The sequence below is a fragment of the Variovorax sp. E3 genome, assembly GCF_016082275.1.
GTDB lineage: Bacteria > Pseudomonadota > Gammaproteobacteria > Burkholderiales > Burkholderiaceae_C > Variovorax.
Genome location: NZ_MOWM01000025.1, coordinates 1 through 54,606, shown reverse-complemented (window position 1 = coordinate 54,606; position 54,606 = coordinate 1). Strand labels below are relative to the sequence as shown.

General features: G+C 66.2%; 56 protein-coding genes and 5 pseudogenes (1 of these 61 only partly in view). 36 read left to right on the top strand and 25 right to left on the bottom strand.

The genetic code is table 11. The annotated features are described in order from the left end of the window. From BMG07_RS11990 to BMG07_RS11915, 17 genes and pseudogenes are all read left to right on the top strand, one after another. A protein-coding gene (locus tag BMG07_RS11990) for a shikimate dehydrogenase (protein ID WP_198084762.1) crosses the window boundary here: on the top strand, positions 1–239 show its 3' end. Its footprint begins 595 nt before the window's first position; the window shows 239 of its 834 coding nt (coding positions 596–834); its start codon lies beyond the left edge, outside the window; it ends in the stop codon at positions 237–239. A gap of 135 nt (positions 240–374) precedes the next feature. After that, positions 375–1,585 (top strand): annotated as a pseudogene (pcaB, locus tag BMG07_RS11985) (3-carboxy-cis,cis-muconate cycloisomerase). Then, positions 1,582–2,016, top strand: coding sequence for a carboxymuconolactone decarboxylase family protein (locus BMG07_RS11980; RefSeq protein ID WP_198084761.1), 435 nt, complete (start codon positions 1,582–1,584; stop codon positions 2,014–2,016). The pseudogene pcaB and the gene BMG07_RS11980 overlap by 4 nt, the downstream one beginning before the upstream one ends. A 19-nt stretch (positions 2,017–2,035) precedes the next feature. Continuing rightward, positions 2,036–3,263 (top strand): annotated as a pseudogene (locus tag BMG07_RS11975) (multidrug effflux MFS transporter). Next, the gene (locus BMG07_RS11970; RefSeq protein WP_374221268.1) at positions 3,260–3,859 is read left to right on the top strand and encodes an alpha/beta fold hydrolase; all 600 of its coding nucleotides are present in this window, start codon (positions 3,260–3,262) and stop codon (positions 3,857–3,859) included. The pseudogene BMG07_RS11975 and the gene BMG07_RS11970 overlap by 4 nt, the downstream one beginning before the upstream one ends. Then, positions 3,838–4,023 (top strand): alpha/beta fold hydrolase, encoded by a 186-nt coding sequence (locus tag BMG07_RS44825; RefSeq protein ID WP_374221267.1) that lies wholly within the window; start codon positions 3,838–3,840, stop codon positions 4,021–4,023. Before BMG07_RS11970 ends, BMG07_RS44825 begins: the two co-directional genes overlap by 22 nt. Positions 4,024–4,155: 132 nt before the next feature. Next, positions 4,156–6,037, top strand: a pseudogene (locus BMG07_RS11965) (bifunctional sugar phosphate isomerase/epimerase/4-hydroxyphenylpyruvate dioxygenase family protein). Positions 6,038–6,081: 44 nt separating this feature from the next. Continuing rightward, the gene (locus BMG07_RS11960) at positions 6,082–7,491 is read left to right on the top strand and encodes an MFS transporter (RefSeq protein ID WP_198084760.1); all 1,410 of its coding nucleotides are present in this window, start codon (positions 6,082–6,084) and stop codon (positions 7,489–7,491) included. A gap of 46 nt (positions 7,492–7,537) precedes the next feature. After that, positions 7,538–8,212 (top strand): DsbA family oxidoreductase, encoded by a 675-nt coding sequence (locus tag BMG07_RS11955; RefSeq protein ID WP_198084759.1) that lies wholly within the window; start codon positions 7,538–7,540, stop codon positions 8,210–8,212. Positions 8,213–8,324: 112 nt separating this feature from the next. Next, on the top strand, positions 8,325–8,795 hold the full coding sequence (locus tag BMG07_RS11950; RefSeq protein WP_198084758.1) for a hypothetical protein: 471 nt from the start codon (positions 8,325–8,327) through the stop codon (positions 8,793–8,795). 47 nt (positions 8,796–8,842) lie between these two features. Next, positions 8,843–10,402, top strand: coding sequence for a DUF1800 domain-containing protein (locus tag BMG07_RS11945; RefSeq protein ID WP_374221270.1), 1,560 nt, complete (start codon positions 8,843–8,845; stop codon positions 10,400–10,402). Between the two features lie 164 nt (positions 10,403–10,566). Further along, a pseudogene (locus BMG07_RS11940) lies at positions 10,567–11,776 on the top strand (DUF1501 domain-containing protein). A gap of 33 nt (positions 11,777–11,809) precedes the next feature. Continuing rightward, positions 11,810–12,331, top strand: coding sequence for a hypothetical protein (locus BMG07_RS11935; protein WP_198084757.1), 522 nt, complete (start codon positions 11,810–11,812; stop codon positions 12,329–12,331). A 160-nt stretch (positions 12,332–12,491) separates the two neighbouring features. Next, positions 12,492–12,884 (top strand): hypothetical protein, encoded by a 393-nt coding sequence (locus tag BMG07_RS11930; RefSeq protein ID WP_198084756.1) that lies wholly within the window; start codon positions 12,492–12,494, stop codon positions 12,882–12,884. Positions 12,885–13,016: 132 nt separating this feature from the next. Next, a complete protein-coding gene (locus tag BMG07_RS11925) occupies positions 13,017–13,460 on the top strand; it encodes a hypothetical protein (protein ID WP_198084755.1) in 444 nt (147 codons plus the stop codon). Between the two features lie 170 nt (positions 13,461–13,630). Further along, positions 13,631–14,035: a hypothetical protein gene (locus tag BMG07_RS11920; RefSeq protein ID WP_198084754.1), complete on the top strand. Its 405-nt coding sequence runs from the start codon at positions 13,631–13,633 to the stop codon at positions 14,033–14,035. Between the two features lie 102 nt (positions 14,036–14,137). Then, on the top strand, positions 14,138–14,683 hold the full coding sequence (locus BMG07_RS11915) for a hypothetical protein (protein ID WP_198084753.1): 546 nt from the start codon (positions 14,138–14,140) through the stop codon (positions 14,681–14,683). A 210-nt stretch (positions 14,684–14,893) separates the two neighbouring features. Here BMG07_RS11915 and BMG07_RS11910 read toward each other — a convergent pair whose 3' ends face one another. Further along, positions 14,894–15,457 carry a hypothetical protein gene (locus BMG07_RS11910; protein ID WP_198084752.1) on the bottom strand — a complete coding sequence of 188 codons (564 nt, stop codon included), beginning with the start codon at positions 15,455–15,457 and terminating at the stop codon, positions 14,894–14,896. A gap of 79 nt (positions 15,458–15,536) precedes the next feature. Next, positions 15,537–15,821 carry a hypothetical protein gene (locus tag BMG07_RS11905; RefSeq protein WP_198084751.1) on the bottom strand — a complete coding sequence of 95 codons (285 nt, stop codon included), beginning with the start codon at positions 15,819–15,821 and terminating at the stop codon, positions 15,537–15,539. Between the two features lie 249 nt (positions 15,822–16,070). On the opposite strand from BMG07_RS11905, the gene BMG07_RS11900 reads away from it, so the two are divergent. Further along, a complete protein-coding gene (locus tag BMG07_RS11900) occupies positions 16,071–16,532 on the top strand; it encodes a hypothetical protein (protein WP_143098380.1) in 462 nt (153 codons plus the stop codon). A gap of 269 nt (positions 16,533–16,801) precedes the next feature. Here BMG07_RS11900 and BMG07_RS11895 read toward each other — a convergent pair whose 3' ends face one another. From BMG07_RS11895 to BMG07_RS11885, 3 genes are all read right to left on the bottom strand, one after another. Continuing rightward, complete coding sequence (locus tag BMG07_RS11895; protein WP_198084750.1) at positions 16,802–17,131, bottom strand: hypothetical protein; 330 nt, start codon at positions 17,129–17,131, stop codon at positions 16,802–16,804. 261 nt (positions 17,132–17,392) lie between these two features. Then, positions 17,393–17,806: a hypothetical protein gene (locus BMG07_RS11890; RefSeq protein WP_269758878.1), complete on the bottom strand. Its 414-nt coding sequence runs from the start codon at positions 17,804–17,806 to the stop codon at positions 17,393–17,395. A 98-nt stretch (positions 17,807–17,904) separates the two neighbouring features. Further along, positions 17,905–18,156 carry a TonB C-terminal domain-containing protein gene (locus tag BMG07_RS11885; protein WP_198084748.1) on the bottom strand — a complete coding sequence of 84 codons (252 nt, stop codon included), beginning with the start codon at positions 18,154–18,156 and terminating at the stop codon, positions 17,905–17,907. A gap of 122 nt (positions 18,157–18,278) precedes the next feature. Here BMG07_RS11885 and BMG07_RS11880 point away from each other — a divergent pair. Continuing rightward, a pseudogene (locus BMG07_RS11880) lies at positions 18,279–19,210 on the top strand (IS481 family transposase); the annotation flags it as partial. 353 nt (positions 19,211–19,563) lie between these two features. On the opposite strand, the gene BMG07_RS11875 reads toward BMG07_RS11880, so the two are convergent. The 4 genes from BMG07_RS11875 to BMG07_RS11860 form a co-directional block, all read right to left on the bottom strand. Next, positions 19,564–19,935 (bottom strand): NIF family HAD-type phosphatase, encoded by a 372-nt coding sequence (locus BMG07_RS11875; RefSeq protein ID WP_198084747.1) that lies wholly within the window; start codon positions 19,933–19,935, stop codon positions 19,564–19,566. A 92-nt stretch (positions 19,936–20,027) separates the two neighbouring features. Continuing rightward, on the bottom strand, positions 20,028–20,318 hold the full coding sequence (locus tag BMG07_RS11870; RefSeq protein ID WP_198084773.1) for a barstar family protein: 291 nt from the start codon (positions 20,316–20,318) through the stop codon (positions 20,028–20,030). Between the two features lie 164 nt (positions 20,319–20,482). Then, positions 20,483–20,692 (bottom strand): DUF4287 domain-containing protein, encoded by a 210-nt coding sequence (locus BMG07_RS11865; RefSeq protein ID WP_198084746.1) that lies wholly within the window; start codon positions 20,690–20,692, stop codon positions 20,483–20,485. A gap of 78 nt (positions 20,693–20,770) precedes the next feature. Continuing rightward, a complete protein-coding gene (locus tag BMG07_RS11860) occupies positions 20,771–20,983 on the bottom strand; it encodes a hypothetical protein (RefSeq protein ID WP_198084745.1) in 213 nt (70 codons plus the stop codon). A 256-nt stretch (positions 20,984–21,239) separates the two neighbouring features. Between BMG07_RS11860 and BMG07_RS11855 the strand changes: the two genes are divergently transcribed. The 4 genes from BMG07_RS11855 (at position 21,240) to BMG07_RS11840 (ending at position 25,122) form a co-directional block, all read left to right on the top strand. After that, a complete protein-coding gene (locus tag BMG07_RS11855) occupies positions 21,240–21,965 on the top strand; it encodes a hypothetical protein (RefSeq protein WP_269758877.1) in 726 nt (241 codons plus the stop codon). Between the two features lie 125 nt (positions 21,966–22,090). Next, complete coding sequence (locus BMG07_RS11850; protein ID WP_269758876.1) at positions 22,091–23,215, top strand: 3-deoxy-7-phosphoheptulonate synthase; 1,125 nt, start codon at positions 22,091–22,093, stop codon at positions 23,213–23,215. A gap of 176 nt (positions 23,216–23,391) precedes the next feature. Then, a complete protein-coding gene (locus BMG07_RS11845) occupies positions 23,392–23,943 on the top strand; it encodes a dihydrofolate reductase family protein (RefSeq protein ID WP_198084743.1) in 552 nt (183 codons plus the stop codon). Positions 23,944–24,438: 495 nt separating this feature from the next. After that, positions 24,439–25,122, top strand: a complete 684-nt coding sequence (locus tag BMG07_RS11840) for a phosphotransferase enzyme family protein (protein WP_269758875.1) — start codon at positions 24,439–24,441, stop codon at positions 25,120–25,122. A gap of 31 nt (positions 25,123–25,153) precedes the next feature. Here BMG07_RS11840 and BMG07_RS11835 read toward each other — a convergent pair whose 3' ends face one another. Then, entirely contained in the window at positions 25,154–25,444 is a 291-nt protein-coding gene (locus tag BMG07_RS11835) for a DUF1330 domain-containing protein (RefSeq protein ID WP_198084742.1), read from the bottom strand. Positions 25,445–25,564: 120 nt separating this feature from the next. Next, positions 25,565–26,473 (bottom strand): LysR family transcriptional regulator, encoded by a 909-nt coding sequence (locus BMG07_RS11830; RefSeq protein ID WP_198084741.1) that lies wholly within the window; start codon positions 26,471–26,473, stop codon positions 25,565–25,567. Positions 26,474–26,591: 118 nt separating this feature from the next. On the opposite strand from BMG07_RS11830, the gene BMG07_RS11825 reads away from it, so the two are divergent. The 7 genes from BMG07_RS11825 to BMG07_RS11795 all read left to right on the top strand — a co-directional run bounded on the left by BMG07_RS11825 (position 26,592) and on the right by BMG07_RS11795 (position 33,387). Continuing rightward, the gene (locus BMG07_RS11825) at positions 26,592–27,380 is read left to right on the top strand and encodes an aldolase (RefSeq protein WP_198084740.1); all 789 of its coding nucleotides are present in this window, start codon (positions 26,592–26,594) and stop codon (positions 27,378–27,380) included. A 13-nt stretch (positions 27,381–27,393) separates the two neighbouring features. Next, on the top strand, positions 27,394–28,302 hold the full coding sequence (locus tag BMG07_RS11820) for an amino acid ABC transporter substrate-binding protein (protein WP_198084739.1): 909 nt from the start codon (positions 27,394–27,396) through the stop codon (positions 28,300–28,302). A gap of 51 nt (positions 28,303–28,353) precedes the next feature. Beyond that, on the top strand, positions 28,354–30,084 hold the full coding sequence (locus BMG07_RS11815; RefSeq protein WP_198084738.1) for an OPT/YSL family transporter: 1,731 nt from the start codon (positions 28,354–28,356) through the stop codon (positions 30,082–30,084). A gap of 78 nt (positions 30,085–30,162) precedes the next feature. Next, entirely contained in the window at positions 30,163–31,212 is a 1,050-nt protein-coding gene (locus BMG07_RS11810; protein ID WP_198084737.1) for a GlxA family transcriptional regulator, read from the top strand. A gap of 171 nt (positions 31,213–31,383) precedes the next feature. Further along, positions 31,384–32,379 (top strand): SLAC1 anion channel family protein, encoded by a 996-nt coding sequence (locus BMG07_RS11805; protein WP_374221269.1) that lies wholly within the window; start codon positions 31,384–31,386, stop codon positions 32,377–32,379. A gap of 40 nt (positions 32,380–32,419) precedes the next feature. Beyond that, positions 32,420–32,587 (top strand): hypothetical protein, encoded by a 168-nt coding sequence (locus tag BMG07_RS11800; RefSeq protein ID WP_198084736.1) that lies wholly within the window; start codon positions 32,420–32,422, stop codon positions 32,585–32,587. A gap of 53 nt (positions 32,588–32,640) precedes the next feature. Then, positions 32,641–33,387, top strand: coding sequence for a tRNA-uridine aminocarboxypropyltransferase (locus tag BMG07_RS11795; RefSeq protein ID WP_198084735.1), 747 nt, complete (start codon positions 32,641–32,643; stop codon positions 33,385–33,387). Between the two features lie 38 nt (positions 33,388–33,425). Here the strand turns inward: BMG07_RS11795 and BMG07_RS11790 are convergent, their stop codons facing one another. After that, on the bottom strand, positions 33,426–33,842 hold the full coding sequence (locus BMG07_RS11790; protein ID WP_198084734.1) for a GFA family protein: 417 nt from the start codon (positions 33,840–33,842) through the stop codon (positions 33,426–33,428). A gap of 278 nt (positions 33,843–34,120) precedes the next feature. On the opposite strand from BMG07_RS11790, the gene BMG07_RS11785 reads away from it, so the two are divergent. After that, positions 34,121–35,422 carry a UDP-N-acetylglucosamine 1-carboxyvinyltransferase gene (locus BMG07_RS11785; RefSeq protein ID WP_198084733.1) on the top strand — a complete coding sequence of 434 codons (1,302 nt, stop codon included), beginning with the start codon at positions 34,121–34,123 and terminating at the stop codon, positions 35,420–35,422. Positions 35,423–35,452: 30 nt separating this feature from the next. Here BMG07_RS11785 and BMG07_RS11780 read toward each other — a convergent pair whose 3' ends face one another. From BMG07_RS11780 to BMG07_RS11770, 3 genes are all read right to left on the bottom strand, one after another. Beyond that, the gene (locus BMG07_RS11780) at positions 35,453–36,358 is read right to left on the bottom strand and encodes a DMT family transporter (protein WP_198084732.1); all 906 of its coding nucleotides are present in this window, start codon (positions 36,356–36,358) and stop codon (positions 35,453–35,455) included. A gap of 71 nt (positions 36,359–36,429) precedes the next feature. Further along, entirely contained in the window at positions 36,430–37,092 is a 663-nt protein-coding gene (locus tag BMG07_RS11775; RefSeq protein WP_198084731.1) for an AraC family transcriptional regulator, read from the bottom strand. Positions 37,093–37,097: 5 nt separating this feature from the next. Continuing rightward, positions 37,098–37,814 (bottom strand): hypothetical protein, encoded by a 717-nt coding sequence (locus tag BMG07_RS11770; protein ID WP_198084730.1) that lies wholly within the window; start codon positions 37,812–37,814, stop codon positions 37,098–37,100. A 373-nt stretch (positions 37,815–38,187) separates the two neighbouring features. On the opposite strand from BMG07_RS11770, the gene BMG07_RS11765 reads away from it, so the two are divergent. Further along, positions 38,188–39,231 (top strand): nitronate monooxygenase family protein, encoded by a 1,044-nt coding sequence (locus tag BMG07_RS11765; RefSeq protein WP_198084729.1) that lies wholly within the window; start codon positions 38,188–38,190, stop codon positions 39,229–39,231. Positions 39,232–39,233: 2 nt separating this feature from the next. Here the strand turns inward: BMG07_RS11765 and BMG07_RS11760 are convergent, their stop codons facing one another. Next, positions 39,234–39,587 carry a hypothetical protein gene (locus BMG07_RS11760; protein WP_198084728.1) on the bottom strand — a complete coding sequence of 118 codons (354 nt, stop codon included), beginning with the start codon at positions 39,585–39,587 and terminating at the stop codon, positions 39,234–39,236. Between the two features lie 196 nt (positions 39,588–39,783). On the opposite strand from BMG07_RS11760, the gene BMG07_RS11755 reads away from it, so the two are divergent. After that, positions 39,784–40,461: an alpha/beta hydrolase gene (locus BMG07_RS11755; protein WP_198084727.1), complete on the top strand. Its 678-nt coding sequence runs from the start codon at positions 39,784–39,786 to the stop codon at positions 40,459–40,461. 215 nt (positions 40,462–40,676) lie between these two features. After that, positions 40,677–41,591: a DUF3014 domain-containing protein gene (locus tag BMG07_RS11750; RefSeq protein WP_198084726.1), complete on the top strand. Its 915-nt coding sequence runs from the start codon at positions 40,677–40,679 to the stop codon at positions 41,589–41,591. Positions 41,592–41,613: 22 nt separating this feature from the next. On the opposite strand, the gene BMG07_RS11745 is transcribed toward BMG07_RS11750, so the two are convergent. The 5 genes from BMG07_RS11745 to BMG07_RS11725 are packed head-to-tail and all read right to left on the bottom strand — an operon-like array spanning position 41,614 to position 48,461. Then, positions 41,614–42,201, bottom strand: a complete 588-nt coding sequence (locus BMG07_RS11745; protein ID WP_198084725.1) for a glycerol-3-phosphate responsive antiterminator — start codon at positions 42,199–42,201, stop codon at positions 41,614–41,616. Between the two features lie 10 nt (positions 42,202–42,211). Continuing rightward, the gene (locus BMG07_RS11740) at positions 42,212–43,762 is read right to left on the bottom strand and encodes an FAD-binding oxidoreductase (protein ID WP_198084724.1); all 1,551 of its coding nucleotides are present in this window, start codon (positions 43,760–43,762) and stop codon (positions 42,212–42,214) included. After that, complete coding sequence (locus BMG07_RS11735; RefSeq protein ID WP_198084723.1) at positions 43,763–45,439, bottom strand: glycerol-3-phosphate dehydrogenase/oxidase; 1,677 nt, start codon at positions 45,437–45,439, stop codon at positions 43,763–43,765. After that, positions 45,436–47,001 carry an FGGY family carbohydrate kinase gene (locus tag BMG07_RS11730; RefSeq protein WP_198084722.1) on the bottom strand — a complete coding sequence of 522 codons (1,566 nt, stop codon included), beginning with the start codon at positions 46,999–47,001 and terminating at the stop codon, positions 45,436–45,438. The genes BMG07_RS11735 and BMG07_RS11730 overlap by 4 nt, the downstream gene beginning before the upstream one ends. Continuing rightward, positions 46,998–48,461: a nitrate/nitrite transporter gene (locus tag BMG07_RS11725; protein WP_198084721.1), complete on the bottom strand. Its 1,464-nt coding sequence runs from the start codon at positions 48,459–48,461 to the stop codon at positions 46,998–47,000. The genes BMG07_RS11730 and BMG07_RS11725 overlap by 4 nt, the downstream gene beginning before the upstream one ends. 292 nt (positions 48,462–48,753) lie before the next feature. On the opposite strand from BMG07_RS11725, the gene BMG07_RS11720 reads away from it, so the two are divergent. Further along, positions 48,754–50,091: an alpha/beta fold hydrolase gene (locus BMG07_RS11720; RefSeq protein WP_198084720.1), complete on the top strand. Its 1,338-nt coding sequence runs from the start codon at positions 48,754–48,756 to the stop codon at positions 50,089–50,091. Next, the gene (locus BMG07_RS11715; RefSeq protein WP_198084719.1) at positions 49,989–50,330 is read left to right on the top strand and encodes a hypothetical protein; all 342 of its coding nucleotides are present in this window, start codon (positions 49,989–49,991) and stop codon (positions 50,328–50,330) included. The genes BMG07_RS11720 and BMG07_RS11715 overlap by 103 nt, the downstream gene beginning before the upstream one ends. Here the strand turns inward: BMG07_RS11715 and BMG07_RS11710 are convergent. From BMG07_RS11710 to BMG07_RS11695, 4 genes are all read right to left on the bottom strand, one after another. After that, a complete protein-coding gene (locus BMG07_RS11710; RefSeq protein ID WP_198084718.1) occupies positions 50,273–51,004 on the bottom strand; it encodes a Crp/Fnr family transcriptional regulator in 732 nt (243 codons plus the stop codon). The two genes, BMG07_RS11715 and BMG07_RS11710, sit on opposite strands and share 58 nt — an antisense overlap. Before the next feature lie 34 nt (positions 51,005–51,038). After that, positions 51,039–53,948: an aminomethyl-transferring glycine dehydrogenase gene (gene gcvP / locus BMG07_RS11705; protein ID WP_198084717.1), complete on the bottom strand. Its 2,910-nt coding sequence runs from the start codon at positions 53,946–53,948 to the stop codon at positions 51,039–51,041. Between the two features lie 60 nt (positions 53,949–54,008). Then, the gene (gcvH, locus tag BMG07_RS11700) at positions 54,009–54,380 is read right to left on the bottom strand and encodes a glycine cleavage system protein GcvH (RefSeq protein WP_198084716.1); all 372 of its coding nucleotides are present in this window, start codon (positions 54,378–54,380) and stop codon (positions 54,009–54,011) included. Positions 54,381–54,461: 81 nt separating this feature from the next. Next, the coding region (locus BMG07_RS11695; RefSeq protein WP_307866938.1) for a glycine cleavage T C-terminal barrel domain-containing protein at positions 54,462–54,606 on the bottom strand (145 nt) is incomplete at its 5' end.

The following is a 54,606-nucleotide window of genomic DNA, read 5'->3' as shown; positions in this document are numbered from 1 at the left end:
TGAAGGAGGGCGACCCGCTGCCGTTCGACGTGGACCGCATCGACCCATCGACATTCGTCGGCGAGGTCGTGATGAAGACCGAGTTCACGCCGTTGCTGCTCGCCGCGAAGGCCAAGGGCTGCCAGGTGCAGGTCGGCACGGACATGCTCTTCGAGATGATCCCGGCCTACCTCGAGTTCTTCGGATTTGGCACAGCGTCCCCGGAGGAATTGCGTGCCGTGGCCCAATTGAAGTACTAGACACACCCCCAGTCTTCGCGCACTTCGTGTCGCTGCGCCAACCCCCTTGCAGGGGGCAACACCAGCGGCCCGGCAAAGCCGGTTCCGCGGTGTTTCGCGAAGGGGGCGGTGACGCCGTTGTTTGAAAGTTATCGCATGAGCATTTTTGAAGGTTTTCTCTCCACATCCGAAACGCTGGGCGCCTTCAGCGACCGCGCGTTCGTCGACGCGATGCTTCGCTTCGAAGCCGCGCTGGCGCGGGCCCAGGTCGCCGAGGGGCTGATCCCCGAAAGCGCCGCGCATTCGATCGTCAGCAGCTGCAAGGTCGAGCTGTTCGACGTGGCCAAGATCGTGCGCGAAAGCGGCCGCGCGGGCAGCGTCGCCATTCCGCTGGTCAAGGCGCTGCGCGAGGCCGTGAGCCTTTTCAACGCCGAGGCCGCGCCGTTTGTTCACTTCGGCAGCACCAGCCAGGACGTGATCGACAGCGCCATGGCGCTGGTCACGCGCGAGGCCGTGTCGCTCATCGAGACCGACCTGGCCAAGGCCGCCGACGCGCTGCTGCGCCTGGCCACGCAACACGCCGAAACCCCGATGCTCGCGCGCACGCTGATGCAGCCGGCCTCGGTCACCAGCTTCGGCTTCAAGTGCGCGGGCTGGGCCGCGCCGCTGGTGCGCAGCCGCATCCGCCTGCGCGAGGCCGCGAAGCACGCGCTGCAACTGCAACTGGGCGGCGCCGTCGGCACGCTCGCGCAAATGAAGGGGCAGGGCGCGGCGGTGCGCCAGCGCATGGCCAAGGAACTGGGACTGGGCGACCCCGGCGCCACGTGGCACACGCAGCGCGACGAATGGGTCGCGCTCGGCTGCGAACTGGGCCTCATCACCGGCAGCTGGGCAAGATCGCGGTCGACATCGCATTGCTCGGCCAGTACGAAGTGGCCGAGGTGGCCGAGCCCAGCGAGCCCGGCCGTGGCGGCTCGTCGGCCATGCCGCACAAGCGCAACCCCGTGGCGTCGATGGTGGCCATTGCCGCCGCGCACCGCGCGCCGCAGCGCGTGGCCGCACTGCTCGGCGCCATGCCGCAACAACACGAACGCGCGCTCGGCGCATGGCAGGCCGAGCTGGCCGAGTGGCCGCAGCTGCTGATGTCGGCGCACGGCAGCGTGCGCGCCATGGCCGGCGCGCTGCCCGGCCTGCAGGTCGACGCCGCGCGCATGCGCGCCAACATCGACCGGCTGCGCGCCGAACTCCCACGCGACGCGGCCGACGAATGGTTTGACCCCGCGCTCGCCCGCAACGCCGGCCAGACCGCGCTCGCCGAAGTGAAGGCGCTGCAGACCCGACTCACAGACAAGGAATTCCCGCAATGACCGCCCCGGAAACGCCGAACACGGCGCAGAACAACGACTACGAAGACGGCCTCGTCAACCGCCGCCGCGTGCTCGGCGACGCCTGGGTCGACAAGTCGCTGGCCAACCGCAACGGCTTCAACGCCGAGTTCCAGGAACTGATCACGCGCCACGCGTGGAACGACATCTGGGGCCGCCCCGCGCTGGGCGACAAGACGCGCCGCTACATGGTGCTGTCGATGATGCTGGGCATCCACGCGTACGAAGAGTTCGCGATGCACGTGCGCGCCGCGCTCGACGGCCCGCCCGAGTCGCGCCTCACGCCCGACGACATCAAGGAAGTGATCATGATGGCCGCCATCTACTGCGGCGTGCCGGTGGCCAACCACGCCTTCGGCATTGCGACCGGCATCCTGCGCGAGAAGGGCCTGCTGCGCCCGCGACGCCTGTGACGCCGGCGAACGCCGCGCAGTGAGTGCGCCGGTCGCCCGCAAGGGCCGGTTCGACCTGAGTTTTGCGCTGTTGCTGCCGCTGCTGCTGGCGGCGCAGCCCGTGGCCACCGACAGCTACCTGCCGGCGTTGCCCGCCATTGCCAATGAACTGGGTTCGGCCAGCACCAGCCTCACGCTGTTCGTGCTGGCTTTCGGCTTTGCGCAACTGTTGTGCGGGCCGCTGGCCGACCGCTTCGGGCGCAGGCCCGTGCTGCTCGCAGGGCTCGGTTGCTACGTGCTCGCGGCACTGGGCGGCGCGTTCGCGGGCAGCGTGGCGCTGCTGGCGGGCTGGCGCGCGCTGCAGGGCTTTTCGATGGCGGCGATCCTGGTGTGCTCGCGCGCCGCGGTGCGCGACCTGTACCCGGCGCACGAAGGGCCGCACGTCATGGCGCGCGGCCTGACGGGGCTGGGCGTGGTCGGGCTCGTTGCGCCGCTGCTCGGCGCGTGGCTGGTGCAGGGCGCGGGCTGGCGCTGGGTGATGGTGGCCATGGCCGTCTATGCCTCGGTGCTGTTCGCGATGTGCTGGTACTCGTTCGCCGAAACGCGCAAGCCGATGGTCGGTGGCGGCGAAGGCGGTCTCTCCGCTCCGCGCGGCAGCACGCGCACCGTGTTCGCGAGCCGATCGTTTCGCGCCTGGGCCTCGGTGGCCGCGTCGACCTACGGCGGGCTCTTCTGCTTCCTGCTGCTGTCGCCGATGGTCTACATCGGGTACCTCGGCTGGTCGCCCGCGTGGTACGGCTGGATCCCGGCGGGCGGCTCGCTGGTCTACATCTTCAGCACCACCATGTGCCGCACGCTGCTGCGGCGCCATGGGCCGGTGCGCACCGTGCGGCTGGGCGCGTCGCTCAGCATCACGGGCGCGATCATCCAGGCGCTGGGCTGCTGGCTCATGCCGCTCAGCGCGGTGCCGCTGCTGCTGGGCCACGCGGTGTACTGCCTGGGCCACGGCATCCACCAGCTGCGGGCAGGCGGGCGCCGTGGGCGACCTGCCGCACCTGGCGGGGCGGGCCGTGTCGTGGTCGGGCTTCGGCATGATGATGGTCGCGTTCTGCGTGGGGCAACTGGCCGCGCGCTTCGTCGACGCCGATTACTCTCACGGCGCCTGGCCGATGGTCGTGCCGATGCTGATGGCCGGCACCTCGCTGATGCTCATCGCTTTCTTCTGGCTGCCGCGTCTTCAACATCCGACAAAGGAAACCACACCATGACCCGTTTGAATGTCGTTCGCGAAGGCGACGGCCCGATCGTCGTGCTCAGCCATGCGCTCGGTTGCGACCTGAGCATGTGGAACGGCGTGGCCGCGCAGCTTGCGCGCGCCCACACCGTGATCCGCTACGACCACCGCAACCACGGCGCCTCCGAAGTGGTGCCCGGCCCGCTGCGCATCGAGACGCTGGCGCAGGACGCGGCCGAGCTCATCCAGCGCGAGGCGGGCGGCGAGCCCGTGCACTTCGTCGGCCTGTCGATGGGCGGCATGACCGCGCAGGCGCTGGCCGTGCGCCACCCCGAGCTGCTGAAGACGGTGGTCATCGCCAATTCGTCCGCCCACTACCCCGACCAGGCACCCTGCGCGCGCGCGCCGAAACGGTCAATGCCAAGGGCGTGGCCGCCATCGCGCCGGGCGCCGTGTCGCGCTGGCTCACGCCGGCCTTTGCCGCCACGCCCCAGGGCGCGCTGGCTGCCGAGGCGCTGCACGACGTGCTGGTGCGCACCGACGCGCAGGCCTACATCGCCAGTTGCAACGCCGTGGCCGCCATCGACTTCCGCGAGAGCAACCACCGCGTGGCAGTGCCCACGCTGGTGATCGGCGGCCTGCAGGACGAGGCCACGCCGCTGGCCATGTCGCAGGCCATCGCCGGCGCCATTCCGCACGCGAAACTGGCCACCATCGACGCCGCGCACGTCAGCGCCGTGGAGCGCCCGGCGGAGTTCGCACAGCTGCTGATCGATTTCTGGCGCAGTCTTTGAGGCCTGCGGGCCACGCCGCGGGCCTAGGTGTATCCCGTATTTCGTGCGAATAATGGACGGAAGTGATCGATGATCGATCAGAAGGCCGCTGAATAGATTGTGGCGCGGGCTGGGTGTTCCTAAAGTCACCCCATGCACCGCTCCATTGCCACCGTCTCGCTCAGCGGCACGCTCCGCCAGAAGCTCGAAGCCGTCGCGGCCGCGGGTTTCGACGGCATCGAGCTGTTCGAGGCCGACTTCATCAACTTCAAGGGCACCGCCGCCGAGCTGCGCCGCATCGCGGCCGACCTCGGCCTGGCTATCGACCTGTACCAGCCGTTCCGCGACTTCGAGGGCATGCCCGAGCCGCAGTTCCGCCGCAGCCTGGAGCGCGCCGAGCGCAAGTTCGACCTGATGGAAGCCATGGGCGCGCCCATGGTGCTGTGCTGCTCCAACACCTCGCCGCTGGCCGTGAACGACCCCGCGCTGGCCGCCGCGCAACTGCACGCGTTGGCCGAACGCGCGGCGCGCCGCAACCTGCGCGTGGGCTTCGAGGCGCTGGCCTGGGGCCGCCACACCTCGCTCTACAAACAGGCGTGGGACATCGTGCAGCGCGCGAACCACCCGCACCTGGGGCTGATCCTCGACAGCTTCCACACGCTGTCGCTCAAGGACGACCCGGCGGGCATCGCCGACATTCCGGGCGACAAGATCTTCTTCCTGCAGATGGCCGACGCGCCGCTGCTGTCGATGGACGTGCTGCAGTGGGCGCGCCACCACCGCTCGTTCCCGGGGCAGGGCGATTTCGACGTGGTCGGCTTCTTCGCGCAGGTGCTGCGCGCGGGCTACACCGGGCCGCTGTCGCTGGAGATCTTCAACGACATCTTCCGCGAGACGCCCAACCGCCGCACCGCTGTGGACGCGATGCGCTCGCTGCTCTACCTCGAGAGCGAAGCGCGTCAGCGCATGGCGGCAGCCGAACCCGTGCAGCCGCAGCGCGTGGAGCTGTTCAACCCGCCGCCGCGCCGGCGCTGTCGGGGCTGTCGTTCATCGAGTTCGCGGCCGACGAGGCTTCGGCCGCCACGCTGGGCACGCTGGTGAAGCAGCTGGGTTTTCGGCGCATTGGCACGCACCGCTCCAAGGCCGTCACGCTGTACCGGCAGGGCGACATCCACCTGATCGTCAACGCCCAACCCGACTCGTTCGCGCGCAGCCGCTTCGAGGCGCACGGCACTTCGGTGTGCGCGCTGGGCGTGCGCTGCGCGACCCGCTCGCGGCCGTGGGCCGCGCCACCGCCATGCGCTCGCAGCGGCACGACAGCCCGGTCGGCCCGAACGAGCTGCGCGTGCCGGCCGTCGTCGCGCCCGGCGGCAACCTGATTCACTTCGTGCCCGAGGCGCTGGGCGCCAACGGCTTGTACGAGGCCGACTTCGTCCTCGAAGACCACGGCGCCGACGCGCAGGACGCGGGCCTGCAGCGCATCGACCATGTGGCGCTGGGCCTGGCCGTGGACCAGCTCGACACCTGGGTGCTGTTCACGCGCGCCGTGCTCGGCCTGGAGCCCGGCGAGAGCCTGGAGCTGGCCGACCCCTTCGGCCTGATTCGCAGCCGCGGCGTGGCCAACGCCGACCGCAGCCTGCGCCTGGTGCTCAACGTGTCGCTGAGCCAGCGCACCCGCACCGCGCGCACGCTGAGCGTGACCGGCGGCGGCGCGGTGCACCACATCGCGCTGAGCTGCCAGGACATCTTCGAGACGGCCGCAAAACTTCGCGCCAACGGCACGCGCTTCGTGCCGATTTCGGACAACTACTACGACGACCTGGCCACGCGCATCGACCTGGCGCCCGCGCTGCTGGCGCGCATGCGCGAGGCGGGCGTGCTGTTCGACCGCTCGGCGGCCGGCGACTACCTGCACATCTACACCGAGAGTTTCGAGGGGGGACTGTTCTTCGAGGTCGCACAGCGCGTGGGCAACTACGACGCCTACGGTGCCCTCAACGCACCGGCGCGCATGGCTTCCCAGGCGCAGGATTGATTGGTTGATTCGTTCGATTTTTTCGTCATCACTGGAGACAACACATGGCCACCAACACAGCCCATGAGCCCAAGGGCAAGCACCAGTCGAGGAAGGCCGCCGCAAGCGGCTGGATCGGCTCGGCGCTGGAGTACTACGACTTCTTCATCTACGCCACCGCGGCGGCGCTGATCTTTCCGCAGATCTTCTTTCCCAAGGGCGACCCCAAGACCGCCATCATCGCGTCGCTCGCCACCTACGGCGTGGGTTATGTCGCACGCCCCATCGGCGCCTTCGTGCTCGGCCACTGGGGCGACACGCACGGGCGCAAGCAGGTGCTGGTGCTGTGCATGTTCCTGATGGGTTTTTCGACCGTGGCCGTGGGCCTGCTGCCGACCTACGACCAGGTCGGCCTGCTGGCCCCCGCGCTGCTGGTGCTGCTGCGCCTGGTGCAGGGCTTTGCGGTGGCCGGCGAGATCTCGGGCGCGAGCTCGATGATTCTGGAGCACGCCCCGTTCGGGCGCCGCGGCTTCTTCGCGAGTTTCACGCTGCAGGGCGTGCAGGCCGGCCAAATTTTGGCGGCCGCCGTGTTCCTGCCGCTGGCGCACTACATGCCTGAAGAAGCGTTCAATTCGTGGGGCTGGCGCATTCCGTTCCTGCTGAGCTTCCTGGTCATCGTGGCCGGCTACATCATTCGCCGCGAGGTCGACGAGACGCCGGCTTTCGCCGAAGTCGACAAGAAGGGCGAAGTCGCCAAGTCGCCGATCATCCAGGCCTTCACCGACAGCTGGGCCGACATGCTGCGCGTGGTCTGCATGGCGCTGATGAACGTGATTCCGGTGGTGGCCACCGTGTTCGGCGCGGCCTATGCCGTGCAGGCCGCCTACGGCATCGGCTTCCAGAAGGACGTGTACCTGTGGATTCCCGTGCTGGGCAACATCCTCGCGGTGCTGGTGATTCCGTACGTGGGCAACCTGTCGGACCGCATCGGCCGCCGCCCGCCGATCATCGTCGGCGCGCTGGCGTCGGGCCTGCTGTCGTTCGTGTACCTGTACGCCATCAGCATCCGCAACGTGCCGCTGGCCATTGCCATGTCGCTGCTGATGTGGGGCATCGTGTACCAGGGCTACAACGCGACCTTCCCGAGCTTCTACCCGGAGCTGTTCCGCACCCGCAACCGCGTGTCGGCCATGGCCATCTCGCAGAACGTGGGCACCACCATCACCGCGCTGCTGCCCGCACTGTTTGCTGCCGTGGCGCCTCCGGGCTCGACCAACGTGTGGCTCACCGTGGGTGCCATCACCTTCGCGGTGACCGTGCTCGCGGCCCTGGCCGCCATGAGCGCCCGCGAGACCTACCGCATCCGCATGAACGACCTGGGCAAGCCCGATGCGGTGCCGGTCGACAAGCAGGAATACGACCGCCTGCGCGAGCAGACGCTGGCCACCGCGCGCCTGGCCAAGGCCACGGCCTGAAAACCTTTCGCGCACCAAGGGTTGTGGCGCCATGAAGAATGGCGTCATGACTTCCCACCTCAAGATCGATTTCGTTTCCGACGTGTCCTGCCCCTGGTGCGCCGTCGGCCTGAGTTCGCTGGAAGCGGCGATTCGCAAGGTGGCGCCCGACGTCACCGCGGAGCTGCACTTCCAGCCCTTCGAGCTGAACCCGCAGATGCCGCCCGAAGGCCAGGACACCTTCGAGCACCTGAACCAGAAGTACGGCTCCACGCGCGAGCAGCAAGCCCAGTCGCGAGAAATGATCCGCCAGCGCGGCGCGGCCGTAGGCTTTGAGTTCAGCCCCGAAGGCCGTCCCCGCGTGTACAACACCTTCAACGCGCATCGCCTGCTGCACTGGGCCGAGCTGGAAAGCCCGGCCAAGCAGGCGGCGCTGAAGAAGCTGCTGCTCAAGGCCTACTTCACCGACAGCCAGAACCCCTCGGACCCCGACGTGCTGGTGCGCGCCGCCACCGAGGCGGGGCTCGACGCGGCACGCGCCCGCGAGATCCTGGCCAGCGACGAGTTCGCGCAAGAGACCCGCGAACGCGAGCGCATGTACACCGACGCCGGCATTCACTCGGTGCCCGCGATCATCATCAACGACCAGCACCTCATCTCGGGCGGCCAGCCCGTCGAAGTGTTCGAACGCGCGTTGCGCCAGATAGCCGGCGCTGCGCCGGCGAGCCTGTCCACGGCCTGACTTTCGCGGTGGCTTTGCGCGCCGTTACGAAGGTAAAGCGCGTCAACGCGGAGCAGTGCACGGTGGTTGAGGAGGTCACTCTCCATCACTGTCACCGTCAGGAGCTCCGAAGATGAATAAGAAAAGCCTCATTGCCGCACTGGCCCTTCTGGCCGCGGCTTCGTCGCCGGCTTTGGCCGACGAATACGGCAGGCATCCGTTCTACCTGCATGCCCTGTCAGACCTGCGCACGGCGGCGTGGCAGGTCGACCACCGCAGGCCCGAAGACGGCCGGGTCTCGAGCGACGAGATGCTCGTGCTCGACGAGATCCACGCCGCCATCGGCGACCTGCAGCATGCCGCGTGGCTCGACGGCAAGCCCGTCGAATGGCGCGAGCCCACCGACGCGTGGTTGCCGCGCGAAGGCCGCCTGCATGCGGCCATCGACCTGCTGCGCAAGGTGCGCTCCGACGTGGCACGCGAAGAAGACGACCCGCGCGCGCGGCCGTTCCAGCAACGCGGCCTGGCGCATGTCGACGTGGCGCTCAATGCCGCGCAGCACGCCATCGGCGACGTGCGCCACCACGACATGCGCAGGGAGTGAGGCCGGTGTCGGCCTCTGGCGGACCCTTGTCCTTGCGCCGCGCGTCGATGATGACGCTCGGCGCCTGCGCGCTGGCGCTGCTCGCGGCCTGCGCGACTGCGCCGGGCAACCAGCGGCCGCTGGTGTCGCTGTCGCTGCCGTCCTCGCAGGTCAATGACGCCACGCGCCTGCGCTGGCTCGACCGCGTGAGCTGGGGCGCCAATGCCAGCAGCGACGCGCACCTGGCGCAACGCGGCCTCGCGCTGTGGATGCGCGACCAGCTCAACCCCGGTTCGCACCCCGCGCCGCTGCCGCCCGCGGCGCAGGCGCAGATCGACGCCATGGCCATCTCGCACACGCCGCTCGACCAGCTCGTGCTCGGGCTCGACGCGCAGCGCAAGGCGGCCGACGCGATACCCGACGTCGATCAGAAGAAGGCCGCGCAGCAGGCCTACCAGCAGCAGCTCAACCAGTACGCACGCGAGGCGCAAACGCGCTTCCTGCTGCGCGCGCTTTATTCGCCCAACCAGCTGCAGGAGCAGATGACGTGGTTCTGGATGAACCACTTCAACGTCAACCTGCGCAAGGACAACATCCGCGCGATGGTCGGCGACTACGAAGAGAACGCCATCCGCCCGCATGCGCTCGGCAAGTTCCGCGAACTGCTCGGTGCCACGCTGCATCACCCCGCCATGCTGCGCTACCTGGACAACGCGCAGAACGCCGCCAACCGCATCAACGAGAACTACGCGCGCGAGCTGATGGAGCTGCACACGCTGGGCGTGGGCAGCGGCTATTCGCAGGGTGACGTGCAGGAGTTGGCGCGCGTGCTCACCGGCGTGGGCGTGACCACGGCCGCGCTCGATGCGCCGCCGCCGAACATCCGCCCCGCGGTGCGCGCCGACTATGTGCGCAAGGGCCTGTTCGAGTTCAACCCCAACCGGCACGACTACGGCCCCAAGACCTTGCTGGGCCAACCCATCCAGAGGCACGGGCTGGGCGAGACCGACGAGGCGCTCGACCGCCTGGCGCGCGCACCGGCCACCGCGCGATTCATCTCGCGCAAGCTGGCCGTGTACTTTGTGTCCGACGATCCGCCGCAGGCGCTGGTCGACCGCATGGCCGCAGCCTTCACGCGCAGCGACGGCGACATCGCCGTCACGCTGAAGGCGCTGTTCGAGTCGCCCGAGTTCACTGCGTCGCTGGGCCGCAAGTTCCGCGACCCCGTGCACTACGTGATGGCCGGCGTGCGGCTTGCGTACGACGATCGCGTGGCGTTGAATGTGAACCCCATGCTCAACTGGATCAACCGCATGGGCGAGACCCTGTACGGCCACGAGACGCCCGACGGCTACCCGCTCAACGAAGCCGCGTGGGCCAGCGCGGGGCAGATGAACACGCGCTTCGAGATCGCGCGGGCCATCGGTGCGAACGGCGCGGTGCTGTTCCGCGCGGACGACAAGGCGCCGCTGGAGAAACCCTCGTTCCCGCAACTGGCCGAGTCGCGCGCGGTGCGTGCCATGCAGGGCGGCTTGAGCGCGGACACGCGCGAGGCGCTGGCGCAGGCGAAGAACCCGCAGGAGTGGAACACCTTCCTGCTGGCATCGCCCGAACTGATGCGCCGCTGAGGTATTGGTATTGATTTCGTATTTCTCCCTGCCCTCCCGGGGGAGGGCAGGGGTGGGGGCAAGCGGCGCTCGATAAAGCAAGGCAGCAACAAAACCAGCGCCGCCAGCCCCATCCCAACCTTCCCCCAAAAGGTGAAGGCGCAAGGCAAAAAAGGACACACGTCATGCACCGCAGAGAACTCCTCAAGCTCCTGGCCGCCGCCCCTTTCGCAGCGCCGCGGGCCAACTCATGGCGGCCCCTGCTGCGGAAGGCGCCAAGCTGCTCGTTGTGTTCCTGCGCGGCGCCTACGACTGCAGCAACCTGCTCGTGCCGACCAGCAGCGACTTCTATTACGCCTCTCGCCCCAACATCGCCATTCCGCGCCCCGGCTCACCCAACGGTGCGTTGCCGCTCGACAGCAACTGGGGCCTGCACCCCGCGCTCGCGCAGAGCGTGATGCCGATGTTCCAGCAGAAGCAGGCCGCGTTCATCGCCTTCGCTGGCACCGACGACCTCACGCGCAGCCACTTCGAAACACAAGACTCCATCGAACTCGGCCAGGCCCTGGACAAGCGCCGCGACTACCGCTCGGGCTTTCTCAATCGCCTGGCGGCGTGCTCGGCGCGGGGCCCGTTACCGACGTGTCGCCCATCGCGTTCACCGACCAGTTGCCGATCTCGATGCGCGGCAATGCCAAGGCCGCCAACATGGCGCTCGCGGGCAACGCGCGCTCGGCGCTCGACGCGCGGCAAAGCCAGGTCATCGCGGCCATGTACAGGAACACCTCGCTCGCGCAACCGGTGGCCGAAGGCTTCCAGGTGCGCGATGAAGTCATGCGCGCCGTGCAGGCCGAGATGGATGCGGCCAGCCGCAACGCCATGACCGCCAAGGGCTTCGAGCTGGTCGCGCGCCGCATGGCGCTGCTGATGCGCGACCGCTTCGACCTGGGCTTTGTCGATGTCGGCGGCTGGGACACGCACGTGGGGCAGGGCGCCGCCACCGGCTACCTGGCCAACCGTTTTGAAGAACTGGGCCGCGGCGTCGCCGGCTTCGCGCAGGAGATGGGCGACGACGCATGGCGCCAGACCGTGGTCGTCGTCATCAGCGAGTTCGGCCGCACCTTCCGCGAGAACGGCAACCGGGGAACGGACCATGGGCATGGGACCGTGTACTGGGTGCTGGGCGGCGGGCTGTCGGCGCAGGCCGGTGGACGCATCGTCGGGGAGCAGCAGGCACTGACCCAGGTGACGCTGTTCCAGAACCGGGACTATCCGGTGCTGAATGAATACCGGGCGGTGTTCGGGGGCCTGTTCAAGCGGATGTATGGGCTGTCGCAGGGGCAGCTGGGGAAGGTGTTTGAGGGGGTGGGGGCGAGGGATCTGCAGCTGGTGTGATGCGGGGAGCATCCCAGCTCAACTGATGTTGATATGAACCGACCCAAACAGCCCCGGATTCTTGTGCCCCGTCTCATTGCACTCGCCGCGCTGCTTGGTTTCACGCTTTCACTGCTTGTCCACATCGCAGCGCTGCTCGGGACCGACGTCTCTGCAAAGTTTCCATATGTCTGGACACTGCACGTCGGCATCTTCGTTGTGTTCTTTCCATTCATTTTCTTCAGTCGCAAAGACCTCGGGCCCAAGCCCACGTTTGCGCAGATCCGAGAGTTCTTCCCCAGCTGGGTTGTCGCCCTTGGCTGCGTCATCGCCGCCTACACAGCAATCAACTTCCTGCTGTTCATCGTTGGCATGCAAGGCGGCAGCCCGGCGATCAGCGAGGGAAAGTTCATTCTTCAAGATCATGGGCGGCTCGTGCGCGAGGTCACTGCGGCCGAGTACACGTCTTTCAAAGCAAATGAAGTTCGCGGTTTTTCGGGGCACTGGCTTCTTTTCTACTTCGTGCCGTTTGCTTACTTCATGTTTGGTAAACAATCCAACCTTTCTGCTGACTGATTGCCTCGCGATGTCCCCCTCATGTCGTTGAAATCTGAGCGATGCAGGTAGGTCAGCACGTTTTACTCTAAGAGGCAATCTGGGGCGGTAGTCGGCCGGAAGCGGACCTTGGTGAGTGCCCCCTAGGCAAGTATTCGAGAAATACGTAAATTGAGAAGAGATGAGATACAAGACCGTTCTGCTAAGTCTTTCACTCGCAATGAGCGGCACCTCTCATACGGCTGAGGTAGCGCTCGAAGACAAGCGCGAAACCTACTTGGATTGCGCCGCAACGCTCATTCAAGCCAGGCTCTTCACGTTCGATCAAAGGCTGGTTGATCGGATGATGCCTGGCGGAAATTGGTTCATCCAACGTGCCGCGCAACAGGATGCAGACTCTGGTGTTCCTCAAGAAATAGCGCTCGCCAAGGCGGTGCAAGACTCGGCCGCGCATTCACAGCGACTTATGGCCGAAGTGCTTTCAAGCGGAAGCGGAGACATTACCTCTGCTAGCTTTTCGCGGCTTCAGCCTTGCCTTGACTACTATCAATCTAGATCAAGGAGCAAGCCGTGAGATTCGTGGAATTCCATGGACTGCTTGTCGGACCGATGAAGTTTTGCTTCATGCCTTCTATATAAGCGTGGCGTGAGGCAGTAGTCGTCCAACACCGGACGCTCAACCACAATCAATCAAAGCGACACACGCATGAGTTCATTGACCTGGGACGACCTGTTCGTCGACGCGGCGCTCCTCGACTTCAATGGCCTGCTCGCGGAATGGCCGAGCAAAGTCACAGGGCAGGTACGATCCATTGGCGCATCCGTGTTTGGGGACTTATTTTTTGAGAGACGCTCCGGTGAGGTCGAGAAACTAGACATGCTAGACGGCTGCGTGCACTTCGTTACGGGCGACTTTCAACGCTTCTCAGAACTCATGAACTCACGCGAGTGGCGGCGGGAAAACCTCCTAAGTGAGGGGGTAGCTCTCCTCAAGGAGAAAGGGGTACTTCGCGGACAAGGTCAGTTTTACGGCTTTGCTCCGCATCCCATCTTCAGCGGTGCAATCGACTGGTCAAAAGTGATGCCGCTTGACGCCGTTGTTTGGAATTCGATTTGCGCACAGTCTGTAGCGAGTGCGGCCACGCTATAGACGGCTACAGTCGACCAGAAGCAGACCGTCAATCCTGCGGCCTTGTTTCGCTTCGCGCCAAGGTGGCGCTTCACCTCCTGGTAAGGTCATTTATGGGTGTGTCCGCGTGCGTCTACTGCAACTGCTTTGAAAAAGGGCTTGTGGCTTCGCAGCCCAAATCCGAGTGGAACGTGTTCGTCGACTCTGATGGTTCAAGAAGCACCAGAGGTACTAGTCTGGAAACCGAGCTCGAATTTGATCAATGGAATGAATCGGCCTGTGAACATGAGTCAGGCGTCTACGTGAGACGGCCGATAGGCAACGTTTCCCTCGTTGGGATGCTTCGAGAACAGCTCAACACGAATGAAATGGGAGAGGACTTCCCTATTTTGTTGGGGCATGTGTTGTACAACGGCACGCACGGCGGTGATTCAGTGTCGATGGAACTGATGCCCCAGCTGCGCGAAGAGGTTTCTAAACTATTCAAAGTTCGCTGCAACGAGCCGAGGACCGAAGCGTTCTTGAGAGGCTTTGAGAAAACCATGCAAGCCCTATGTATTGACGTGGAAACGCTCGATCGGCCAATCTGCTTCTAACCGCCTGTTGTTGACAGTATCGCAGCTACCGACATGTATCGCGGCTTGAGGCCAGGACCCGACGTTTAAAATAATGACTCCGCCCGGGTCATCGAGCGACGAATGAATTCCCCAAATAAGCACTTTATTTCTCGAACGGAACTCTACTTGCTTGAAGGCCGTACCCTTGAGGAACTCACTCAAGCCGAGTTCGCGAACCTGTTTCGAAGTTACAACGCAGTTGGAGCAAGCGAAGAGGCTTTCACGGCAGCTTTGGTAGCAACTCGAAAATTTCCGGACGATGCGCATATGCTGCGTTGCCACCGTGACGCAGTGCTTGGGCGGCTAGCCGAACCGGCCAGCATAGCTACCGAATTTCTGCGCTGTATCGATGAGAACGTTGGACCCATCAGCTTTTGGCGCTTGGCCCTGGCTGACCACTACGTTGCTACAGCCTGGGCAGATGACGAAGAAATGTTGGGTTCATTTCCGACGCGCCCGGAGTGGCTTTCGCTTGCAGCAAAGCAGCTTGAATCAGCACAAGTTACGGCTTTTGACTTCGGTCAGTATTGGGGGCGCGGGACAGACAACATCCAAGCGACATATGAGGCAGTTTTCGATGGCTTGCTACGGTACGAAGAGTTCGCTCAATTGCGCCGGTTGCGGTAATAAATCATAGAAATCACCTGCCTCAAACTTGAGGCCTTGTTCGTGGTCATGCAGTGCCCGCGCACCTCTTTGCGTCCGCTTCAGAGAAGCCTGTATAGACGCTTTGGGCCCAAAGCGGAAGTAGCTGTCTCCAGGAAGCGGACGTTCACGATATTCCCCGGTACGTATCGAAACGCAGTTGGCACCTATTTTGGGGTGGTCATGGATGAGCTACTTGCGGCGAACCGCATTGCGCAACTGTTCACACTGCCGCAGCGTGCTTATTCCACCAACAATTTCCCAGTCAACCTTGTCGGCCGCGCCTGCCCCATCCGCATATGTCTGAATCAGCGTCGAGTCATAGCCATGCTCGATAAACCATCTTGCTACTGACGCCACCCGAGCAAGCACCAACGCTTGAGTTTTTGCATCGGACCTTTTGGAGCCCTGAATGACCAGCTCTCGGTAGCAGTACAGAGAACTGTATGGGTAGTCGAGTTTCTCGAAACTATTCATTGAAGCCGCGAGCTTCTCTCTGGCCCCGGCGCTTAATCCAGTTGAGTCTTCGTAAAAATTCGTCGTTCCGTTCGGACGAAAGTCCCAAGAAATGACAGGTCGCCCGGGTCGTCCTGCTGCGCTCTTCGAGAGAAGATCGTTGAATTCGTCGTCGGTCAAGTCCGCTGGATCTTTAAGTTGGTAATGTTGCGCCACAACAGGAATCGGCAAGACTAGATCTGCAGCAACGCTGCCCGAAGCATGCAATGCAAGGGCGAGCGCGAGGACGATTGCATTCATGAAAAGTTTTGGGGAGATGAACTGTAGTGACCGCTTCCAGGCTGGCGATGCCGGCATGGCAAGTGTCCGCAGTTGGCCGTCAGTTGGCATGCGCGTCGCGCCACAGGCTGTCGAACTCTGATGCACTGATCTCTACAAGCCCAAATTCGTCGGCAAGAGCTTCGGCATCTGAACTCGAAAATTCAGGCTGATCGGTGAACTCATGTTTTTCCGACTTGGAGCTACTTGGCGAAGACCACCAAAGCTGCCCCCCGATGCTTTCTATGGCGCGGGTCGTCATTCCCGCGACTACTTCAAAGTAATACAGCCCTATGCCGTCGTAGCTTTCACTGAGGCATCTGTAGAACTTTGCTTGATCAGTCATGCTGGTATCGAAGGTCTGCTGCTGCTTGAACTCTGCCTCCGGCCACGAGTGACCGGTTGTGGCCGACTGTAGCCTGTCACAGGCCCGGTGCAACGGGCCCAAAGCGGTCTCCGCTCATGCTGCGAAGTGGACGTTGTACCCAAATACAAAGACAAAGCTGCTTCTGGGTGAGCTGGCGCAGCTCCTAGATTGGTAACAGAGCAAGGCTATAGTGGGTTGCCAAACTTCTTCGATTCTCTGGGCCCATCAATGGACTTGATTTCATGGACCGCGGCGGCCTACATCCTGCTGCTTCCTTCAAGCTATCAGCTGGTAGATCAGAAGGTCGAACATACTCCCTTCCCAGGGACCTCTGTAGCAACTGTCGAGACTCATTGCACCTGGACGGACGAGCGAGGACGCATCGTGGCATTTTCTTGGTGGAAGCCAATGCCCGCATATCCGGGCGGGCAGATGGTCCCTGAAATGCAAATGAGCGGTTGGTGGGCCAATGAGCCTGCGGTGTTCGTCCAAACGAAGGTTTTCGATGGAGTGGAGCAACGCGTTTCTGTCGCGTTTCAAAAAAATCCGCGTCTCGATGCAGATGCTCGCATCTTTGCAACCAGCTTGGATGTCGCTGAACTACAGCGCTTGTTGAATGCGGCGACGGTGCGTGACCTCACTTCGGACCAAGCCGCAAGGGCCGGGTGTGAGGCTTTGGGACCGACCTAGGGGATGTCTTCAAACGTCTGCAATTGGCCGTCACCCGAATCAGGTGCTGAGCTCTACGTCGTCCAAGGTACCGTTTTCGTTCAATATCCATTCGAGAGCGTTGTGCCGCTCCATCACTTACGAGTGCGAAGAGATACTTGGATTCACACATCATGAAATATCCTGTATTGATGGCCATTAACCAGTCATGCTTCATGATGAAAATCTCGGCAAATGAAACAAGAAGAGCTTCTGTGTCACTTCGAACGTTTCTTATGGCCGAGCAAGCCTTATGGAAAAACTATTTTTTGCTGATATGTTCCATACCTGTAGCCTTTTTTGAGAAAACAAATGACAAATGTGTCGGCGACAGATGCTGTCACTCCTGGTTCGGTGTGTGTTCCAGTGGGATCCAACAGGGCTGCTGGATACCAAGCCAGCGCGACCTGCGGAGCACCGTTCGCAAAGAACCTTAGCGAGTCATGCCCTTGCAAAAGCTTTTTATCGCTGCTAGAAATTTGAAGTGGATTTGCGGGATCGACACTCGTCGACCTGCATTGTTTGAGCATTTCCAACTGCACCTCTGTCGGCATTCTTGCCGGCGGAATTAGCGCAGCCACGTTATGTATCCGGAACTTCTCCGCTACCGAACTTGCGGTACTCTGCGGAGAGAACGGGCTAACGGCGATTAGGGTCAGGAGCGCGACAGATCTGTGAAGGCGCGGCATTTGTAAGTCCTGACGTTGAAACTGAGCGGCGCCGCGAGACGTCCGCTTGGATGTCTGGTTGTGGCCGACAACCGTAACGGAGTGCGCTATCTTGGCAGACCGTCGGGCGCGCGAAAAAAGCTGACGCTCGGGATCGCGTCCGTGGCTGGCGCATCAAGAAATTTCTGTAGACCTTTGAGCGCCAGCGCGGCGGTTCGTAAACCAAGCCCAAGTGTTTTGGTGGCGCACGATAGACCAAAGAATTACGCAACAGGCCAGCAGTTGTATGGAGATGAAGATGCGTGCAGGCACCGTATATGGCCCATAGAACCTTGGCTCTGGAAAGAAGCTGCCATTGATTACTAACGTCACGATGCCCATCCACTTCATCCATTGCCACGTCCATTGAGCTCGACGCATGAAGAGGATCGCAACCACGGCGAACGAAACTAACAGCAGCGGCGACGTAACCCGATAAATTCCTGATTCATGGAGAGGAGCAAGGACAGCCATTCCACAAAACGTGAAGATGAAGAGGATGCACGCGATGCGGAGGTATTTAGGCATTGGGTGACAGCGTCTGCTCATGGCCGACTGTAGTCGAAAGGGCGCTGGCTCCACCGGGCCCAAACCGGAAGTCCAACCTACTCGGCAGGCAACGTTCGCAGAAGCGCGCGGGGTCACCATCACTCCCTCGGTCGAAAATGAAACTCGACTACCTTCGGCAGCGTTTCGTTGGCCTCAAGCGGTAAGCGACTCGTCTGATCGATTGCTTTGAAAACCGCGGTGTCCCATTCGACGACGCCGCTGGACTGGACAAGGTCTCGACTTTTTATGCGTCCATCAACCTCAGTCTCGGCGCGGACTACGGCCACTGGATTTCCTTCGATCTCGATGTCCAGTCGAATATTGGTCTTTACGGCGAGTGCAAGCTTCATGGAATAGGCAGCAGAAGGCATGGCTGGTTTCGCTAGCTGTGATGTCTCAATAGGTTGTTCACCCGAATGGGTCTGGGAAACTGGAGTTACCACGCTTCAGAGTCACAGAGGAATCCCACCGGATGAACAGCCATAAGAATGCCAGATTGACATTGGAAGGTCGCAAGTTGCTTGTCGAACGCATCGCAGGAATGGGGCTGATACCTGCTGCCGAGGCGGCAGGTATCAGCCCGCGCACCGCGCGCAAGTGGCTCAAGCGCTTCCTGGAAGGCGGCGTGCGGGGCTTGCACGATCGCAGCTCTCGTCCGGCCCGCACGCGCACGAACCTGGACGCGGCCCTGCGCGAGCGCATCGAGCAGTTGCGCCGCTCGCGCATGCCCATGCGCCGCATCGCCACCATCGTCGGGCGCAGCGTGTCCACCGTCAGTCGCCTGCTCGCGTGCCTGGGGCTGTCCAGCCTGAAGGCGCTGGACCCCATTGCGCCAATCGTTCGTTACGAGCGAGAGCGCCCGGCGAGCTGCTGCATATCGACACAAAGAAGCTCGGGCGCATCGTGCAACCCAGCCACCGAGTGACAGGCGATCGCCGCGATGCCACGCGAGGCGCAGGCTGGGAGTTTGCTCACGTGGCCATCGACGATCACTCGCGAGCGGGCTTCGTGCAGATGCACGACGATGAGCGCAAGGGCTCGGCCGTCGCGTTCCTGCAGGCCGCCGTGGCTCACTACGCGGCCTTGGGCGTGACCATCAAGCGCCTGATCACCGACAACGGATCGGCCTATCGCTCACAGTTGTTCGCCAGGACTTGCCAAGCCTTGGGTATCAAACACTCCTTCACCAGGCCCTATCGCCCACAGACCAACGGCAAGGCCGAGCGATTCATCCAGACCTGTCTGCGCGAGTGGGCCTATGGCCGCGTCTGGGCCAACAGCAAGGAACGCACAACATCGTTGCCTGCGTTCCTGAGCTACTACAACGCCAGGAGGCCGCACTCGGCCTTGGGCTACAAATCTCCAGCTTCCCGACTTGGCGGGAACAACCTATTGCAACTCGACAAGGAAAGGTTTCGAGCAGGTCATCCCCTAACCAATCCTCGAAATGGTAGACAAGCCGTCGCACCAACGGAGGGTGAACGGAGGTGTCGGCGTCTGTACCAAGTCCCCACCCGCCTGCGACTTCGGGTTCTAGAACGTAGCTCAAGCAATGCTTCCTCAATCAGTTCAGGTTCAGGTCGATGCTGGCGCCAATTCTTGTCGCGCCGCGGTGGGTGTGCACGCGCTTCAACACAATCTACAAGAAGTCGTTGCGCGCGCGCCGCGAACGTCCGCTATCCCACGAATTCTGAGGCGCGGCCGACCGACTGCTACTGGCCGACTCTTGCCACAGCAGCGCCCTATGGAATCATCGATCAAATACGCGCCGCAAGTATTTGAAGCATCTTGGCGAGGCCGGTATCCGTTGAACCATAGGGATAGTCGAAGTATTCAATCTGCAGCCACTGTGCTTCCTGGCCTGGATGAACGTACTTCTCAAAATCGTCTACCAGTAACACTTGGTGCGCATGCACGCCAGGGACAAATTGCAGGTCTTTTGTCTCACCGTGCCAAGTGATGTACTCCATATCCGCGAACCAGGCGGGCGCGACTTGCTCGTCGACCAGCAAGCGCGCGATCTTTCGGAATCGCTCTTCCTTGACGGTGGTGAACATAACGATGCGAGGAAAAAGCTCGGCGCAACGAGTTAGAAACTCGGCCAGACCCGGTCGGGGTATCTGGCTCATCGCGTTTGAGATCAAGGGCAAGGACGTAGTTGTTCATGAATAGACCTTGGAGCGACTGCGGGAAAGTCCGGTCCTGGCCCGAAGTCTGCCCTCTATTCGTAGCTTACAGCGGCAGCCAAGGTTGGCTGCTCGTCTTGCATTTGTGTAAGGCATTCCTGGAGTTGCTTGGCATCGAGCGGAAGGCGGTCTTCAAGGGAAGCCCAACCGACTAAGCGCAGCCGATGCGGCATGTCCACCAAGCCTGTGATGGCGTCCCAAAAAGCATTCCAGTTGTTCCCGTACCAACCTGGAAAATCGAGCGAGGTCATCAGCCGTTGCTGAAGTTCGAGCGAACTTCTCACATCGCGCAGGCCTATCGTCACTTCACTTTCGCGTGCTGTCATCGTCACCCCTATCGCCTCATTCTTGTCACAACTGCCGACCTGTACCGAAGGTCTGCTGATGGCCGCATGCCGTCATGGGCAGGAAGCGGCGAGCGCCTAACTCAATCAAGAAATCTGAATCCGGCGCAAGTGACAAGAGCGCGCATCCTGGCAGCCCAGCGTTCCTATGTCTTCGCCAGAAACGCCGCAACCAAGGCATTCGCATGCCCGTGCCCCATCTGATGCTCGGTCTTGAGCTTGCTCACAAGCTCCATGTGCTTGCGAGAATCGGCGTTCTCGAGAATACCCATCCAGTGCGCAATCGGCTGCTCGTATGTCTTCTCGATGGAAGGAAAGTACGAGGCGGGTCCCTTCACCTTTGTCGGTTCCGTCATTGCTTCTCCATTGGCAAGTTGAGTGCGCCGATTGTGCCAACACCGCCCGCGGGCAGCACGTCTTCCTGTTCGACGACGCTAGTTGGCGCCGCCCGCATCAAGCGCAGGCGGTCTCGTCAGGTCTGCGTCGATGCCCATGACTTCGCTGGCGCGTTCCACGGCTTGCCAGAGTGGCGCTGGCATCTGCAAGATTTCTTCGGGCGAATTGGCGCGCGCGATCCAGGCGTTGATCTGATGGTGCTGGTCGGGCGTCAGCAAGTCGAGGTTCAGCATCTCGTCGATGGTCTTCATGTTTGTTCTGCGGGGTGGCTCTCTGGCGTGGATGTGCGGCCGCGAACGCCTGGTTCAAGGTGAATGAACGGCGGGCCGTGAGCCGGAGTGTTGCACGGACGGCCGGCGGTTCGAGGTGAACATGGCATCGGCGCTGAAGGGCATCGGGTCTCCTACACGATCTTGCGCAAGCGACCGGCGCCCGGGTGCGAGCCGCAGGTTCACGTTGCAGCATGTCGGCGTTCAAACGTCGTCCCCACATGACGGAGGTACCCAGATGTCCAGACTCAACGACGAATGGAAGGTCGGCAAGCACGGCCCGCTCGAAATGCTGGGCGAGGGCTTGCACACCGTGGCGGGCGAAATCGACATGCCGCTCGGCCATTTTCCGCGTCGCATGACCGTGCTCTCACTGCCGGACCGCCGGCTCGCCGTGTGGAGCGCGATTCCGTTGCGCGAGCGGGAGATGGAGCAACTCGAGGCGATGGGGTCGGTGGCGTTCCTGATCGTTCCCGGCATTGCGCACCGCCTCGACGTCAAGGCCTGGAAGCGACGCTATCCGGCCGCGCAGGTCGTCTGCCCGCCGGGCGCGCGAGAGGCCGTGTCCGAGGCCGTGCCGGTGGATGCGACTGCCAACGTGTTCGGCGACCCGAGCGTGGAGTTCCTCTGCGTGCCGGGTGTGGAAGACAAGGAAGCCGCGCTGATCGTGCGGCGCTCCGACGGGACCTCGCTGGTTGTCAACGACATCATTGCCAATGTGCATCATCCCGACGGGCTGGGCGCCAAGGTGATGGCACGCCTCATGGGCTTCGGCGTGAAGGAGCCGCAGATGCCGTGGGTCGGCGAGAAGATGTTCGTGAAGGACCATGCGGCCACGGCGGCAGCCATGCGCGCGTGGGCGGCCGAGCCGGGCCTGGTGCGCATCGTCGTGAGTCATGGCGATGTGATCACGGACCGACCGCGCGAGGTGCTGGAAAGGATTGCTGGCGAAGTGGCCGATTGAGTGGCGAAGAATGAATCTGCAGTGGGTTCGAGGCTCGATGTGGCCCTGACTCAAGCGCGGTTCCGGCCCCGCGCGCCTTCAAGAGGACAATCCCCCCAGCCCCATTCGAAATCAAAGCCACGACCATGCCCCGCCTCGACGACCCCCTCCACGACGCCGAAATCGGCTCCCGCGACAGCACGCTCGACACCACCCGCATCGACGACGTGCGCATCGGCGCCGTTCGCCCCCTCATGACGCCCGCGCTGCTGCAAGAGCGCGTGCCCGTGCGCGACAACACGCTGGCGCTGGTCGAGCGCAGCCGCGCGGAAATCGCCGACGTGCTGCACGACCGCGACGACCGGCTGGTGGTGGTGGTCGGGCCATGCTCCATCCATGACCACGACCAGGCGATCGAATACGCGCACCGCCTGAAGACCGTCGCCGATTCGCTGCAGGACGACCTGATCATCGTCATGCGCGCCTATTTCGAGAAGCCGCGCACCACCGTGGGCTGGAAGGGCTACATCAACGACCCGCACCTGGACGGCAGCTTCGCCATCAACGAAGGGCTGGAGCGCGCGCGGCGCCTGCTGCTCGAGCTGACGACGCTGGGCCTGCCCACGGGCACCGAGTTTCTCGACCTGCTGAGCCCGCAGTTCATTGCCGACCTGATCGCCTGGGGTGCCATCGGCGCGCGCACCACCGAGAGCCAGAGCCACCGGCAGCTGGCGTCGGGCCTGAGCTGCCCGGTCGGCTTCAAGAACGGCACGGACGGCAGCGTCAAGGTCGCGGCCGACGCCATCCTCGCGGCCCGCGCGCCGCACGCCTTCATGGGCATGACCAAGATGGGCATGGCCGCGATCTTCGAGACGCGCGGCAACGACGACTGCCACGTGATCCTGCGCGGCGGCAAGGCGCCCAATTATTCGGCGGCGGATGTCGCGGCCAGCTGCGAGGCGCTGCTGGCGAACGGCCTGCGGCCGCAGGTGATGATCGACGTCTCGCACGGCAACAGCAGCAAGCAGCACCAGCGGCAGATCGTGGTCGCCGAAGACGTGGCGGCGCAGATCGCGGGCGGCGAGCGGCGCATCACGGGCCTCATGATCGAGAGCCATCTGGAAGAAGGGCGGCAAGACCTGAAGCCGGGCGTGCCGCTGAAGCACGGCGTGTCGATCACCGATGCGTGCATCAGCTTCGGGCAGACGGTGCCGGTGCTGGAAGGGCTGGCTTCGGCTGTGAAGGCGCGGCGGCGGCTGGTGAAGAGGTAAGGGGCCGCGAGCCTTCGAGGGGGCAGGCCTCAAGAGCCGAAGTTCTGTGGACAGCGTCTACTTTTGGGATAAAGTTGTGGACGGTGTGCACATTGGAAGGTCCGGCATCTTCCTTTCGCACCCGAATCACGCGGCGCCTGCGTCAGGCCGCCACTCGAATTTGCGAAGGAGAAATCATGAGCAAGGTATTCGTCAACATCGGACTCAGCCTCGACGGCTACATGGCCCCGGAAGGCATGACCATGGGCAAGCCCGAGTACAAGAACTGGGGCGCGAAGTGGGGCGCGATGATGGCCTGGATCTTCAATCAACAGTACTTTCGCGAGAACCTCCTCAAGCTCGGGCCGGGGGGAGAGACGGGCCCGATCAACGACCTGGTTCGCAGCACCGTGGAGCGCATCGGCGCCAACATCATGGGCAAGCGCATGTTCGATCAGGGCGAGGTCGCCTGGCCGGAAGAGGCGCCGTTTCACACGCCGGTCTACGTGCTGACCCATGAAAAGCGCGAGCCATGGGTGCGCCCCGGCGGGACGACCTTCTACTTCGTCAACGACGGGCCGGCGCGTGCGCTGGAACTGGCCCGGGAGGCCGCGGGCAGCCGTGATATTCGAATCGCGGGCGGGGCGGATGTGATCCAGCAGTACCTGGGGCTGGGTGTGGTCGACGAGCTGGAGATCGCGTTGCGCCCGTGCTGTTCGGCAGTGGCCGGCGTCTGTTCGAGAACATGAGCGAGCCGATGCCGCAGTTTCGTATTGACAGGGTTCTCGAGGGGCCGACCGCCACACACTTGCGCTACGTGCGCCAGTAGCATCGCTCCTCGCAAAGCCTGTGGGCCGACGCGTGGCCGTGTGCGAATGAAAAGGCCGTTCATGAACAATGCGCCATGACCCCTACTGAAAGACACGACCCCGATCTCGTCCCGACGCACACGACCGCCGCCACCGCCTCTGTCGCGCGCTGGGTGGCGCAGCATCATGGCCTTGCGGTGCAGCAGTGCCACCTGATCCGGCGTGGCCTCAACGACAACTACGCGCTGCGCATGGCCGACGGCAGCCGGTACGTGGCGCGCCTGTATTCGATCCGCCCGCGTGGCGGCTTCAACGTCGATTTCGAAGTGGCGCTGCTGACGCATCTGGCGGCCAGGGGCGCGGGGGTGACGGAGCCGGTGCCGGCGGCGGATGGGCGCTCGCACGTCCAACTGCAGTTCCCCGAAGCCGCGCGCGTTGGCCCTGTTTCGCCATGCAGAGGGCACGACGCCCGACACGCTGGACGAGTTCGAGCTGACCGGCCGCACGCTGGCCCACATCCACGAAGCGGCGCGCGACTACGCGGGCCCGCCGAGCCGCTACACGCTGGACGGCCACCACCTGGCCGGCAGGACCCTGGGTTACCTGAAGGCCTATCCGGAGCTGGACGCGCAGCTGCTGGAAACGTACGGCCAACTGATGCAGCGCCTCGTCGAAGAGCTGGCCGCGGCCGAAAACGGGCTCACACGGGTCGTGTGCCACGGCGACACGCACGGCTTCAACAACCATGTGGCCACCGACGCGGCCGGCGTCAAGCAAAGCGTGTTCTTCGACTTCGACGACGCGGGCCCAGGCTTCCTCGCATACGACCTGAGCGTGATGTCCTGGTCGTACCTGTTTCGCAAGGGCCTCAAGGAGCCCGACGACACACTGCGCGAGCGCTGGACGCACTACCTGCGCGGCTACCGCGCGGGCGGCGGCGAGGTGAGCGAGCGCGACGTGGCCGCGCTGCCGCTGTTCATCCAGCTTCGGCACCTGTGGAACCTCGGCGAGGCAGCCGGGCGGCTGCATCACTGGGGGATGAGTTCAGTGCCCGTGGACTGGCTGCGAAAGCAGGTGGATGTTCTCGAGGCGTGGAAGGGGCTGGACCTGCGCGCCTGACGCCCCCGCCACCGGGGTATGGCTCATGGGCTTACAGGCCTTCGATGATCCGCAGATCCCGTTCGGCGCCGTCGCCGAGTGCGACCAGCGCGGCCTGGTAGTCGGGGCTGTCGTGAACGGCTTTCGCATGCTCGACGCTGTCGAATTCGACCAGCACGGTGCGCTCGTTCAGCCCGAACTCGTACACCTTGGCCGGCAGCCCGCGTGCCAGAAAGCGTCCGCCGCCGGAGGTGATGGCCGGGCCGGCCAGCTTGGCGTAGGCCGCAAGTTTGTCGGCGTCCTTGATGGCGCGGTACGCACTGACCCAGTAGGCTTTTGCCATGGTGATTTCTTTCAGGTTTTGGGGGAGCAAACAACGAGCGGCGCAATCGCGTGGCCGCTTCGGGCCGGATTCTGCCGGAGCGCGCAAAAAGCTGCTGGCGGCGCGTGCCCTGGCAACGCTCTAGGCGGACGGCGCGTCGCCCACCTGGCCCAGCGAAGACCTGAAGGCCTCCAGCAGGTCGTTGAAATCGGCGCGTTGACGCCCTTCGGCCATGGATAGCGCGGACACCGCAATCGGAATGCGCGGCGACACGGGTCTGCACGACAGCGACTCGTTGCCTGCGAAACCGGCCGTGAAGGAGTCGATCACGCAGGGGCCGAAGCCGTCGAGCGTCAGCAGCAGCGCGGACTGGTACGTTTGCGCGGACAGCCGCGTTCCGGTGAACACCGCGCTCTCCGACAGGAGCCCGAGCAGCGCTCTGCCAACGGGGTCGTCCTTGTCGATGCCGATGAATTCGCGGGTCGCCATTTCCGCGATGCCCATGTCCGACGTGTCCGCGCCTGAATCAGCGCAATCACGGCGCTCGACCCACACCAGGTGTCCGACGCCCACGATTTGCGAATCCACCGAAGGCGCGTCGATTTCTCCATAAGCGATGCCAAGATCGCATTCACGCAAGGCCACGGATCTGGCGATTTCGTCGGAATGAAGGATCTTGATCGACACCACGCTTTTCGGATTGCCGGCCTTGAAGATATTCAAGGCGCGCGACAGGCAATTGGTGGAAAGCGACGGCACGATGGCAATGCGGAATTGCGCCAGTTGGTCGGGCTTGAGCGATTGCGCCAGCCGCCTCAATTCATCGACCTGCTCGAATATCTTGTTGGACCGCAGATAGAGCTGCCGCGCCTCCGGCGTCGGCTTCAGCCCGCCCTTCTCGCGCACGAAGAGCGCATAGCCGAGCTGCAGCTCCGCATGCTTGAGCGTCTGCGTCACCGCGGGCTGCGTGACGTTGAGGATTCTGGCCGCCGCGCTGACGCTGCCCGACAGCATGATGGCGTTGAAAACCTCGATGTGCTTGAGTCTCATAGGGGGCCATAAGAGCAGCTTATCGTGCTCCGCAAAATTCTAATTTGATGCATCCACAGGTGCCCATGCAAAATTTGAACCACTGAAATCCATCAGCAAGAACCTGCATCGAGAACACATGGCACACGCATTGGCAACAGACGGCAAGGAGCGGCAAAAAGTCGATCCGCGCCTCTTTGAAAACCCCGAAGTCTGGCAGGCCTGCGTCGATCTTGCAGCCTGTTTCCGGATGGCGTCGGTGCTGGGAATGGAAGAGGGCATTTGCAACCACCTCTCCGCCGTCGTTCCCGGTTTCGACAATTACTTCATCGTCAATCCGTTCGGCCTGGCGTTCGATGAAATCCGCGCCTCCGACCTGATCATTTGCGACTTCGAGGGCAACGTGGTCAAGGGCGATCGGCCGCCTGAAATCACCGCGTATTTCATTCATGCGCGGGTACACAAGAACCTGCCGCGCGCCCGTGTCGCGTTCCACACGCACATGCCGTATGCCACCTGCCTGTCGATGGTCGAGGGGCAGCCGCTGCAATGGGCCGGCCAGACCTCGCTGAAGTTCTACGGGCGCACCGCAGTCGACGAGTTCAACGGCCTGGCCCTCGACGAGAAAGAGGGGGACCGCATTGCCGGGGCCATCTGCGATGCCGACGTCGTCTTCATGCGAAACCACGGCGTGATGGTGATCGGCAAGACCATCGCCGAAGCCTGGAACGACCTGTACTACCTCGAGCGGGCCTGCCAGGTGCAGGTGCTGGCCGAGTCGACGGGCAGAAAGCTGGTGCCGGTGTCGCCCGAAATCGCCGCCGCCACTTACGCCCAGATGCGCGCCGGCGGCAATGAAAGCGCGATCCAGCACCTGGAAAGCGTCAAGCGACGACTCCTTGCCAGCCACCCCGATTACCTGCTCTGACTCCCCTTCAAAGATGAAACGCTCTCTCCTCCATTTCGCCATCGCTGCTTTCGCGTTCACTGCCGCAGGTGCCCATTCGGCCGAGTTGACCGGCCGGTTGAAGGCCATCAAGGAGCGGAACTTCATTACGGTGGCGTACCGCGAATCGTCGGTTCCATTCTCTTACCTCGGCGGCAACGGCCAGCCCATCGGCTATGCGCAGGACATCTGCCTGAAGATCGTGGACGACATCAAGACCCTGATCGGCAGCCCGAACCTGGAGGTGAAGCGCCAGGCCGTGACATCGCAGAACCGCATTCCACTGATGCAGAACGGCACCATCGACCTCGAGTGCGGCTCCACGGTCAACAACCCGGAGCGGCAGGCGCTGGTGAGTTTCAGCACCACTTACTTCGTGGTCGGCTCGAAGTTCGTTTCGCGCAAGTCCGACAACCTGCAGACGCTGAAAGACCTGAAGGGCAAGTCCGTCGTCGCGACCACGGGTTCGAACACGGTGCAGCGAATTCGCGGCATCGACCGCAAGGAAGGCCTGAACCTCAACGTCATCCTGGCGAAGGATTTTTCGGACAGCATGCTGACCTTCACCTCGGGCCGCGCCGAGGCCTTCTTCGAGGACGACATCAACCTGATCGGGCAGATCGCGTTCTCGCGGCTCGACCCGAATGACTTCCGCCTGAGCACCGACACCCTGAGCCGCGACCCCTACGCGGTCATGCTGCCGCGCGGCGAGCCGGAGTTCAAGGCCGTGGCCGACAAGACGATTGCCACGCTGTATTCGAGCGGCGAGATCAAGGCGCTGTACGACAAGTGGTTCCAGTCGCCGATTCCGCCGCGCGGCGTCAACCTGCACTTTCCGCTGAGCGACGCGCTGGCCAAGGTGATCGCAAAGCCGACGGATTCGCCGAACCCGGCGGACTACTGAAGAAGAAGCTGGGAAGCCGCATCGGCGGCGGGATGGGCGATCATCCCGCCCATGAATTCACCTCGAGGCCCCCGCTGGCGCTGGCTGCCCGCCGAAGGCAGCTGGCGCTACCACCTGCTTCTGGCGGCCCTGGGCATCTTCGTGCTGGGCCCGCTGGCCGGCGTGACGGCCGCCTACATGAACCTGTCGCTCGGCTTCTTCGTCGGTGGGCAGGTGCTGGCGGGGCTGCTGGGCTCGGCCGTCACCGCGGGCTATGGCGCCAGCGGGCGGCATGGCGCCAACTACGTGCAGACGGCAGCGGCCTCGGTGGCCAGCATGAGCGGGCTGGGCGTGCTGCTGCAGGCCATGGCGTGGATGGGGCTGCCGCAGCCGCCGGCATGGCAGATGGCGCTGTACCTGGGCTGCGTCGGCATGTTCGGCGTGGGCGTGGGCATGCTCTACACGCCGGTGCTGGTGGACCGCATGCGCCTGGCTTTTCCCTCGGGGCTGGCGGTGGCCAACATCCTGCGGGCGCTGACCGACCCGGTGCTGTTGCTGCGCTCGGTGAGCCAGCTCGGCGGCGGCATGGCGCTCGGGCTGGCGAGCGGACTGGCGTCCGTGCGCCTGCCTTTGCTGGGGGCCATCGGGCTGTCCGCATCGACCTTCGGCGCTGGCCTTGTCATCGGCGCGCGCATCGGCATTCCGGCGGCGACGGGCGGGCTGATCGGCGTGGCGCTGCAACCGTACTTCGTGTCGATCGGATGGCTGCAGGCCGGTGACCCGCCGCGCAAGATCATGTTCCTCATCGCGCTGGGCGCGATCATGGGCGCGGCGCTGGTCGACATGGCGCTGATCTTCGCGCGGGCCCTGCCTTGGAGCCCGTGGCGCACCGCGAGCGATGCGGCGCCGCCCGCCGCCGAAACAGGGCCGCGCCTTGGCAGCATGCGGCTCGTGCTGTGGGTGGCGTTCTGGGCAGGGGCCACGGTGGCCTGCGGCCACTGGTTGCTGGGGCAGCCGGTGTTCTATCTCGCCGTGGCCGTGGCGCTGGTCTTTCTGTTTGCGCTGGTCAACGGCATCTCGGTGGGCGTGAGCGATGCCAACCCGATTTCTTCGGCCTTCGTCGTGACCATCGTCATCCTCGCCGCGCTGGGCCTGCGCGACCCCGGCGTGGGCCTGATGGCCGGCGCGGTGCTGCTGGTGGCGACCGGCGTGGCCTGCGACATGCAGCAAGACCGCTCCACCGGCTGGCGGCTGGGCACGTCGCGCGCCATGCAGTTCCGCTACCAGGTGCTGGGCGTGGTCGTGGGTGCCGTGCTTGCGGTGGTGTTCGCGCGGCTGTTCATGGCGGCCTATCCGGTGCTGCTGCAGGACCAGACGGTGCTCAAGGCCGACCAGCAACCGGCCGAATGGAGCTCGGCCATGACGTACAAGTTCGTCGGCGTGCTGCGCAGCCTGACCACCGACCTGCCGTTCCAGCGCATCGCCATCGGCGTGGGCATAGCGGTGGGCGTGGCCATCGAGGGGCTGCGCAAGTGGCTGCGCCCGCGCGGCTTCGTGCTCGACGCGATCGTGCTGCCTTCGCCCTATGCGCTGGCCTTCGGCGGCTTCGTCAGCTTGCCGACGTCGCTGTGGCTGGGCGCGGGCGGCATCGTGGGCAGCCTGTGGACGGCGCGCGCGCCGGTGCGACGCGATGCGCCGCAGGACATGAGCAGCGCGTCGCTGTTCGGCGGCGGGCTGATTGCCGGCGACGCGCTGGCGGCGGTGGGGCTGGGTGTCGCGAGCCTGTTGGCGCTGGTGACTTAACCAGGCAGACAGACCGTTCTACAATGAATTTCCGCCTCCCGCACCCGCCCCTATCCGCAAGACAACCACGCCCGAATCATGAAGCTGGTCATTGTCGTGTTGGAGGGTGTGCAGGCATTGGACGTCGCGGCGCCGATGGACGTCTTCACCGAGGCCAACAACTTTCTCCCGCCCGAGCACCACTACCAGATCGAGCTCGTGGGCATGCGCGCGGGCAGCGTGCGTTGTGCCAACGGCATGCAGCTGCATGTGGGCACCGGCTACCTCGAGCATGAAGGCCAGCCCGACCTGCTGCTGGTCGCGGGCGGCCCCAAGCTGCCGGCGGTGAACGGCTACGAGCCCGCCTTTTTGCAGTGGCTGAGCGAGAAGGCCGCGGGCTCGCGGCGCTTCGGTTCGGTGTGCAACGGCGCCTTTCCGCTGGGCCACGCAGGCCTGCTCAACGGCAAGCAGGTGACGGCGCATTGGCACGACGTCGACCGGCTCATTGCGCAGTTCCCCCGGGCGCGCGTGCGGCCCGACAAGATCTTCGTGCGCGACGGCAGCCTGTTCACCTCGGCCGGCGTGGCGGCGGGTGTCGACCTGTGCCTGGCGCTGGTCACGGAAGACTGGGGCCACGAGCTGGCGCTGCGCATCGCCAAGCGGCTCATCGTGTACATCCGCCGCGAGGGCGGGCAGTCGCAGTACAGCCCGTTCCTGGCGGTCGGGCCGAAGGAAGAGACCATCGTGGCGAAGGTGCTGCGCCACGTCACGGACCACATCGACGAGCAGTTATCCATCGAGCAACTGGCCGACGCGGTGGGCGTGAGCCGGCGCACCTTCTCGCGCGTGTTCGCCAAGGACGCGAAGATGACGCCGTCGGCCTTCGTCGAGCAGGTGCGCGTCGACTTCTGCCGCAAGCTGCTCGAAGAGACCGACCTGCCGCTGAAGACGGTGGCGTTCCGCTGCGGCTTCCACAGCGCCAACCAGATGCGCGTGATCTTCGCGAAGCGGCTCGACACCACGCCGCGCGAGTACCGCCTGCGCTTCAGGTCCGAAGCGCCGGTGCAGCCGCGCGAAGAGCCGCGCGAAGGGGCGACCGGGCTGCCTTCGGGCACGGGCGCCGGCAGCGTCGCCGTCGCCGACCTGTAGCGGCAAGCTGCGGCCCCCAGCCGCGCGAATGGCCTGAAAACGGCCATCAATGGCGCAAACCGCACCACGCTCGCGGCCTGCGCAGAGGGTGCCGCCCATAGACTTTTTACGTCGCTTCCGCGAGCCGTGAACAAGGCCCGTGGGGGAGCCACACCTTCCACAGGAGCACGTATCAACACCACGCAAACGCTGAGCCCGGCGGACATTCCGCGGCAGGCATCCATCCGGTATCTGCCGGTCAATCTCTTTGCCTCGGTCATGGGCATCTCGGGCCTGGCCACGGCCTGGCGGCAGGCCAGCCACCAGTTCGGCGCGAGCCCGCTCGTCGACGCAGCGATCAGCAGCGTGGCCGTCGCGGTCTTCGTCGTGCTGTGCGTGGCCTACGCGGCCAAGGCGGTGCTGCATCCGGCCGTGGTGCGCAGCGAGTTCCAGCACCCGATCGCGGGCAACTTCTTCGGCACCATCACCATCGCGATCCTGTTGATCTCGGCGGTCGTGGCGCCGGTCAGCAGCCGCGCGTCGCAGGTGCTCTGGAGCGTGGGCGCGGCGAGCACCATCGCGCTGTCCTTCACCATCGTGAGCCGGTTGCTGCGCGGCAAGGTCGACGCGGGGCACTCGGTGCCGGCGTGGCTGATTCCGGGCGTGGCCACGCTCGACATCACGGTGGCCGGCGGCACCATGCCGATGAGCTGGGGGAGGGAGCTCAACCTGTTTTCGCTGGCGGTGGGAACGATGGTGGCGCTGGTCTTCTTCACGATGATCGTGTCGAGGCTCATCCACCACCACGAGAAGCTCGCGAACGAGATGGTGCCGTCGCTGATGATCCTGATCGCGCCTTTCGAAGTCGGCTTTCTCGCGTACACCCACTTCTTCCAGCGTGTGGACGCCTTCGCCGCGATGCTCTTCTACTTCGGCCTGTTCGTCTTCTTCTCGCTGGCCTTCAAGATCTTCAAGCGGAGCATTCCGTTCGCCACCGGCTGGTGGGCACTGAGCTTTCCCATCGCCGCGCTCAGCAACGCCGCGCTGCGCTATGCGGAGCACGTCGGGCATCCGGCGATGACGGCATTGGCGGTGGCGCTGCTCGCGTTCCTGAGCCTGCTCATTGCCGTGCTGCTGTTCCGCACGATCCGGCTCGTTGCGAGCGGCAAGCTGCTCGCGCCGAAGTGAGCCGCCTTCATTGAATTCATCCACTCACCGGTCCATTGCCATGTCGAACTCCGCACCCACTTCATCCGCCGATATCGCCCTCGAAGAGAAGCCCGCCGCAACCACCACCAACACCGCCGAATGGGATCAGGTCGGCAACTGCAGTTGCCTCGATCAGCTCAAGGCCGCGCCGGGCAGCGCGTCGGATCAAGGCCAGAAGCCTTCCTGACGCGTTGCGGCGGTTTGCGGGGAGGGCGGGCGACACCGCCGAGAATCCCCCGCATGCCTCACGCCGTTTCCCTTCTCCGCGCCGCGCGCCTGGCGCGAAGCGCCAAACCCTTTCTCGCGCGCGGCGGTTTCAAGCGCGAGCGCTGCGCGGGCTGCCGCCTGGTGCCCAGCCATTGCATGTGCGCCGTGCGCCCGTCGGTGGCAACGCGTGCGGGGGTGTGCCTGCTCATGGCCGACATCGAGCCGCTCAAGCCGACCAACACCGGTTGGCTGGTCGCCGACGTGGTGGCCGACACTTTCGCGTTCGGCTGGGCGCGCACCGAAACCGATCCCGCGCTGCTGGCCTTGTTGAGCGACCCGCAGTGGCAACCGTATGTGGTGTTTCCGGGGCAGTACGCGGCGCCCGAGCGCGTGGTCTCGCGCGTGCCGCCGCCGGACCCGGCCAGCGGCGAAGCCGGCAAGCGCCCGCTCTTCATCCTGTTCGACGGGACCTGGGGCGAAGCGCGCAAGATGTTCAGCAGGAGCCCGTGCCTCGACGCGTTTCCGGTGCTGAGCCTGCAGCCCGAGCAGATCACGCAGTACAAGCTGCGCAACTCGGGCCGGGGCGATCACTTCTGCACCAGCGAAGTGGCCGCCCTGTGCCTGAACCTGGCGGGCGAGCATGTGGCCGGGCACACGCTGGAGGCCTATCTGGCGGTGTTCACGCACCACTACCTGAGCGCGAAGAACCAGCAGCCCATTGCATGGGACGGCGCCGCGCACCAGCGGCTGCGCGAGGTGTGTGTTCCGCCGTCCGCGTGAGCAGTCGCGCCAGGCGCTGACGGGGCAGCGCCAGGCGTTCACATCGGCGGCATCTTGTCGAACTTGGTCAATTCCGGGTCGAGAAAATCCCACGCGTGTCCACGCACGGCATACGTGACGGCCTGCGGCTTGTAGCGGCCGGGGTCGTCCAGGCTCGCGGCATGCACGGTGAAGACGTCGGGCATCGCCGCAAAGGTCATGTACACGGGCGAGCCGCACGTCGGGCAGAACGCCCGGGTCTTGACGTTGCCGCTGTCGCCGACCAGGTCCCACAGCGCGGCGTTGCCGCTGTGCTTCACGCCGCTGCGCGCAAAGGTGAGATACGAGCCGTGCCCGGTGCCGCTCTTTCGCTGGCAGTCGCGGCACTGGCAGTCGTTCTGGAAGACCGGCTCGCCCGAGATTTCGTAGCGGATGGCGCCGCATGCGCAGCCGCCGGTGTAGGGCTGTTGGGTCATTTGTCTTGTCCTTTCGAGGTTGTGTTTCCAGCGTGAGGCAGGCCGGATGCAACCAATCTAGCCGGACAGGGCGGCACAGGGGGAGTAACAAGTTCGTCGTGAGTCGGCCTGGCGAACCCGTCGGATGTAGTGCGAAAGAATTGTCAAACAGGCGGCTTTTGCTTTGAAGTTCTTACAACTTCAGCGCCGTACATGCCGCTTTCAGACGGTAAAGTGGCCGCCTCCGGTTTCGGATTGTCCGCGACCCTTTCCCACCGCCTCTCGCTCCCCGCTTCTTCATGTCCAACCTCATCGTGCACGGCGGTACGCCGCTGCGTGGCCGCATCACGCCCTCCGCCAACAAGAATGCCGTGCTCCCGGTGCTTTGCGCCACTCTCCTGACCTGGGAACCCCTGACGCTGCACGGCGTGCCCGATATCACCGACGTGCGCAAGATCCTCGAGATCTTCCGCACCCTGGGCAGCGACGTGCGCATGGACCACGAGAGCGGCACGCTCGAGTTGCACCACCGCGAGACCACCTTCGACGCCGCGCTGCACCGGCTGCCCGAAGAAATGCGCTCGTCGATCATGCTGGTGCCGCCGCTGCTCGCGCGCTTCGGCGTGGCGCGGCTGGAAGACAACGTCAAGGGCTGCACGCTGGGCGTGCGCGAGATCGATCCGCACGTGGAGGTGTTCCAGCGCTTCGGCGGCGAAGTGGAGCGCACCGAGGGCTCGCTGCTCGTGCACAGCAAGGGCCGCCTGACGCCCACCGACCACTGGCTGGACTACGCCTCGGTCACGACCACCGAGAACTTCGTGCTGTGCGCGGCCGCCGCGGGCGGCACCTCGACGCTGACCAACGCCGCGTCGGAGCCGCACGTGCAGGAGTTCTGCCGCTTCATGACGCTGATCGGCGTGCGCATCGAGGGCATGGGCACCTCGCGGCTCACGGTGCACGGCGGCGGCACGCTGAAGGGCGGGGAGTTCCGCTTCGACGAAGACTTCCACGAGATCACGACCTTCCTGGCGCTGGGCGCCATCACCGGCGGCGACGTGGTGGTGCGCAACAGCGCGCCTGAAAACTTTCCGCTGCTCGACCGCACTTTCGCCAAATTCGGCGTGCAGATCGTGCATGAAGACGGCTGGTCGCGCGCCATCCGCGGCGGCCCGCTGAAGGTGCAGACGCCGTTCACGAGCAACGTGCTGACCAAGGTCGAGGCCGCGCCGTGGCCTTACTTTCCGGTCGACCTGCTGCCGATCTTCATCGCGCTGGGCGTGCGCGCCCAAGGCAACGCGATGTTCTGGAACAAGGTGTACGACGGCGCGCTGGGCTGGACCGGCGAGCTGTCGAAGTTCGGCGCGCACGTGTTCTCGTCGGACCCGCACCGGCTCATCACTTTCGGTGGCAATCCACTGACGCCGGCCGTGGTCGAAAGCCCCTACATCATTCGCGTAGCGATCGCGCTGTTCATGGTGGCGGCGAGCATCGAAGGGCGCTCCGAGATCCGCAACGCCACGCCGATCCGGCGCGCGCACCCGCGCTTCGTCGAAAACCTGCGCAGCCTGGGCGTGCAGGTGGAGTGGACCAGCGAGGAGTGACTTGGTGCGGGTGGTGCGGGTGGCGCGGGCTCAGCGAGCCCGTCGCGCTTCCGTCCACACGACGACCACCAGCCCCGCGAGCACCAGTGCCAGACCGGCAAAGGCCGACGCCGCCGGGCGTTCGCCCACCACGAGAACGGCCAGCGCGAAGGCCGTGACCGGCTCCGCCAGCGCCAGCGTGACGCCCGAGGCCCCCGAGATGTGCCGCAGCGCGTGGCTGAACAGCAAATAGGCCACGCCGGTCGACACCAGCCCCAGATAGCCCATGAGGGCCCAGCCCGCCGGCGTGGTCGAGAACGGACCCGAGACCAGCAGCGCGGTGGGCACCGCCGCCGCTGAAGCCACCGCGAACACCCAGAGCGTGACCGTCGCGGGCGGCGACTGGCGCACGAGGCGCTGGCTGACCAGCGTGTAGACGGCGTAGCAGAGCCCGGCCGCGAGACACAGCGCGAGGCCGGCGGCATCGATGCCCGAACCCTCGCCTTCGCGCGGCATCACCATCAGCCAGCCGCCACCGACGGCCAGCAACGTGCCCACCCACCACACCGGCGCGGGCGGCCTGCGCGACACCAGCGATTGCAGCAGTCCGGCCCAGGCCGGACCGCTGCCGACGGTGAGCGCGGTGCCCACGGCCACGCTGGTTGCCTTGACGCCCGCGAAGAAGCACAGGTTGTAGCCCGCAATGCACAGTCCCGCGAGCAGCACCCATCGCCATGCGGCGCGAGGCACGGCCAGCGCCAGTCGCTCGCCGCCGAAGCGGCGCCACCCGATGAAGCCCGCGAAGAACAGCACGGCCACGGCCATTCGCAGTGTGCCGACCCAATAAGGCGAGGTGTGCGACGGCGCAAAGCTCTGGGCGGTGCCGGTGGTGCCCCACAGGGCAGCGGCGGCGATCACCATGGCGGCGCCGGCAAGGGGTGTGGTCTTCTTCGTCATGCGCGCATCGTCGAGCGGTGCGGCGCGTGCAAATGTCGAGAGACTCTCGACCTGGGGCGAGCAGGCAGGTGCTAGCTTGCGCGCAGCTTCCGGGCGCCGAGCTGGCGGTCGCGCCGCAGCGCAAAGCCCAGCGCGCTGGCCGAGCTGTAGCCCACGCGCAGCGCGGTTGCCTCGAGCGGCACGCCGCCCTGCAGCAGCCGCTGCGCCGCGTCGAGCCGGCGTGTGCGCAGGTAGGCTTGCGGCGCCAGGCCCGTCAGTTCGAGCAGCCGCGCATGAAAGCGCTGCGGGCTCAGGAAGAAGAGGGCGGCCATGCGCGCGGTGTCCCAGGGTTCGTGCAGCGCGCGGCCGATGGCGCCGTCGAGCCGCGCAAGGTCGATGCTGCGTCGCGTGAGGATCGAAGGCGCTTCGAGCACATGCGCCAGGTGCCGCTCGGCGCCTGAAGGATCGACATCGTTGCGGCAGGCGGCCGTGACCGCGAAGCGCCGCATGCGGTCCACGCCCGCGTCGTCGGGCGTGTCGATGACCACCATGCGCACGCCGCGTGGCGACATGAAGGCGTGCGCCACGCCGGCTGGAATGATCATGCCGCAGGAGGTGTCGGTGAAGGCCGCGCGGCCGCCGATCTCCAGTTCCATGCGGCCGTCCAGCGCAAACATGATCTGCGCGTGGTCATGGTCGTGGCCCGCGTACTCGCCGCTATAGCAGCGCACGCTGTACGTCGGTCCGGCCTGCATGTCGCTCAGAACGACGGCACGGGGTTGCGCCCCTCGCGCAGCTCGTACACGCCGTTGCGGTTGACGTACACCAGCGTGGTGTCGACCTTGCGCGCGCGCGGGTCGTCGGCGCCGTTCGTCTGGCTGCCGCTGAAGGCGATGTGCATCTCGTCCTTGTCCTTGCCGTCGCCTTCGGCGGCCACAGGAAAGGCCGGCTTGCCGCTGATGTCGAAGCAGTTGCCGCGCGGCGGCTGCGCGGGCCGCTCGGCCTTGAGCACCTTTTCGCAGGCCTCGTCCCCTCCCTGGTTGTCGGCCCCGAGCGCAATGCCTGTGACCATGGGCCGCACCTTGCCGGGCGCCAGCGAGAACACCGACAGCCATTCGCCGCAGGTGCCTTGCCAGCAACTGCCGTTGGTCAGCAGTGTGACGAACTGGCCGGTGGCCAGTCGCTCGACCTTGGTCTGGCCGAGGTTGCCCATGAAGCCCTGGTAGTCGACCGCGTCGTTGCGGCCCGAGAGCTTCCAGCCCTCGGGGCCCTGCTCGAAGAAGTAGGCGCCGAGCCACGCGCCGTCGGGGTGGCCGTTCATGGGGTGGCCGTCTTCGGTCAGCGGCACGGCGTCGGTCAGCATGACGGCGTGGGTGTCGTCCAGGCGCACCACTTCGCGCGGCGAGACCTCGGCCTTCTGTTCGGCCTCGCTGCCCGCGACGGCCTTGCCGTCGTCGCCGATGGTGGGCAGCAGCACGGTGTCGGACTGGTCGGGCGAGCGCCCGGACCCCGCGAATCGGGGAAGGCCAGCGCCATGAGCTCGGCGCGCTTGAGCGTGGCCGACGCGGTGGGGCGGGCGGCCGCCGCCGGGGCGGTGTCCGCAGCCGCGACGGCGGGTGTGTCGGACGTGGCGACGGGGGCTTCCTTCCGCGGGCAGCCCGCGAGCATGACGAGGCCGGCGGCCGCGACGGCGACGGCCATGGCGCGTTGCAGGGGCAGGGGGAGCGAGGTCGTTGGCAGGGGCATGCCGGCGATTGTGCCGAAGCCGCGTGCCGATGACCCCGCTGCCGCCGCGACCTCCGCGCTGGCGGGAGAATGGCCGCCATCCGTCACTCCAGGAAGCTATTCGAATGACCACGCTGCAGCAGATTCTCGGTACCGAACTCCCCCTCATCCAGGCGCCCATGGCCGGTGTGCAAGGCAGCGCGATGGCCATCGCGGTCAGCAACGCGGGCGGGCTGGGCTCGCTGCCGGGCGCGATGCTGAGCCCCGAGGTCATGCGCGCCGAGCTCACGGCCATTCGCGCGGGCACCGACAAGCCCTACAACGTCAATTTCTTCTGCCACACCTCGCCGCAGCCCAGCGCCGAACGCGAGGCCGTGTGGCGCTCCGCGCTGGCGCCGTACTACGCCGAATACGGCATCGACGCGGCGGGCATTCCCGCCGGGCCGGGCCGCAACCCCTTCAGCCCCGACGTGGCCGAGCTGATCGCCGAGTTCCGCCCGCCGGTGGTGAGCTTTCATTTCGGGCTGCCGTCCGACGAGCTGCTGGCGCGGGTGCGCGGCTGGGGCGCGAAGGTGCTGGCCTCTGCCACCACGGTCGAAGAGGCGCTGTGGCTCGAAGCGCGCGGGGTCGATGCGGTCATTGCCCAGGGGCTCGAAGCCGGCGGGCACCGTGGCCACTTCCTGTCGCACGACCTGACCAAGCAGCTCGGCACCTTCGCGCTGCTGCCGCAACTGGTGCGCGCGATCAGGCGGCCGGTGATTGCCGCCGGCGGCATCGTCGATGCCGACGGCGTGGCCGCGGCCATGGCGCTGGGCGCGGCGGGCGTGCAGATCGGCACCGCCTATCTGCTGGCGAACGAGGCGACCACCAGCGCGATCCATCGCGGCGTGCTCAAGAGCGAGGCCGCGCGTCACACGGCGCTCACCAACCTCTTCACCGGCCGGCCCGCGCGCGGTATCGTGAACCGCGTGATCCGCGACCTGGGCCCCATCGGCGCGGTGGCGCCGGAGTTTCCGCTGGCCACCTCGGCCATTGCGCCGCTGCGCGCCAAGGCCGAGGCGAAGGGCAACGGCGATTTTTCTCCGCTGTGGTCGGGGCAGAACGCGACCGGCTGCAGGGAGCTGCCGTCCGCCGAGATCACGCGCGAACTGGCGAAGGGCTTTCGCTGAGCTCAGTGCTCGTAGGCGCCGTTCTTCTTGAGCAGCACCGGCACGCCGTTCTTCAGCGCGTAGACGTCTTCGACCGAAAAGCGCGCGGTGCCGCCGAAGCAGTCGCGGCCCTGGCCTTGCAGCGCGAAGCGGGTGCCGGCCTTGTTCACGCCGATGGTCTTGATGGCGCACGCATCGCTCGGGTCGGCCAGCGACGACTTGCGCGGCGGCGGAAAGCTGCGCGCCACGGTCTTGCCGTTCACGCGGGTCAGCACGCGCAGGGTGGGGCAGGGCGCGTCGGACTCGCCGCCGCAGGTCAGCGTGCCGGCCTGCTCGTAGCTGTGCGGCGATCCGTAGGCGCCTGCGTCGAAGCCCACGCAGAGGCCACTTCGCAGTTGTACCGCTTTGGCATCGAAGCTGCAGGCGGCCCCTTTACGGAACTCGGCGGCATGGGCTTGCGACCCCGGTGCGCACAGCAGGACCAGGGCTGGAAGTAAGCTCGCGGCCAGGAGATGTCGCATGAGAAATTGCCTTCGTCTCGTTTTGCTCCAGTCTATCCAGCACGCCTGACCCATGACCCAACTTCACCTGCCCCTCAAATTCCTCGAACATTCGGCCAGCCCCGGCGTGGCCGAACCCTGGCTGCTGGTGCTGATGCACGGCGTGGGCAGCAACGAGCAAGACCTGTTCGGCCTGGCGCGCATGGTGCCGCCGCAGTTCCATGTGCTGAGCCTGCGCGCGCCCTATGTGCTGTCGCCCGATGCCTATGCGTGGTTCGAGTTCCAGTTCCTGCCCAATGGCGAGCGGCTCATCAACGAAGAGCAGGAGCGCGAGAGCCGCTTCCTGGTCGGCGAAATGATCGCCTCGGCCGCGCAGCAGCTCGGCGTGCCGGCCGAGCGCGTGATCGTCGGCGGCTTCAGCCAGGGCGGGATCATGGCGCTGTCGCTGCTGCTGACCCAACCCGGGAGCGTGCGCGCCGCGATGGTGTGGCACAGCCGGCTGCTGTCGCAGGTGGTGCCGCACGTGGCGCCGCCCGAGGCCTTCGAGGGCAAGGCGCTGTGGGTGAGCCACGGCAGTTCGGACAACGTGATTCCCCCGAGCGCCGCGCAGGCCACGCGCGAGCTGGCGCGCACCTTGCCGCTGGCGCTGTCGGGCGCCGACTTCCCGGGCGCGCACGAACTGCGCCCGGCCGAGCTGCAGGCCACGCTGGCGTGGCTGCAGTCGCTCAGCGCGCCCGCAGGCGCGCCATGACCATCGCTTCCATTTTGCGCACCCGTTCAGCGCTGTCCGCTTCGGGCTGCACCAGCAGCCGGTAGCGGCGGGCGCCCGTCTTGCAGACCGACTGAACTTCCGTCGCGTCGGGGCGTCACAGGGCGTTACGACGATGAGGGCGTGGTGCGGCCTTTCTTGGTGCACCATAGCCTTCGTCTCTGTGCGCCCTCTACGCAAGCAAAGGAACCCGACCCATGTCCGAAAGCGACATCCGCGACACGCGCGACGCTCCCGAATTCCGCCCCCGCCGCGAAACGCCCGTGGGCACGATCATCGTCATCGTGCTGGTGCTGCTGGCGGCCGGCTTCTTCGGCTGGCGCTGGTACCAGCAACAACAAAAGCCCCCGGAGCCCGTGCCCGTGGCCGCCGCGCCCAACGACGCACCGCCACCCGCGCCCCCCGCCGCGGTCGAGCCCAAGGGCCCGCAGAACCCGGTCGACGCGCTCGCGCCGCCCGACGCCGCGCTGCCCAAGCTCGCCGATTCCGATTCGCGCGTGATGAAGGCACTGGCCGAGCTGCTGGGCGCGAAGAACGCCGAGTCCTTCCTGCGCTCCGACGGCATCGTGCGGCGCTTCGTGGCCACGGTCGACAACCTCGCGCGCGAGCAGGCGCCCGCCAGCGCATGGCCGGTGCAGCCCACGGGCCAGCGCTTCATCACCGAAGGGCAGGGCGAGGCGCAGACCATCTCGGCCAACAACGCCGCGCGCTACAACGGCATCGTGCTGCTCGCGCAGTCCATCGACCCGGCCAAGGCCGCGGCGGTGTACGCCAGGCTTTACCCGCTGTTCCAGCAGGCGTATGAAGAGTTGGGCTACCCGGGCCGCTACTTCAACGACCGGCTCATCGCCGTGATCGACCACCTGCTGCAGGCGCCCGAGCCCAAGGGCCCGGTGCATGTGCGGCTGGTCGAGGTGAAGGGCGACGTGCCCTCGCAGCGGCCGTGGGTGCGCTACGAGTACGTCGACCCGCAACTGGAGTCGCTGTCCTCCGGCCAGAAGATCATGGTGCGCATGGGGCCGGAGAACGAGCGCAAGGTGAAGGCCAGCCTGCGCGGGCTGCGTCAGCAGATCGCGACGGGGGAGGTGGCGAAGAACAAGAAGCAGCCTTGACGCGGCCCTGACCGGCCACGTTTCAGCCGCCTTTCAGCGCCTTCACATCCACGCTCCACATCGCGGTGTCGCTGGTCGACACCGCCACCGCGCCGGCGGCCAGCGCGCTGCGCACGTCGTTGTGCGTGCTCACGAAGCCCGAGGCCACGATGGGCGGCAGCGCGTTGCGTTCCTTGATGGCGATGTGCGAAAGCATCGGTGCGGGCATCAGCTGCACCAGGTTCGGGTCGCTCTGCTCCAGCGCCTTCACGCTGCGCGGCCAGGTCGAGCGGTCGGTCACGAACACCTTCTGCATGGTGAGCAGCCCTGCCCGGTTGGCGCGCTGGATGGTGGCCACGCGGGTGGACACCAGGCTGGTCGCGCCGATCTCGGCCAGGTACTCCACGCCGCCCTTGTCGGGTGAGATGCCCTCGCAGCTGTCGATGTTGACGATGGCGATCTTGTCCGCCCGCGTGATGGTCGCCACCACGCCGTGCAGCTTGCGCAACTCGACGTTGGCGACGATGGCGATCTCGCTCGCGCTGTCGATGAAGGCGTCGATCTGCTCCGCCCCGTAGAGCGTTGCAATGATCGGGTGCCGCGCAAGGCGCGCGCCAAGGGAGCGGTCCATTCGATGAAACTCAGTCTGCGTGTGGGGGCAGCTCGTCGGTGAGGCCGAGCTTGCCCGGGTTCAGTATGTTCTTCGGGTCCAGCGTGCGCTTGAGGGCCTGCAGCACCGGGAAGGCGCTGCCCAGCGAATCGGCCATGTAGGGCGCACGCAGCAGCCCGACGCCATGGTGGTGGCTCAGCGCGGCATTGTGGCGCACCAGCACGGCGTTGGCCGCGTCCCAGGCGGCGCGGTACCAGCGCGCGCGGTCGGCCACCTCCACCTCGCCGCGCAGCGAGAAGTACAGGCAGGCGCCGTCCACGTAGGCATGCGACTGGTGGGCCGAGCCGGCCAGCGTGCCGGGCACGGCGTTGATGGCGGCCACCACCTCGTCGTAGATGGCGGGCAGGTCGCTCCAGCGGCCGCTCATTTCCAGCGTGTCGGCCACGAAGCCGGGGCTGCGCTTGAAGCCTTCGGCGCTCTTGCCGGTGAGGTAGCGGGTGTCGAGCCAGCGCTCGAAGATGACCGGGCCGTCGAGCACGCGGCCCAGTTCCTTGCAGGCGCGTTCGCTGATGGCCATGACCGCGTCGACCATCTCCGGCGCGCCTTCGTCGGCGATCAGCAGCACGTGCGTGTCGGCCAATTCGAACTGCACCTTGCTTTCCAGCGCGTCGTACAGCCGCAGCGCGGCCGGGTTGGCGCCGCGCTGCATGATCTGGCGGCAGGCCTCCAGGCCGGTGGCGAAGCTGTCGAAGCCGTAGGCAATGGCGCGGCCGTAGTCGGGCAGGCGGTGCAGCTTGAGCCGCACGCGCACGATCACGCCCAGCGTGCCTTCGGAACCGATGAACAGTTGCTGCAGGTCGGAGCCCACCGCCGCGCGCGAGTAGCCGCCCACGGTCACGAGGCTGCCGTCGGCCAGCACAACGTCCATGCCGAAGACCATGTCCTCGATTTTTCCGTAGCGCGTGGACAGTTGCCCCGCGCCGCGGCACGCCACCCAGCCGCCCACCGTGCTGATGCCGAAGGACGAGGGCCAGTGGCCCATGGTCATCTGGTGGTCGCGCTGGATGGTTTCCTCGAACACGTCGCCGAACATGCCGGCTTCGACTTCGACGATCTGGCTCCCCGCGTCGAAGCCGATCATCTTGTTGAGCTCGCAAACGTCCAGCACGATGCCGCCGCGCACCGGCAGCGCCGCGCCGGTCACGTTGCTGCGGCCGGCCGACACGGTGACCGGAATGGCCGCGGCGTGCGCGATGCGCATCACGGCCTGGATCTGTTCGACGGTGGAGGCACGCACGATCACGCCCTGCGGCGTGGCCGGCTTGCCGCCGGTTTCGCTGACCATGGAGCCGGCCCACCAGTCGCGCGTCCACGTCACCACGTCGGCGGTGGCGGTGAGCACTTCGTCGGCCACCTTGCGCAGCGCATCGATGTGCGCGGGCGCCACTGTCACGGGTGCGCGCTGCAGCCCGGCGGGGCCGTCGGTCGCGGTGATCGTCTTGGCATAGGCCGGCGGCGTGTGCGCCCCGACGACGTAGTTGCGGCGGTTGTAGCCGCGCTGGATGGCGTCTTTGCTGATCATCTACTTCACTCCCATAAGGATGGATTTTTCATGCGCGATGGCGGCCTGGTAGCTGGCTACCTGCTGTGCCGTCTCGGCGGGGGACAAGCCGAGTTCGGCCTGGAGGATTTCGCCCACGCGGGCAGCGGCGCGGCCCGAGGCGTCGCGCGCCATGAGCCGCGCGCGGATGCGCCGCGAGAGCACGTCGTCGACGGTGCGTGCGAGTTCGTGGCGCACCGCGTACACAATTTCGGCCTCGCTGTGCGGCAGGCCTTCGACGATGGGGCGTTGCAGGGCGGGGTCTGCCTGCAGGATGTCGGTGACGAAGCGCGCCTCGGTGCCGTAGCGCTCGCCCAGGTGCGCGGCCATGCCGCCCGAGGCGGTGATGGCCTGCGCGTCGTAGCCGGCCGCGCCCAGCAGAAAGGCCGATTTGGTCTTGCAGCCGTTGCGCCGGCCCAGCACCTTCTGTGCGGCGTCGATGGTCTGCTCGGCCATGTGGCGTGAGGTGGTGAGCTTGCCGCCCACGATGGTCAGCAGGCCGTCGGGCGCGGTGCGGATCTCGTGGTTGCGCTTGATTTCCAGCGTCTTGCCTCCGGGGGGCGCCACCAGCGGCCGGCAGCCGGCGATGCTGCCCACCACGTCTTCGGCGCGCAGGTCGGTCTTCAGCGCGGAGCGCGCGCCGTCCAGCAGGAAGTCGAGTTCCTCGCGCGTGCAGCACACGTCGTCGAGGTTGCCCTCATAGTCTTCGTCGGTGGTGCCCAGGTAGGAGACGTTGCCCCAGCGCGTGATGGTCGCGCGCCGGTTGCGCCCCGGCACCGGAATGGTCACGGTGCAGTCGTTGCGGATCTTCAGCCACGGAATGGCCACATGTACGCCCTTGGCGGGACGCACGTTCAGGGTTTTCTCTTCGTTCTTCCCGCGGCCGTCCCAGTCGCGCAGCCACACGCCGGTGGCCATCACCACGACACGCGCGCGCGCGCGGATCTCGCGGCCGTCGGCCTGCACCACCGCGCCGTCGACCTTGCCGTGCGCGTTGCGCGTGATCTCCACCGCCTTGGCATGGTTGAGCACCGCCGCGCCATGGAAGGCGGCGGTGCGCGCGATGTTGAGCGTGAGGCGCGCATCGTCCACGCGCGCGTCGAAGTACATGAAGCCGCCGGTCAGGTGCTCGTCCTTGAAGGTGGGGCAGTGCGAGAGAACCTCGGCCTTGGTCAGCTTCTGGTGGAGGATGCCCTCGCGCCAGCCGCCCGCGATGTCGTAGGTCCACAGCAGGCTCTCGAAGGCCTTGGCCAGGCGCTTGTCGAACACGCCTTCGCGCTCCATCACCGGAAACAGGAAGGGCAGGCGCTGCACCAGGTGGCGCGCATTGCGGCGCAGGCGCTGGCGTTCCAGCAGCGAGTGGCGCACCAGGCCGAGGTTGCCCTGTTCGATGTAGCGCAGCCCGCCGTGCACCATCTTCGATGACTTGGAGGAGGTGCCGAAGGCGAAGTCGTCTTTCTCGACCAGCGCCACGCGGTAGCCGCGCAGGCTGGCGTCGAGCGCGGCATAGGCACCGGTGACGCCGCCGCCGACGATCAGCATGTCGAACGCTTCGTCGGCCAGCCGCGCGAGCTGGTCCTGCCGGTCGAGCCGCAACGGCTCGGTGGTCGTCATCTGGGCCCGGTCCTTGCCGGGCCGCAGGGATGGGAAACCCATCATGAGGGGAGTTCTCCTGTGGAAAGGTTCTTGAAATTGCGGGACTGCAGCCGTGCATGCCCGAGTTCCGACGCCACGCGTGCGTGCCACAAGGCACGGCGCGCGAGGCGCTCCGACGCATCGACGGTGGGTTCGAACACGGCATCGGTGGCCAGCGTTTCGCGCGCTTGCCGCAGCGAGTCCCACAGCAGGCCCGACGAGCCGGCCAGGAAGGCGATGCCGCGCAGGCTGGCACGGTCGGTTTCCTTCATGCGGCGCACCGGCATGCCGGTGAGGTCGGCCTGGATCTGCAGCAGCGCCGAGCTGCCCGAAAGCCCGCCGCCCACCACGAGTTCGGACACGCGCACGCCCGACACTTCTTCGTTCGACTGGATGCACGAGGCCACCGAGTGCGCAATGCCTTCGAGGATGGCGCGAGCCACCTCGGCGCGCGTGGTGGCCATGGAGATGCCGGTGAGCGAAGCGCGCGCGGCGGGCTCCATGGCGGGCACGCGCAGGCCGGTGAGCGCGGGGATGAAGGTGACGTCGCGGGAGCTGCTTGCGGTGGCGGTGGCTGCCAGGGCGCTGATCTGCTCTGCGTTGTCGAACCACTGCAGCTTTTCGCAGACCCAGTTGAGCGCGGAGCCGGTGGTGGCCACGAAGGTCTCGACCGCGAAGTGCGACACGCCCTGTGCGCGCCGCGCCGTCATGGTGAGGGTGCCCTCGTGCAGGCCGGCATTGGCAGGCTGCACCGGGCCGGTGATCACGTCGACGAAGCTGCCCGTGCCGTGCACGCACATCGCCTGTTCGCGATCGAGGCAGCCCAGGCCGATGGCGCCCGCATGCTGGTCGCCCGCACAGGCGAGGATGGGCACGTCGATGCCCAGCAGATCGACGCGGGTGCGGCCGAACTGGTCGGCGTCTTCGCGCAGCGCGGGCAGCAACTCCTGCGGGAAGCCGAGCGCGTCGATCCAGTTGTGCTGGTAGCGGTGCTCGGCCAGCACGTAGGCGCTGCCCGAGGTCACGTTGGTGGGCGTCGTCACGCAGGCGCGCTGGTCCGACAGGTGCCACAGCAGCCAGCTGTCGATGGTGCCGAAGGCAAGGCGGCGCTGTGCGAAGGCCTGTGCCACGGCGGGCGTTTCGCGCAGGTGATGCGTGGCCCACAGATACGGCGAACGCACGCCGACCGGCCGGCCCATCTGCTTCACGAGCAGCGGGTCCCATTGCGGCGCGAGCTTGTTCAGTTCGTCGACATAGCGGGTGTCCTGCCACACCATCACGGGCACCAGCGCGCGGCCGGTGTGGGTGTCCCACAGCACGGCGGAGCAGCGCTGCGTGGCAATGGCGAGCGCCACGATGCGCTTGCGCTCGGCCTGTGCGCGCGCAATGGCCGTGCGGCACACGGCCATGGTCTTGTCCAGGATGGCGTTGGCGTCCTGCTCGACCACGCCGGGGCGCGGCGTGTCGACCTGCAGGGGCGCGTACTCGAGGCACGACACATGGCCGTCGCGGCCGACCACGGCGGCCCGTGTGCCCGAGGTGCCTTCGTCGATGGAGAGGATCACGTCCTCGGTGGTGGACTTCATCGGTTCATTTTTCCCACGGCGGGTTGCAGGGATTCGGAGAGCGGGCGCGCGTCGTCCTTGAACTGGGGCGCGCCGGCTTCGTTGTCCGGGTTGATGGTGGTGCGGGTGGGGTCCCAGCGAATCACGAAGCAGACCACGCTGGCAATGAGCGGCACCACCGAGAGGATGAGGAAGGTGTGCTCCAGGCCGTACTTCTCTCGGAACAGCGGGAACACCAGCAGGCCCAGCGCGGCGCCGATGGAGCCTAGCGCGCCGATGATGCCGTTGGCCCCCGCGCGCAACTCGCTGCGGAACGACAGCGACGACAGGCTCTTGCCGTTCGCGCCCGGCCCGCCCGAATGGAACAGGATGAACAGCGACGGCACCGTCACCGCCAGCCACAGCGGCATGCGGCCGTGGAACAGGCCCAGCGTGAGCAGCATCACGAACACCATCGCAAAGCCGAAGGCGGAGGCGCGGCGCAGGCCGAGCTTGCGGCCGATCCACGGCGACAGAAAACCGCCGAAGATGCCGAACACGTTGAAGGCCAGCGCGCCGATGGTGGCCTGCGCAAAGTCCTTGCCGAACAGCGTGGCGCTGATCAGCGGCAGGTACCAGCCCACCGCGAAATACTGGATCGACTGGCCGATCTGCACCGTGGCCGCGAGGATGGTGCGCTGCAGGTACACGCCACGGAAAATCAACAGCACATTGGCCGCGCCGCGGCGTGCCTGGTTCACGACGGGCAGGCGCTCGTTTTTCGGCGCCGCCACGAACAGTTGGCCATAGATGCGGCTCATGGCCTTGGCGGCTTCGTCGAGCCGCTCCTTGCGCGCCAGCCACACCGGGCTTTCAACGAGCAGCGCGAACTGCAGCACGAGTATGGTCACGCCGAAGACCGCGGTAGCGGCCACCGAGTAGCGCCAGATCGAATCGCCCACCTCCCACGAATAGAACACCAGCGCCAGCAGCAGGTTGGTGCACACCGCCGCGTACCACATGCCTTGCCAGGTGTTGAGCCGGCTCTTGAGCTTGGCGGGCGTGAACTCCGCGAGCACCGCCATGGCAATGGCGAAGTCGATGCCGTAGGCCGCGCCCACGAAGAAGCGGCCGACCAGAATCATCTCGAAGCTGGGCGCGAACACCACCAGCACCGCGCCGATCACGGCGAGCAGCTTGGCAAGGATGAGCGGGCGAATGCGACCCCAGCGGTCGGCCATCCAGCCGCCGATGGGGTTGAACGCGATGGCGACCCATGAGGCCATCGACGTCATCAGCGCGACCTGCGCGGCGGTGAGCGACAGGTTGCGCGTCATGGGGCCGAGGCCCGCGCTCAGTGCGGAGTTGGAAAAGGCGTCGAGGAACAGGCCGCCGAGTGCGAGCCACCAGATGACGGCGGCCCGGCCGACGATGCCCTGGCGTGAATCCAGGTAGGCGATGACATCGTCGATGCCGCGGATCTTGATCGCGTTGGGTTGCACAGTTGTCTCCATTGGAATAATCCGCAAGAAGACGATGCAAACCATGCAGGCGCGACAAAGCCATCTCACAGATGGTCTTTAAATCTGAACCTGTACGCAAATTCTAAGTGCGAACTTTTCGATGAGTCAACGAAGGCCGGGGCGGTGTTAACCACTAGCGCACGCGCTCGAGCGCTTGTCGAAGAAGGCGCGCCGAGGCCGCCACGCGCACTTTGTTCCCGCCGGGACAATCGGCCCGCGCCTTCGTTCCTAGAGTTGCGTGCTTCGAAACATGCAACGAGGAACAAGAACAATGAAGAAGATCATCAGCGCGCTGGCATTGAGCGCGGCGGCCCTGCTGGGCGGCGGAGTGCAGGCCGCCACCGTGCAGCAGCTGTCGGTGCAATCCACCGTGCCCGATCCGCTCGCGGGCGCCGACGCGGCCAAGGGCACCAAGGTCGCGTTCACGCTCTTCCTGCCCGACAACAAGCCTGAAGGTGGCTACCCATTGGTGCTGCATGCGAGCGGCTTCGGCCTGGGCCGCCTGCAGGCCATGCCGCCGCGCGACACCGACCCGGCCGCCAGCTACTGGTCGCGCGTCGACCGGCTCGTGCCTTCGCTGGTGGAGCGCGGCTTTGCGGTCATCAGCTTCGACCATCGGGGCCACGGCGACAGCGGCGGAGACAGCCGCATCATGGATCCGCAAGCCGAGATCGCCGACATCCGCGGCCTGATCGACTGGGCCGAGCGCGAACTGCCGCTGCGCAAGGGCGCCGACGGCAAGCCGCGCATCGGCAGCATCGGCGGCTCGTATGGCGGCGGCTACCAGATGCAGCTCGCGCAGCTGGAGCCGCGCATCACCACCGTGATTCCGTCGATGACCTGGTACGACCTGCAGCATTCGCTCGCGCCGCAGGGCGTGCTGAAGGAAGGCTTCGTGCAGTTCGAGTGCTTCATGGCGCAGCGCGGCAAGGTGCGCGACGGCGGGCTGCTGGCGCCCTTGTGCGACACCGCGCCCAAGCCGGGCGCCTGGGCATGGAGCGACCTGGGCGTCGACGCACCGCGCCTGCGCGATGCGTACCAGGCGCACGGGCCCTCGGGCGCGAGCTGGGCCGGGCAGCCGGTGCGGCGTGTCGACGCGCTGGTCGTGCAGGCCAGCGAGGACGTGCTGTTCGACATGGGCGACGGCCTGCGCAACTGGCGCCACCTGAAGTCGGGCGGCGGCGATGTGCGGCTGATGGTGCTGCGCTCGGGCCACGTGAACCCGCGCGCGGGCCAGCGCGACAAGCCCGCGCGCTGCGGCACGGTCGATGCGATGGACGCGATGCTCGCGTGGCTCGACGCCAAGCTGCGCGACGCGGGCACGGGCCTGTCTTCGGTGCCGTCGCTGTGCATCGCGCTGGACGACGGCACGGCGTACCAGGGCACCGCGCCCGTCGCCGCGCAGGTCGGTGCGGCATTGCCCTTGACCGACGTGGCTGCGGGCTCGAAGGGGCTGCAGTTCGTCGCGCTGCCGGCCGACGCGCTGGCACGGCAGGCGCGGGCGCCGTGCTGGCCGGCGTGCCCGAGGCCGAGTTCGACGTGCAGGGCAAGGGCGGCCCGGGCGTGGCACTGGTGGGGCTGGCGCTGCGACGCAAGGGCGGCGAGGTGACGGTGCTGTCGGACCAGGTGGTGCCGGTGCCGGCGGGGCGGCATCGCGTATCGCTCGGCGGCGTGGCGGCGCGATTGCAGCCGGGCGACGAGTTGGGCGTGGCGCTGTTCTCGACGCATCCGCAGTACGTCTGGGCGCCGGCCGCGGGTGCGCCCGTGGCGGGCATCACGGGCAGCAACGCCTACGCGGTGTCGGGGCGGCTCTGGCTGCCGCTGTCGGCCGACGCGGCGCCGCGGTAAGTGCGCAATGCATCGAGCCGCCTGAGCGTCACGACCTGGTAGCCGAGTTCCAGCAGGCCCTCGGCCTCCAGTTGCCGCAGCGCCGCGTTCAAGCGCGGCCGCGACATGTTGCAGTAGATCGCCAGCTCCGCCTGCGACACCTGCAGCTCGAGCGAGCGCGGCGGAAAGGCCGAAGGGCTGAACAGCGAGGCCAGGCTCCGCGCCACCTTGGCCACGGGGTCGAGCGTGCGGTCCGACAGCGTGAGCGCCATCGACTGCGTCAGCCGCTCGCTCATCAGCCGCATCACGAAGCGGTTGAAGGCAGCGTTGGTGTCCAGCAGGTGAAAGAACGCGGCCTTGGGCATCTTGATGACGACCGCGTCGGACAGCGCGACCGCATCGCAGAAGCGCGGCGAGTCTTGAATCAGCTCGACCTCGCCGACCCAGCTGAAGGCCTGGCCCATGAAGGTCACGGGCTTGCCCGAGGCCGAGGTGGTGCTCAGCTTCATGCTGCCGCGCCCCATGCCGATCCAGTGCTCGGCCGCGTCGCCGCGGTGCCAGATGGGCTGGCCCGCCGCCAGTTCGACAAAGCGCAGCTGCGGCAGCAGCGCGGCGGCCTCGTCGTCGCTCAGCGTGTAGGCCCACACGCAGCCGCGCCAGCGCGACTTGAGCGAGGCGATCTCGTCGGCGTCCATGCCGCGCGGGCCGTGGCTCAGGCCTTCTTCAGCTTCAAGCCTCTTCGGCTTCCTTGTAGTCGCCCACGGGCACGCAGCTGCAGAACAGGTTGCGGTCGCCATACACGTTGTCGACGCGGCCGATCGGCGGCCAGTACTTGGCGTTCTTGAGTTCGGCCAGCGGGAACGCGCCGAGTTCGCGCGAATACGGGTGGCCCCACTCGGTGCCCAGCAGGCTCGCGGCCGTGTGCGGCGCGTGCTTGAGCGGGTTGTCTTCCCTGGGCCAGACGCCTTCCTCGATGCGGCGGATTTCGCCGCGGATGGCGATCATCGCGTCGATGAAGCGGTCGAGCTCGGCCAGCGGCTCGCTCTCGGTCGGCTCGACCATCAGCGTGCCGGGCACGGGGAAGCTCAGCGTGGGCGCGTGGAAGCCGTAGTCGATCAGGCGCTTGGCCACGTCTTCGGCGGTGACGCCGCTGGTGTCCTTCAGCGGGCGCAGGTCGAGAATGCACTCGTGCGCCACGTGGCCGTTGGGGCTCGCGTACAGCGTGGGGTAGTGGTCCTTCAGGCGCGCGCTGATGTAGTTGGCGCTCAGGATGGCCGTTTCGGTCGCGGCCTGCAGGCCCTTGGCGCCCATCATGCGACAGTACATCCAGCTGATCGGCAGCACGGCCGCGTTGCCCAGCGGCGCGGCCGACACGGCGCCCACGCCGTGCGACGGCACGCCGGCCGTCACGTGGCCCGGCAGGTAGGGCACGAGGTCTTCGACCACGCACACCGGGCCCACGCCGGGGCCGCCGCCGCCGTGCGGAATGCAGAAGGTCTTGTGCAGGTTCAGGTGGCTCACGTCGCCGCCGAATTCGCCCGGCGCGGCCACGCCCACCAGCGCGTTCATGTTGGCGCCGTCGACGTACACGCGGCCGCCGTGTTCGTGCACCAGCTCGCACAGTTCCTTCACGCGCGTTTCGAACACGCCGTGCGTGCTGGGGTAGGTGATCATCACCGCGGCCAGCTTGTCGCTGTTCTTCTCGCAGGCGCGCTTCAGGTCGTCCATGTCGACGTTGCCTTGCGTGTCGCAGGCCGTCACCACCACCTGCATGCCGACCATCTGCGCGCTGGCCGGGTTGGTGCCGTGCGCGGAAGACGGAATCAGGCAGATGTTGCGGTGGCCCTGGCCCTTGGCTTCATGGAAGGACTTGATGGCCAGCAGGCCCGCGTACTCGCCCTGCGAGCCCGCGTTGGGCTGCAGGCTGATGCCCGCGTAGCCGGTGGCCTCGCACAGCCAGGCGCGCAGCTGCGCGTCGAGCTGGGCATAGCCGAGCTGCTGGTCGGCGGGCGCGAAGGGATGGATGTTCGCGAACTCGGGCCAGGTGATGGGGATCATCTCGCTGGTCGCGTTGAGCTTCATGGTGCAGCTGCCCAGCGGAATCATGCTGCGGTCGAGCGCCAGGTCCTTGTCCGACAGGCTGCGGATGTAGCGCAGCATGGCGGTTTCGCTCTTGTGGGTGTTGAACACCGGGTGCGTGAGGAAGGCGCTGGTACGGCGCAGGTCGTCGGGAATCAGCGGCGTGGTGTTCGCGGCCAGGTCGTCGAAGCGCGGCATCGCGGTGCCGGCCGGCACGAACAGGGCCCACAGCGTTTCGATGTCGGCGCGCGTGGTGGTTTCGTCCAGCGAAATGCCCAGGTGCTGTTGCAGGCGCTGGCGCAGGTTGACGCCGGCGGCCAGCGCGCGCTCGAGGATGGCGGGCGTGTCTTCGCCAGTGCGAATGGTCAACGAGTCGAAGGCGGTGGTGTTGACCGGCTCGCGGCCCATCTGCGACAGGCCCTTCGACAGGATGGCGGTGAGCACGGCCACGCGCTGCGCGATGCGCGTGAGGCCGTCGGGCCCGTGGTACACGGCGTACATGCTGGCCACCACGGCCGGCAGCACCTGCGCGGTGCAGATGTTCGACGTGGCCTTTTCGCGGCGGATGTGCTGCTCGCGCGTTTGCAGCGCGAGGCGGTAGGCGGGCTGGCCGTGCGTGTCGACGCTCACGCCCACCAGGCGGCCCGGCAGCGAGCGCTTGAACTCGTCGCGGCAGGCCAGGTAGGCGGCGTGCGGGCCGCCGTTGCACAGCGGCATGCCCAGGCGCTGCGTGGTGCCGCAGACGATGTCGGCATCGAACTCGCCCGGCGCGACCAGCAGCGTGAGCGCCAGCAGGTCGGCCGCCACGATGAAGGCCGCGTCGCACTGGTGCGCATGGCCCGCCAGCGGGCGCAGGTCGTGCACGTGGCCGGTGGTGGCGGGGTACTGCGCGAGCACGCCGAAGAAGGCGCCGCTCACCATCAGGTGCGGCAGCGTTTCGGACACGGTGCTGACCTTGACCTCGATGCCCAGCGGCGCGGCGCGCGTCTTGATGACTTCGATGGTCTGCGGGTGGCAGTCGCCCGAGACCAGGAACACGTTGCTCTTGCTCTTCACGCTGCGCTTGGCCAGCGTCATGGCCTCGGCCGCGGCGGTGGCTTCGTCGAGCATCGAAGCGTTGGCGATGGCCATGCCCGTGAGGTCGCACACCATCGTCTGGAAGTTGAGCAGGGCTTCCATGCGGCCCTGCGAGATCTCGGCCTGGTAGGGCGTGTAGGCCGTGTACCAGGCGGGATTCTCCAGGATGTTGCGCAGGATCACGCCGGGCGTGTGCGTGCCGTAGTAGCCCTGGCCGATGAAGTTGCGAAACACCTTGTTCTTCGACGCCATGGCCTTCAGCTCGGCCAGCGCGTCGGCTTCGGTGACCGGAGCCGGCAGGCGCATCGGCCTGGAGCGGCGGATGGCCGCGGGCACGATGCCGTCGATGAGCTCCGCGCGCGTTTCCGAGCCGATCACCGGCAGCATGCGCGCCTCGTCCGCCGCATCGATGCCGATGTGGCGGGCAAGGAATTCTTCGGCGTTCTCTAGTTCTTGCAAAGAGGGAAGGGCGGGCGTCGGCATGGCGGTGAGGGCTCGGGGGAGAAAGAACAAAGGTGCTTGCTTGCTGAAGAACTCAGCGGATCAGGATTCGGCGGCGAACTTGTCGTACGAAGCCGCGTCCAGCAGGGCGTCGAGCTGCGCGGGTTCGCTCAGCTTGACCTTGAAGAACCAGCCGCTGGCCAGCGGGTCGCTGTTGGCCAGCGAGGGGTCGGCGCGCAGCGCTTCGTTGACTTCGGTGATCTCGCCCGACACGGGCATGAACACGTCGGCGGCGGCCTTGACCGACTCGACGACACCGGCGACTTCGCCTTGCGCAAAAGACTTGCCGACTTCGGGCAGGTCGACGAACACCACGTCGCCCAGCGCGTCCTGCGCGTGCACGGTGATGCCGACGGTGGCCGAGCCGCCTTCGGCCGACACCCATTCGTGGTCCTTGGTGTACTTGATGCTCATGGTGAAAAACTCCTCGTGGAAAAAGTGGATCGGGGTGCTGAGCCTAACGGGGCCCGGTGTGCGTCAGCCGCGACGACCGCGTCAGCCCCGGTAGTAGCGGGTGGGAACGAAAGGCATGGTCGAGACTTCCATCGGCACCGGCTTGCCGCGCACGATGGCCTGGATGCGCGTGCCGGGCTCGGCGAACGCCGTGGCCACGTAGCCCATGGCCACGCAGCGGTCGGCC

Coding starts and splice junctions, on each gene's coding strand:
- BMG07_RS11835 (WP_198084742.1), bottom strand. CDS start 25,444: ATGGCAAAAGCCTACTGGGTCAGTGCGTACCGCGCCATCAAGGACGCC.
- BMG07_RS11900 (WP_143098380.1), top strand. CDS start 16,071: ATGGACTTGATTTCATGGACCGCGGCGGCCTACATCCTGCTGCTTCCT.
- BMG07_RS11740 (WP_198084724.1), bottom strand. CDS start 43,762: ATGATCAGCAAAGACGCCATCCAGCGCGGCTACAACCGCCGCAACTAC.
- BMG07_RS11730 (WP_198084722.1), bottom strand. CDS start 47,001: ATGAAGTCCACCACCGAGGACGTGATCCTCTCCATCGACGAAGGCACC.
- BMG07_RS11815 (WP_198084738.1), top strand. CDS start 28,354: ATGAATTCACCTCGAGGCCCCCGCTGGCGCTGGCTGCCCGCCGAAGGC.
- BMG07_RS11785 (WP_198084733.1), top strand. CDS start 34,121: ATGTCCAACCTCATCGTGCACGGCGGTACGCCGCTGCGTGGCCGCATC.
- BMG07_RS11855 (WP_269758877.1), top strand. CDS start 21,240: ATGTCCAGACTCAACGACGAATGGAAGGTCGGCAAGCACGGCCCGCTC.
- BMG07_RS11775 (WP_198084731.1), bottom strand. CDS start 37,092: ATGCAGGCCGGACCGACGTACAGCGTGCGCTGCTATAGCGGCGAGTAC.
- BMG07_RS11865 (WP_198084746.1), bottom strand. CDS start 20,692: ATGACGGAACCGACAAAGGTGAAGGGACCCGCCTCGTACTTTCCTTCC.
- BMG07_RS11930 (WP_198084756.1), top strand. CDS start 12,492: ATGAGATACAAGACCGTTCTGCTAAGTCTTTCACTCGCAATGAGCGGC.
- BMG07_RS11915 (WP_198084753.1), top strand. CDS start 14,138: ATGAATTCCCCAAATAAGCACTTTATTTCTCGAACGGAACTCTACTTG.
- BMG07_RS11800 (WP_198084736.1), top strand. CDS start 32,420: ATGTCGAACTCCGCACCCACTTCATCCGCCGATATCGCCCTCGAAGAG.
- BMG07_RS11910 (WP_198084752.1), bottom strand. CDS start 15,457: ATGAATGCAATCGTCCTCGCGCTCGCCCTTGCATTGCATGCTTCGGGC.
- BMG07_RS11950 (WP_198084758.1), top strand. CDS start 8,325: ATGAATAAGAAAAGCCTCATTGCCGCACTGGCCCTTCTGGCCGCGGCT.
- BMG07_RS11765 (WP_198084729.1), top strand. CDS start 38,188: ATGACCACGCTGCAGCAGATTCTCGGTACCGAACTCCCCCTCATCCAG.
- BMG07_RS11780 (WP_198084732.1), bottom strand. CDS start 36,358: ATGACGAAGAAGACCACACCCCTTGCCGGCGCCGCCATGGTGATCGCC.
- BMG07_RS11755 (WP_198084727.1), top strand. CDS start 39,784: ATGACCCAACTTCACCTGCCCCTCAAATTCCTCGAACATTCGGCCAGC.
- BMG07_RS11845 (WP_198084743.1), top strand. CDS start 23,392: ATGAGCAAGGTATTCGTCAACATCGGACTCAGCCTCGACGGCTACATG.
- BMG07_RS11935 (WP_198084757.1), top strand. CDS start 11,810: ATGAACCGACCCAAACAGCCCCGGATTCTTGTGCCCCGTCTCATTGCA.
- BMG07_RS11870 (WP_198084773.1), bottom strand. CDS start 20,318: ATGACAGCACGCGAAAGTGAAGTGACGATAGGCCTGCGCGATGTGAGA.
- gcvP (WP_198084717.1), bottom strand. CDS start 53,948: ATGCCGACGCCCGCCCTTCCCTCTTTGCAAGAACTAGAGAACGCCGAA.
- BMG07_RS11970 (WP_374221268.1), top strand. CDS start 3,260: ATGACCCGTTTGAATGTCGTTCGCGAAGGCGACGGCCCGATCGTCGTG.
- BMG07_RS11955 (WP_198084759.1), top strand. CDS start 7,538: ATGACTTCCCACCTCAAGATCGATTTCGTTTCCGACGTGTCCTGCCCC.
- BMG07_RS11710 (WP_198084718.1), bottom strand. CDS start 51,004: ATGGACGCCGACGAGATCGCCTCGCTCAAGTCGCGCTGGCGCGGCTGC.
- BMG07_RS11885 (WP_198084748.1), bottom strand. CDS start 18,156: ATGAAGCTTGCACTCGCCGTAAAGACCAATATTCGACTGGACATCGAG.
- BMG07_RS11905 (WP_198084751.1), bottom strand. CDS start 15,821: ATGACTGATCAAGCAAAGTTCTACAGATGCCTCAGTGAAAGCTACGAC.
- BMG07_RS11980 (WP_198084761.1), top strand. CDS start 1,582: ATGACCGCCCCGGAAACGCCGAACACGGCGCAGAACAACGACTACGAA.
- gcvH (WP_198084716.1), bottom strand. CDS start 54,380: ATGAGCATCAAGTACACCAAGGACCACGAATGGGTGTCGGCCGAAGGC.
- BMG07_RS11810 (WP_198084737.1), top strand. CDS start 30,163: ATGAAGCTGGTCATTGTCGTGTTGGAGGGTGTGCAGGCATTGGACGTC.
- BMG07_RS11925 (WP_198084755.1), top strand. CDS start 13,017: ATGAGTTCATTGACCTGGGACGACCTGTTCGTCGACGCGGCGCTCCTC.
- BMG07_RS11820 (WP_198084739.1), top strand. CDS start 27,394: ATGAAACGCTCTCTCCTCCATTTCGCCATCGCTGCTTTCGCGTTCACT.
- BMG07_RS11790 (WP_198084734.1), bottom strand. CDS start 33,842: ATGACCCAACAGCCCTACACCGGCGGCTGCGCATGCGGCGCCATCCGC.
- BMG07_RS11745 (WP_198084725.1), bottom strand. CDS start 42,201: ATGGACCGCTCCCTTGGCGCGCGCCTTGCGCGGCACCCGATCATTGCA.
- BMG07_RS11960 (WP_198084760.1), top strand. CDS start 6,082: ATGGCCACCAACACAGCCCATGAGCCCAAGGGCAAGCACCAGTCGAGG.
- BMG07_RS11890 (WP_269758878.1), bottom strand. CDS start 17,806: ATGAGCAGACGCTGTCACCCAATGCCTAAATACCTCCGCATCGCGTGC.
- BMG07_RS11860 (WP_198084745.1), bottom strand. CDS start 20,983: ATGAAGACCATCGACGAGATGCTGAACCTCGACTTGCTGACGCCCGAC.
- BMG07_RS11825 (WP_198084740.1), top strand. CDS start 26,592: ATGGCACACGCATTGGCAACAGACGGCAAGGAGCGGCAAAAAGTCGAT.
- BMG07_RS11945 (WP_374221270.1), top strand. CDS start 8,843: ATGATGACGCTCGGCGCCTGCGCGCTGGCGCTGCTCGCGGCCTGCGCG.
- BMG07_RS11750 (WP_198084726.1), top strand. CDS start 40,677: ATGTCCGAAAGCGACATCCGCGACACGCGCGACGCTCCCGAATTCCGC.
- BMG07_RS11735 (WP_198084723.1), bottom strand. CDS start 45,439: ATGATGGGTTTCCCATCCCTGCGGCCCGGCAAGGACCGGGCCCAGATG.
- BMG07_RS11830 (WP_198084741.1), bottom strand. CDS start 26,473: ATGAGACTCAAGCACATCGAGGTTTTCAACGCCATCATGCTGTCGGGC.
- BMG07_RS11795 (WP_198084735.1), top strand. CDS start 32,641: ATGCCTCACGCCGTTTCCCTTCTCCGCGCCGCGCGCCTGGCGCGAAGC.
- BMG07_RS11850 (WP_269758876.1), top strand. CDS start 22,091: ATGCCCCGCCTCGACGACCCCCTCCACGACGCCGAAATCGGCTCCCGC.
- BMG07_RS11720 (WP_198084720.1), top strand. CDS start 48,754: ATGAAGAAGATCATCAGCGCGCTGGCATTGAGCGCGGCGGCCCTGCTG.
- BMG07_RS11875 (WP_198084747.1), bottom strand. CDS start 19,935: ATGAGCCAGATACCCCGACCGGGTCTGGCCGAGTTTCTAACTCGTTGC.